The 57,671-nt window shown below is 44.1% G+C and carries 52 protein-coding genes and 1 tRNA gene (1 of these 53 running past the window's edge); 40 read left to right on the forward strand and 13 right to left on the reverse strand.

Features of this window, described 5'->3' with window-relative positions; genetic code table 11:
* The first annotated feature begins 46 nt into the window (after nt 1-46).
* The 14 genes from ruvA (at nt 47) to AAEO56_RS15680 (ending at nt 15,752) form a co-directional block, all read left to right on the forward strand.
* Nucleotides 47-628, forward strand: coding sequence for a Holliday junction branch migration protein RuvA (ruvA, locus tag AAEO56_RS15615; protein ID WP_341697993.1), 582 nt, complete (start codon nt 47-49; stop codon nt 626-628).
* A gap of 3 nt (nt 629-631) precedes the next feature.
* Entirely contained in the window at nt 632-7,999 is a 7,368-nt protein-coding gene (gene sov / locus AAEO56_RS15620; RefSeq protein ID WP_341697994.1) for a T9SS outer membrane translocon Sov/SprA, read from the forward strand.
* A gap of 68 nt (nt 8,000-8,067) precedes the next feature.
* Nucleotides 8,068-8,448, forward strand: coding sequence for a glycine cleavage system protein GcvH (gcvH, locus tag AAEO56_RS15625; RefSeq protein ID WP_341697995.1), 381 nt, complete (start codon nt 8,068-8,070; stop codon nt 8,446-8,448).
* Nucleotides 8,441-8,836, forward strand: coding sequence for a VanZ family protein (locus tag AAEO56_RS15630; protein ID WP_341697996.1), 396 nt, complete (start codon nt 8,441-8,443; stop codon nt 8,834-8,836). Before gcvH ends, AAEO56_RS15630 begins: the two co-directional genes overlap by 8 nt.
* 25 nt (nt 8,837-8,861) lie before the next feature.
* Nucleotides 8,862-9,605 carry a deoxyribose-phosphate aldolase gene (deoC, locus tag AAEO56_RS15635; RefSeq protein WP_341697997.1) on the forward strand — a complete coding sequence of 248 codons (744 nt, stop codon included), beginning with the start codon at nt 8,862-8,864 and terminating at the stop codon, nt 9,603-9,605.
* Nucleotides 9,606-10,015: 410 nt separating this feature from the next.
* On the forward strand, nt 10,016-10,546 hold the full coding sequence (locus AAEO56_RS15640) for a hypothetical protein (protein WP_341697998.1): 531 nt from the start codon (nt 10,016-10,018) through the stop codon (nt 10,544-10,546).
* Nucleotides 10,547-10,722: 176 nt separating this feature from the next.
* A complete protein-coding gene (cyoE, locus tag AAEO56_RS15645) occupies nt 10,723-11,625 on the forward strand; it encodes a heme o synthase (RefSeq protein WP_341698069.1) in 903 nt (300 codons plus the stop codon).
* Between the two features lie 2 nt (nt 11,626-11,627).
* The gene (locus AAEO56_RS15650; protein WP_341697999.1) at nt 11,628-12,203 is read left to right on the forward strand and encodes a cytochrome c oxidase subunit 3; all 576 of its coding nucleotides are present in this window, start codon (nt 11,628-11,630) and stop codon (nt 12,201-12,203) included.
* A gap of 47 nt (nt 12,204-12,250) precedes the next feature.
* Nucleotides 12,251-13,228: a cytochrome c oxidase subunit 3 gene (locus AAEO56_RS15655; RefSeq protein ID WP_341698000.1), complete on the forward strand. Its 978-nt coding sequence runs from the start codon at nt 12,251-12,253 to the stop codon at nt 13,226-13,228.
* A 19-nt stretch (nt 13,229-13,247) separates the two neighbouring features.
* Nucleotides 13,248-13,598 (forward strand): cytochrome C oxidase subunit IV family protein, encoded by a 351-nt coding sequence (locus AAEO56_RS15660; RefSeq protein ID WP_341698001.1) that lies wholly within the window; start codon nt 13,248-13,250, stop codon nt 13,596-13,598.
* Nucleotides 13,599-13,671: 73 nt separating this feature from the next.
* Nucleotides 13,672-14,340, forward strand: a complete 669-nt coding sequence (locus tag AAEO56_RS15665) for a hypothetical protein (protein ID WP_341698002.1) — start codon at nt 13,672-13,674, stop codon at nt 14,338-14,340.
* Complete coding sequence (locus tag AAEO56_RS15670) at nt 14,340-14,969, forward strand: SCO family protein (RefSeq protein ID WP_341698003.1); 630 nt, start codon at nt 14,340-14,342, stop codon at nt 14,967-14,969. The genes AAEO56_RS15665 and AAEO56_RS15670 overlap by 1 nt, the downstream gene beginning before the upstream one ends.
* Entirely contained in the window at nt 14,969-15,520 is a 552-nt protein-coding gene (locus tag AAEO56_RS15675; RefSeq protein WP_341698004.1) for a DUF420 domain-containing protein, read from the forward strand. Before AAEO56_RS15670 ends, AAEO56_RS15675 begins: the two co-directional genes overlap by 1 nt.
* Before the next feature lies 1 nt (nt 15,521).
* Nucleotides 15,522-15,752 (forward strand): hypothetical protein, encoded by a 231-nt coding sequence (locus AAEO56_RS15680; RefSeq protein WP_341698005.1) that lies wholly within the window; start codon nt 15,522-15,524, stop codon nt 15,750-15,752.
* A 229-nt stretch (nt 15,753-15,981) separates the two neighbouring features.
* On the opposite strand, the gene AAEO56_RS15685 is transcribed toward AAEO56_RS15680, so the two are convergent.
* A complete protein-coding gene (locus AAEO56_RS15685; RefSeq protein WP_341698006.1) occupies nt 15,982-17,376 on the reverse strand; it encodes a DUF4403 family protein in 1,395 nt (464 codons plus the stop codon).
* Between the two features lie 140 nt (nt 17,377-17,516).
* Between AAEO56_RS15685 and AAEO56_RS15690 the strand changes: the two genes are divergently transcribed.
* The 4 genes from AAEO56_RS15690 (at nt 17,517) to dnaG (ending at nt 23,165) form a co-directional block, all read left to right on the forward strand.
* Nucleotides 17,517-18,965 (forward strand): TolC family protein, encoded by a 1,449-nt coding sequence (locus tag AAEO56_RS15690; protein WP_341698007.1) that lies wholly within the window; start codon nt 17,517-17,519, stop codon nt 18,963-18,965.
* A 5-nt stretch (nt 18,966-18,970) separates the two neighbouring features.
* Nucleotides 18,971-20,269, forward strand: a complete 1,299-nt coding sequence (locus AAEO56_RS15695) for an efflux RND transporter periplasmic adaptor subunit (protein WP_341698008.1) — start codon at nt 18,971-18,973, stop codon at nt 20,267-20,269.
* Between the two features lie 4 nt (nt 20,270-20,273).
* Entirely contained in the window at nt 20,274-20,933 is a 660-nt protein-coding gene (gene tsaB / locus AAEO56_RS15700; protein WP_341698009.1) for a tRNA (adenosine(37)-N6)-threonylcarbamoyltransferase complex dimerization subunit type 1 TsaB, read from the forward strand.
* Between the two features lie 249 nt (nt 20,934-21,182).
* Nucleotides 21,183-23,165, forward strand: coding sequence for a DNA primase (gene dnaG, locus AAEO56_RS15705; protein ID WP_341698010.1), 1,983 nt, complete (start codon nt 21,183-21,185; stop codon nt 23,163-23,165).
* Between the two features lie 226 nt (nt 23,166-23,391).
* Here the strand turns inward: dnaG and AAEO56_RS15710 are convergent, their stop codons facing one another.
* Nucleotides 23,392-24,021 (reverse strand): response regulator transcription factor, encoded by a 630-nt coding sequence (locus AAEO56_RS15710; RefSeq protein WP_341698011.1) that lies wholly within the window; start codon nt 24,019-24,021, stop codon nt 23,392-23,394.
* Nucleotides 24,022-24,162: 141 nt separating this feature from the next.
* Nucleotides 24,163-24,969 (reverse strand): NAD(+) synthase, encoded by an 807-nt coding sequence (nadE, locus tag AAEO56_RS15715; RefSeq protein WP_341698012.1) that lies wholly within the window; start codon nt 24,967-24,969, stop codon nt 24,163-24,165.
* A gap of 85 nt (nt 24,970-25,054) precedes the next feature.
* Between nadE and gldB the strand changes: the two genes are divergently transcribed.
* Nucleotides 25,055-26,020: a gliding motility lipoprotein GldB gene (gene gldB / locus AAEO56_RS15720; protein WP_341698013.1), complete on the forward strand. Its 966-nt coding sequence runs from the start codon at nt 25,055-25,057 to the stop codon at nt 26,018-26,020.
* On the forward strand, nt 26,020-26,358 hold the full coding sequence (gene gldC / locus AAEO56_RS15725) for a gliding motility protein GldC (RefSeq protein ID WP_341698014.1): 339 nt from the start codon (nt 26,020-26,022) through the stop codon (nt 26,356-26,358). Before gldB ends, gldC begins: the two co-directional genes overlap by 1 nt.
* Nucleotides 26,359-26,457: 99 nt before the next feature.
* Here the strand turns inward: gldC and yihA are convergent, their stop codons facing one another.
* The 3 genes from yihA to AAEO56_RS15740 form a co-directional block, all read right to left on the reverse strand.
* Nucleotides 26,458-27,078 carry a ribosome biogenesis GTP-binding protein YihA/YsxC gene (gene yihA, locus AAEO56_RS15730; protein WP_341698015.1) on the reverse strand — a complete coding sequence of 207 codons (621 nt, stop codon included), beginning with the start codon at nt 27,076-27,078 and terminating at the stop codon, nt 26,458-26,460.
* Nucleotides 27,079-27,146: 68 nt separating this feature from the next.
* A complete protein-coding gene (locus AAEO56_RS15735) occupies nt 27,147-27,824 on the reverse strand; it encodes a hypothetical protein (RefSeq protein ID WP_341698016.1) in 678 nt (225 codons plus the stop codon).
* 102 nt (nt 27,825-27,926) lie between these two features.
* Nucleotides 27,927-28,715: an alpha/beta fold hydrolase gene (locus tag AAEO56_RS15740; protein ID WP_341698017.1), complete on the reverse strand. Its 789-nt coding sequence runs from the start codon at nt 28,713-28,715 to the stop codon at nt 27,927-27,929.
* Nucleotides 28,716-29,161: 446 nt separating this feature from the next.
* Here AAEO56_RS15740 and mraZ point away from each other — a divergent pair, with 446 nt between their 5' ends.
* The 19 genes from mraZ (at nt 29,162) to AAEO56_RS15835 (ending at nt 48,272) form a co-directional block, all read left to right on the forward strand.
* Nucleotides 29,162-29,635 carry a division/cell wall cluster transcriptional repressor MraZ gene (gene mraZ / locus AAEO56_RS15745; protein WP_341698018.1) on the forward strand — a complete coding sequence of 158 codons (474 nt, stop codon included), beginning with the start codon at nt 29,162-29,164 and terminating at the stop codon, nt 29,633-29,635.
* Complete coding sequence (gene rsmH / locus AAEO56_RS15750) at nt 29,610-30,518, forward strand: 16S rRNA (cytosine(1402)-N(4))-methyltransferase RsmH (RefSeq protein ID WP_341698019.1); 909 nt, start codon at nt 29,610-29,612, stop codon at nt 30,516-30,518. Before mraZ ends, rsmH begins: the two co-directional genes overlap by 26 nt.
* 71 nt (nt 30,519-30,589) lie before the next feature.
* Nucleotides 30,590-30,943, forward strand: a complete 354-nt coding sequence (locus AAEO56_RS15755; protein WP_341698020.1) for an FtsL-like putative cell division protein — start codon at nt 30,590-30,592, stop codon at nt 30,941-30,943.
* Entirely contained in the window at nt 30,934-32,931 is a 1,998-nt protein-coding gene (locus tag AAEO56_RS15760; RefSeq protein WP_341698021.1) for a penicillin-binding protein, read from the forward strand. The genes AAEO56_RS15755 and AAEO56_RS15760 overlap by 10 nt, the downstream gene beginning before the upstream one ends.
* Entirely contained in the window at nt 32,928-34,391 is a 1,464-nt protein-coding gene (locus AAEO56_RS15765) for a UDP-N-acetylmuramoyl-L-alanyl-D-glutamate--2,6-diaminopimelate ligase (RefSeq protein ID WP_341698022.1), read from the forward strand. The genes AAEO56_RS15760 and AAEO56_RS15765 overlap by 4 nt, the downstream gene beginning before the upstream one ends.
* Before the next feature lie 7 nt (nt 34,392-34,398).
* The gene (gene mraY, locus AAEO56_RS15770) at nt 34,399-35,631 is read left to right on the forward strand and encodes a phospho-N-acetylmuramoyl-pentapeptide-transferase (RefSeq protein WP_341698023.1); all 1,233 of its coding nucleotides are present in this window, start codon (nt 34,399-34,401) and stop codon (nt 35,629-35,631) included.
* Between the two features lies 1 nt (nt 35,632).
* Complete coding sequence (gene murD, locus AAEO56_RS15775; protein WP_341698024.1) at nt 35,633-36,970, forward strand: UDP-N-acetylmuramoyl-L-alanine--D-glutamate ligase; 1,338 nt, start codon at nt 35,633-35,635, stop codon at nt 36,968-36,970.
* A gap of 130 nt (nt 36,971-37,100) precedes the next feature.
* On the forward strand, nt 37,101-38,414 hold the full coding sequence (locus AAEO56_RS15780; RefSeq protein WP_341698025.1) for an FtsW/RodA/SpoVE family cell cycle protein: 1,314 nt from the start codon (nt 37,101-37,103) through the stop codon (nt 38,412-38,414).
* A gap of 181 nt (nt 38,415-38,595) precedes the next feature.
* Nucleotides 38,596-39,690: an undecaprenyldiphospho-muramoylpentapeptide beta-N-acetylglucosaminyltransferase gene (murG, locus tag AAEO56_RS15785; protein WP_341698026.1), complete on the forward strand. Its 1,095-nt coding sequence runs from the start codon at nt 38,596-38,598 to the stop codon at nt 39,688-39,690.
* Between the two features lie 43 nt (nt 39,691-39,733).
* Nucleotides 39,734-41,083 carry a UDP-N-acetylmuramate--L-alanine ligase gene (murC, locus tag AAEO56_RS15790; RefSeq protein WP_341698027.1) on the forward strand — a complete coding sequence of 450 codons (1,350 nt, stop codon included), beginning with the start codon at nt 39,734-39,736 and terminating at the stop codon, nt 41,081-41,083.
* Nucleotides 41,070-41,792, forward strand: coding sequence for a cell division protein FtsQ/DivIB (locus tag AAEO56_RS15795; RefSeq protein ID WP_341698028.1), 723 nt, complete (start codon nt 41,070-41,072; stop codon nt 41,790-41,792). The genes murC and AAEO56_RS15795 overlap by 14 nt, the downstream gene beginning before the upstream one ends.
* 4 nt (nt 41,793-41,796) lie before the next feature.
* Nucleotides 41,797-43,203, forward strand: coding sequence for a cell division protein FtsA (gene ftsA, locus AAEO56_RS15800; protein ID WP_341698029.1), 1,407 nt, complete (start codon nt 41,797-41,799; stop codon nt 43,201-43,203).
* A 12-nt stretch (nt 43,204-43,215) separates the two neighbouring features.
* Nucleotides 43,216-45,186: a cell division protein FtsZ gene (ftsZ, locus tag AAEO56_RS15805; protein WP_341698030.1), complete on the forward strand. Its 1,971-nt coding sequence runs from the start codon at nt 43,216-43,218 to the stop codon at nt 45,184-45,186.
* Between the two features lie 91 nt (nt 45,187-45,277).
* A complete protein-coding gene (locus AAEO56_RS15810; protein WP_341698031.1) occupies nt 45,278-45,727 on the forward strand; it encodes a GatB/YqeY domain-containing protein in 450 nt (149 codons plus the stop codon).
* Nucleotides 45,728-45,847: 120 nt separating this feature from the next.
* Nucleotides 45,848-45,919, forward strand: a tRNA-Arg gene (locus AAEO56_RS15815).
* A gap of 449 nt (nt 45,920-46,368) precedes the next feature.
* Nucleotides 46,369-46,575 carry a helix-turn-helix transcriptional regulator gene (locus AAEO56_RS15820; protein ID WP_341698032.1) on the forward strand — a complete coding sequence of 69 codons (207 nt, stop codon included), beginning with the start codon at nt 46,369-46,371 and terminating at the stop codon, nt 46,573-46,575.
* Nucleotides 46,572-46,892, forward strand: a complete 321-nt coding sequence (locus tag AAEO56_RS15825) for a HipA N-terminal domain-containing protein (RefSeq protein WP_341698033.1) — start codon at nt 46,572-46,574, stop codon at nt 46,890-46,892. Before AAEO56_RS15820 ends, AAEO56_RS15825 begins: the two co-directional genes overlap by 4 nt.
* Before the next feature lie 2 nt (nt 46,893-46,894).
* Nucleotides 46,895-47,848: a HipA domain-containing protein gene (locus AAEO56_RS15830; RefSeq protein ID WP_341698034.1), complete on the forward strand. Its 954-nt coding sequence runs from the start codon at nt 46,895-46,897 to the stop codon at nt 47,846-47,848.
* On the forward strand, nt 47,835-48,272 hold the full coding sequence (locus tag AAEO56_RS15835; RefSeq protein WP_341698035.1) for a DUF1801 domain-containing protein: 438 nt from the start codon (nt 47,835-47,837) through the stop codon (nt 48,270-48,272). The genes AAEO56_RS15830 and AAEO56_RS15835 overlap by 14 nt, the downstream gene beginning before the upstream one ends.
* Before the next feature lie 22 nt (nt 48,273-48,294).
* Here AAEO56_RS15835 and AAEO56_RS15840 read toward each other — a convergent pair whose 3' ends face one another.
* From AAEO56_RS15840 to AAEO56_RS15870, 7 genes are all read right to left on the reverse strand, one after another.
* Nucleotides 48,295-48,732 carry a hypothetical protein gene (locus tag AAEO56_RS15840; RefSeq protein WP_341698036.1) on the reverse strand — a complete coding sequence of 146 codons (438 nt, stop codon included), beginning with the start codon at nt 48,730-48,732 and terminating at the stop codon, nt 48,295-48,297.
* Nucleotides 48,733-48,743: 11 nt separating this feature from the next.
* Nucleotides 48,744-49,505, reverse strand: a complete 762-nt coding sequence (locus tag AAEO56_RS15845) for a phosphatase PAP2 family protein (protein ID WP_341698037.1) — start codon at nt 49,503-49,505, stop codon at nt 48,744-48,746.
* 117 nt (nt 49,506-49,622) lie between these two features.
* Nucleotides 49,623-50,504 carry a diacylglycerol/lipid kinase family protein gene (locus AAEO56_RS15850; RefSeq protein ID WP_341698038.1) on the reverse strand — a complete coding sequence of 294 codons (882 nt, stop codon included), beginning with the start codon at nt 50,502-50,504 and terminating at the stop codon, nt 49,623-49,625.
* Nucleotides 50,505-52,463 (reverse strand): LTA synthase family protein, encoded by a 1,959-nt coding sequence (locus AAEO56_RS15855; protein ID WP_341698039.1) that lies wholly within the window; start codon nt 52,461-52,463, stop codon nt 50,505-50,507.
* 108 nt (nt 52,464-52,571) lie between these two features.
* The gene (locus AAEO56_RS15860) at nt 52,572-54,989 is read right to left on the reverse strand and encodes a TonB-dependent receptor domain-containing protein (RefSeq protein ID WP_341698040.1); all 2,418 of its coding nucleotides are present in this window, start codon (nt 54,987-54,989) and stop codon (nt 52,572-52,574) included.
* A 59-nt stretch (nt 54,990-55,048) separates the two neighbouring features.
* Nucleotides 55,049-56,311: a sensor histidine kinase gene (locus AAEO56_RS15865; protein WP_341698041.1), complete on the reverse strand. Its 1,263-nt coding sequence runs from the start codon at nt 56,309-56,311 to the stop codon at nt 55,049-55,051.
* Nucleotides 56,304-56,981: a response regulator transcription factor gene (locus tag AAEO56_RS15870; protein ID WP_341698042.1), complete on the reverse strand. Its 678-nt coding sequence runs from the start codon at nt 56,979-56,981 to the stop codon at nt 56,304-56,306. Before AAEO56_RS15870 ends, AAEO56_RS15865 begins: the two co-directional genes overlap by 8 nt.
* A 333-nt stretch (nt 56,982-57,314) precedes the next feature.
* Between AAEO56_RS15870 and AAEO56_RS15875 the strand changes: the two genes are divergently transcribed.
* Nucleotides 57,315-57,671: the 5' portion of a flavin monoamine oxidase family protein gene (locus AAEO56_RS15875; RefSeq protein ID WP_341698043.1), read on the forward strand. 942 nt of this gene lie beyond the right edge of the window; the window shows 357 of its 1,299 coding nt (coding positions 1-357); the start codon lies at nt 57,315-57,317; its stop codon lies beyond the right edge, outside the window.

Below are 57,671 nucleotides of genomic sequence, written 5' to 3' on the forward strand. Positions count from 1 at the left end.
CGAAGTAAAAGAATTTTACTATTTTTGGGACTGTTAAAAAATTGATATGATAGCACATCTTCAGGGGAGAATGGTAGAGAAAACACCCACAGGTGTGGTAATAGACTGCAATGGGGTAGGTTATGACGTGAACATATCACTGCATACCTATTCGCTGCTGCCCGATTCGGACAACATAAAACTGTACACGTTTCTTCAGGTAAAGGAAGATGCGCATACCCTTTTCGGGTTTGCCGAAAAGGCCGAGCGGGAGCTTTTCAAACTGTTGCTGTCGGTTTCCGGTGTTGGTGCAAGTACGGCAAGGACCATGCTTTCTTCGTTGGAGCCAAAACAAATTATACATTCTATAGCTACTGCCGATGTAGTAACTATACAGTCTATAAAAGGCATAGGCAGCAAAACGGCGCAGCGGGTAATTCTCGACTTGAAAGATAAAGTGTTAAAACTATACGATTTAGGTGAAGTTTCCGTTTCGGGCTACAATACAAACAGGGAAGAAGCGTTATCTGCCTTGGAGGTATTAGGCTTTAACAAAAAATTGGCGGAAAAAGTGATTGATAAGATTGTTAAGGATGATCCGGGTGCGGGGGTGGAGACAATAATAAAATTAGCATTAAAAAACTTATAGTCCTTGAAAACAGTATACTCTAAAGATTTTTATACTCAAATAAAATATACGCTTTCGGTTTTGTTTTTCCTTTTCGGTATCGTGGCTCAGGCACAGGTTATCGAGGAAGAGGAAAATGAAACTTCGCAAGACACCGTTAAGGGCTATAACAAGGGGAAGGTAGAAATGGCCAACCCTAAAAGCATCATTGAGGCATATACCTACGATGCCGCTACGAACCGTTATATCTATACGAATAAGTTTGACGGTTTTAATATCAACTACCCGATAATCCTAACACCGGAAGAATACCAGGAATTGGCGTTGCGCGAGTCGATGCGGGAATATTACCAGCAAAAATCAAAGGCGATTGACGGAAAAGGCACTACTGAAGAACAGAAAAACCTTTTGCCACGGTATTATGTGAATTCCAGTTTCTTCGAGACACTTTTCGGGGGCAATACCATTGATGTAAAGCCGCAGGGATCGGTAGAGATAGACCTTGCCGGGCGTTATACCAAGCAGGACAATCCTTCGATACCGCCGAGGAACAGGAGTACATTTACCTTTGATTTCCAGCAGCGTATCAGTATGAGCCTTCAGGGCAAAGTGGGTACAAGGCTGGCCGTAAATGCCAACTATGATACCCAATCTACATTTGCATTCCAAAACCTTATCAAGCTGGAATATACCCCTACAGAAGATGACATCCTCCAAAAGATAGAAATAGGTAATGTGAGCTTTCCGCTTTCCAACTCGTTGGTAAGGGGAGCACAGAGCCTTTTTGGTGTTAAGATGGCGCTACAGTTTGGCAAGACCACGCTTACAGGTATATTCTCCGAGCAGAAATCGCAAACCAAGACTGTAACGGCTCAGGGCGGTGGTACTATACAGGAATTTTCACTTTTCGGTCTTGAATATGATAACGACAGGCACTTTTTCCTTTCGCAGTATTTCAGGAACCAGTACAACTATTCATTGCGTAATTACCCGCTTATCGACAGCCGCGTACAGATAACCCGTATTGAGGTTTGGGTAACCAATAAGCAGAACAGGATAAATGCCGCCGAAAACAACTCCCGGAATATCGTAGCGATACAGGATTTAGGTGAGGCCCCCGTAGTAGAGGTAGGGGTTCAGGGTCCGGATGATATTACCAACGAATCGGTAGGTTTTGCGGATAACCCAACCACCAGTCCGTTTTTTAACGTGGGGGCCAACAGCCCTCCGGACAATGGTAACAATAAGCTCGACCCCACGATCATTCCCGGAGGTTTCCTTTCTTCGACGGTGCGGGAAATTGTTACACTGAACAATAACAGCTTTACCGGCGGCCTTACTGCAAGTGAAGGCCGCGATTATTCCAAACTTGAAAATGCCAGGAAACTGACAGCAAGCGAATATACATACCATGCACAGTTGGGGTACATCTCCCTGAGCCAAAGGCTTAACAATGATGAGGTGCTTGCGGTTGCCTACCAATATACCATTGGCGACAAGGTGTACCAGGTGGGTGAATTCGGTACCGATGGTGTTGCCGCTACCGTGGTTGACAACACCACTACACCGGAAACCCCGGTGCCGGCTACCCAAAGCCTTGTGCTGAAGATGCTGAAGAGTAACCTTATCAGCGTGGAACAGCCTACCTGGAACCTGATGATGAAAAACGTATACCAGATACCGGGAGGGTTCCAGCTTACGCAGGAAGATTTCCGTTTCAACATATTGTATACCGACCCATCCCCGTTGAATTATATTACACCTGCACCTACAATTGCGAATACCCCTGATTCGCCGCCTTATCCATTTCCTGATCCACCAAATCAGGAAGGCCCTGTTACGGATACGCCTTTGATGCGCGTTTTTAACCTGGACAGGCTTAGTTATGCTAATGACCCGCAGGAAGGTGGAGACGGTTTCTTCGATTTTGTGCCCGGCCTTACTATTGACACGCAGAATGGCCGTATCTTCTTTACTACGGTAGAGCCTTTTGGTGAATACCTGTATGATAAGCTGGCTGATGCCAGCAATGCGGAAACCTACCAGCAGGATGCCGATGAGAGCAGCTTTAACCCCAACCAGAAGAAGTATGTGTACCGGAGCATGTATAGGAGTACACAGGCCGATGCATTACAGAGCAGCCAGAAAAACAAGTTCCAGCTGAAAGGGCGCTTCAAATCGACCAGTGCTAATGGCATTCCGCTGGGTGCCTTCAACGTGCCGCAGGGCTCGGTTGTGGTAACTGCGGGCGGCAGGGTTTTGGTAGAAGGCCAGGACTATACCGTAAACTACCAGGCAGGTATGGTGCAGATACTCGACCCATCACTTCAGGCATCCAATACCCCGATCCAGGTTTCTGTAGAGAACAACGCGGTTTTCGGGCAGCAGACAAGGCGTTTTGCCGGTTTTAATATAGAGCATAAATTCAACGAAAAGTTTTTGATAGGGGGTACTGTCTTAACGATGTCAGAGAGGCCATTTACTACAAAGACCAATTACGGACAGGAGTCGGTAAGGAATACGATCTTCGGGCTTAATACTGTTTTCTCTACCGAGGTGCCTTTCTTTACCAGGCTGGTAAACAAGCTGCCGAATATGGATACAGATGTGCCTTCCAATTTCTCTTTCAGGGGTGAGGTAGCAATGCTGAAGCCTAATGCTTCTAAAGCCGACCAGTTTAACGGGGAGGCAACAACTTATGTGGACGATTTTGAAGGTTCGCAAACCAATATAGATATGCGCGGTGCACAGGGATGGTCGTTGGCCAGTGCCCCTGTAGGGCTGGGCGGCGAATTTGATGTGAACGTGCTTGACTCCGGTTTTAAAAGATCCAAGCTTGCCTGGTACAGTATCGACCCTAGTTTTTATGCCGAAAGTGCACGCCCTGACGGTATCACTGCGGGCGATATTTCGACCAATAGGACAAGGCGTGTGTACTACGATGAGCTGTATCCGGTTACGGATGTAGTGCCCGGCCAGAGCAGGGTAGTGAACACACTTGACCTTAGCTACTATCCTCAGGAAAGGGGGCCATATAACTACAACCCGCTTGCGGCGCCTACCAATGGCTTTACACAGGCACAGGCAGTGCAAAACTGGGGAGGCATCATGCGCGCAATCAACTCAACGAATTTTGAGCAGACCAATGTGGAGTACATCCAGTTTTGGGTGATGGACCCTTATGACGGTACCGATGCCACACCTGCTACCAATACAGGTACACTTGAAATTAACTTAGGTGAAATTTCTGAAGATATATTAAAAGACAACAGGAAGCAGTACGAGAACGGGCTTCCGGAAGCAGCAGGCAACCAGCCTACCTTTGCATCGGTATGGGGTAAAGTGCCGGTATCGCAATCGCTTATCTATGCTTTTGATACCGATTCTGCCAACCGTGGCGTACAGGATGTGGGCTTTGACGGATTGGCTGATGACCAGGAGGCGGCACAATTCTCCGCATTTGGTGCTTATCCCGATCCATCCGCAGATAACTACCAGTTTTTCTTAAGCGCTACAGGAAACGTATTAGATCGATATAAAAATTATAACGGTACCGAAGGTAACTCGCCGGTAGATGTAGGCAACAACAACAGGGGCAATACCACGTTGCCTGACGTTGAGGACATCAACAGGGACAACACAATGAACACCATTGATGCCTATTTTAAATATGAAATACCAATGGTACCCGGTGTAATCCCGGGCCAGGGGTATGTAGTGGATGAAAGGCCATTTAATGTTCAAAAGGCAGACGGTACCGGCAACGTAACCGGAAGGTGGCTGTTGTATAAAGTACCGGTACAGGGAGCAGGGGCTGTTTCTGTAGGCGGTATCAGCAGTGTGCGTTCGATACGTTTCATGAGGATGATCGTAAGGGGCTTTAGCAGCGATGTTACCCTTCGTTTTGGTGCGCTGGACCTTGTAAGGGGCGAGTGGAGGAGGTATGTAAACTCACTTGATGCCGAGCCGGATAATAATGAGGATGCCACCACCGATAATACAGGCTTTGATGTTGTAGCCCTGAATGTTCAGGAAAATGGAGACAGGCAGCCAATACCTTATAAATCGCCTCCCGGTGTTCAGAGGGAGCAATTGTATAACAACAATGCGGTAATCAACCAGAACGAGCAGGCATTGTCGTTGCGGGTATATTCTACCGATGGCTCTACATCGAACAGTAAAGGCCTTGAGCCGGATGATGCCCGTGCGGTATTTAAAAGCGTGAATGTGGATATGCGGCAGTATAAAAAACTAAGGATGTTCCTTCATGCTGAAGCGCTTTCATCGGATAATGATTCTGATAGTCCGGAACCGAATGGCCTGCAAAGTGGCGAAATGAAAGCATTCCTTCGTTTTGGTAATGACTTTACCGATAACTTCTACCAGGTAGAGATGAAGCTGGACGTAACTCCGCTGAATGCTGTTTCCGAAGACCAGATTTGGCCGGAAAGCAATAATATAGAAATATCGCTCGATGCGCTTACGCGATTAAAGATAGACGTGCTGAATGGCGTGGCCGGACAACCGGATGCAAACGGTATATATTACCGCGACATTGACGACAGGATGACGGTAGCCATAAAAGGTAACCCGAATTTCGGTTATGTAAGGACATTGATGCTCGGTGTAAAAAATGGCTATAAGCTGACCGACCCTATGGCAAGGAATCTTCGCGGGGAAGTTTGGTTTAATGAGATGCGCCTTTCTGACATGGATACCAAAGGTGGTATGGCTGCTATAGCGAGCATGGATACCAATTTTGCAGATTTTGCAACGATATCGGCTACCGGAAGGATGAGTACTATAGGTTTCGGTACAATAGAGCAAAGCCCTAATGAGCGAAGCAGGGAAGATATGAAGCAATATGACCTTGTGACCAACTTCGCCCTTGGAAAATTGCTGCCGAAAAGCTGGCATGTGAACCTGCCGTTCAACTACGGTGTTGGTGAGCAGGTTATTACACCGGAGTATGATCCGTTCCAGCAGGACGTACGCCTCGAGCAGCTGATAAACGAAACTGCCGACCAGGCTACAAGGGACAACCTCAGGGACAGGGCTATTGATTATACAAAAAGGACAAGTATCAACTTTATAGGTGTGAAGAAAGAAAGGGCGCCGGAGCAGAAGCAGCACGTTTATGACCCTGAAAACGTAACGCTGTCCTATTCTTATAACCAGACCGAACACCACGATTACCAGATAGAGGACCTGGTAGACCAGCAGGTAAGGGTTTCGGCAGATTATAATTATGCCTTCCAGAATAAGCCGGTTGAGCCATTCAAGAATACCGGTTTCATGAAAAAAAGCAACTACTGGAAGCTGTTGAGTGATTTTAACTTCAACTACCTGCCTTCAAACCTTTCATTCAGCTCGAATATCATACGGCAGTTCAACAGGCAGCAGTACAGGAACGTTGATGTAGAAGGTATCCCTATCAACCCGTTATATAGGAGGAATTATTTCTTTAACTACCAGTACGGCTTTAATTATAACATTACCAAGGCGCTGAAATTTAACTATGCAGTTTCCACCAGTAACATCGTAAGGAACTATCTTGATGAAAACAATATGCCGATTCAGGAATATACTATATGGCAGGATTTCTGGGATACAGGTGAGGCCAACTCGCACACGCAGCAGTTTGTAGTCAACTACGATTTGCCGTTGAGCAAGCTTCCGGCACTAAGCTTCCTGAAATCTACATACACTTATAACGGAACCTTTAACTGGCAGCGTTCTACCGATGCCCTGTCTTCGGTGTCCAGGGATACGAATGGAGACGGTATAGACGATACAGTATTTCAGTTGGGTAATATGCTGCAAAACTCAAGTTCGCACAAGCTCAACACAACATTGAATATGGACCTGCTATACAAATATGTAGGCCTTGGCCCTAAAAAGCCTGCCGCTAAAAATGCAGCGCCAAAACCTGCCCCGAAACCGGGTGAGAAAGTGACCGCTGCGCCAAAACCGGCAACAGAAGGCAACGTGTTTGTAAACGGCCTTATTGGAGTGCTGACCAGTGTGAAGAACATACAGGTAAACTATACCGAGACCAGTGGTACGGCGCTACCGGGCTTCCTGCCGGGTATAGGGTTCCTGGGCACGACCAAGCCTAGCCTGGGGTTTGTATTTGGTAGCCAGGATGACGATATTCGTTACCAGGCAGCCAGTAACGGCTACCTGACCAACTATAGCGAATTTAACCAAAACTTTACACAGACAACAACTAAGCAGCTGAATCTTACGGCGTCTATGGACCTGTTTCCTGATTTTAAGATTGACCTGAGTGCCGACAGGACCTATTCTGAAAACCACTCGGAACAATTTGATGCCTACGACGAAACTTCGGGAATAAACAGGTATCAGGCACTTTCGCCTTATACGTATGGCAATTTCATGATATCGACGATACTCATCAAAACGGCTTTCAGTGCAAGCGACGTAAACGGGTCTGAAGCCTTTGATGCTATGAGGGACAACAGGCTGGTAATAGCGAACAGGCTTGCCGAACAGCGTTATGGTGGCGCCCCGATTCCGCGCTACACTGCCGATGGAACCGGTGGTTTTGCCGATGCCAATGCGGGCTATCCGGTAGGTTTTGGGCGAAACAGCCAGGCAGTATTGCTCCCATCGTTCATTGCTGCCTATTCCGGGCAGGATGCAGGAAAGGTTTCAACCAATCCCTTCAGGAATATCCCGCTGCCAAATTGGATAATAAAATATACGGGGCTGATGCGTTACAAATTCTTTAAGGACAAGTTTAAGCGCTTCTCACTTCAGCATAGTTATTCATCGCATTATAACATCAACTCCTACAGGTCGAACTTTGAGTACACCGAAAACCCGAATGGGCAGGACAACAACGGTGTAGGTAATTTCTATACTAAAGATATTATTTCGAATGTCAACTTGTCGGAGCAGTTCAATCCGCTTATACGTGTTGATTTGGAGATGAAGAACTCAATAAAGATACTTGCCGAAATAAGGAAAGACCGAACACTCAATATGAGTTTTGATAATAACCTGCTTACAGAGGTGAAGGGCAATGAGTACATAGTTGGGCTGGGATACCGCATCAAGGATGTAACCATCAACTCTAGCCTGGCCGATAACGCGAGCAATGTGATCAGGAGCGATATTAATATTAAGGCTGATTTTTCGTTGAGGAGGAATTCAACAATTGTGCGTTACCTGGATTATGACAACAACCAGTTGGGTGGAGGACAGAATATATGGTCGATTAAGCTTACCGCAGATTATGCCTTCAGTAAAAACCTGACAGCGATCTTCTTCTACGACCATTCATTCTCCAAACCGGTAATATCTACAGCCTATCCGCTTACAAATATCCGTTCAGGGTTTACGCTGCGGTATAATTTCGGAAATTAAGACAAAAAAACATTTTATAGTTTATCTGATAAAACATACATTTGCTAAAACAAACAAACTAACGACACATGAATATTCCGGCAGATTTAAAGTACACGAAAGACCACGAATGGGTTAAAATAGAAGGCGATACAGCTATAGTAGGCATTACCGATTTTGCCCAGAAAGAATTGGGTGACATTGTATATGTTGAGGTAGAAACACTCGACCAGACACTGGATAAAGATGAGGTTTTTGGAACTGTGGAGGCTGTAAAGACAGTTTCCGACCTGTTCCTGCCGCTTTCCGGCGAGATCATTGAATTTAATGACTCCCTTGAATCCAGCCCTGAAAAAGTGAATGCCGACCCTTATGGTGATGGCTGGATGGTGAAAGTAAAAATATCCGATGCTTCTGAAGTAGAAGGATTGTTGAGCAGCGAACAATACAGGGAACTGATAGGTGCGTAATAAATACTTTTGGGCAGCAATTTTCTGGACACTGTTTATTACGGTTGCATGCTTAGTGAGCAATGACAACTTTGGTGAACTGCAGAAGATACAGATGCCCAATAAGGACAAAGTGCTTCACGCTACTTTTTATTTTGTGTTTACAATACTCTGGAGCTACGGCCTCAGGACACTGAAAATATCAGATGTTCGCAAAAGGAGGATGTGGGCGTTTATCATCGCTGTCAGTTATGGCATCATTATGGAAATATGCCAGGGCCTCTTTACAGAAGAAAGGACTCCTGATGTTGTAGATGCCATAGCTAATACTACAGGAAGCGCAATAGCGGTTTTTGTTTTGTGGCGCTATCAAAAAAGACATTTCAAAAAAAAATCCCCGGCTTATTAGTTGGGGATTATCATTTTAAAGCATTATGGATATAAGACACTATTTGGATTCGACCTATTTGAAAACCGCAGCACAGGCCGGTCTTACCGAAGCAGAAAACCGCGAGGTGGTAAAGAAGGTGGTGCAGGAAGCGATAGATGAAAATTTCAGGTTGGTTATGGTGCGCCCGGATATGGCTGCCATGGCTAAAGAAATGATCGTTGCGGCGGGTTCTGCCGTAACGGTAGGCACTGTTATCGACTTCCCGCAGGGCAACAACCCGCTTGAAAGCAAACTGGCCGAAGCAGAAGCCGCGATCAGCGATGGTGCAGATGATCTTGATTTTGTGCTGGATTATGAAAAGTTTAAATCGGAGGGAGGCAATGCCATTAAAAAGCAGGTACTCGAATGTACACGGGTAGGCCTGGCCCACGGTAAGATAGTAAAATGGATCATTGAAGTAGCGGCGCTCAACGAGCACGAGATCGTTCAGCTCAGCGCCCTTATAAAAAATGTGGTGCTCACCCATTTTGAAGAAAGCGACTATAGCCGGGTGTTTGTAAAATCATCTACAGGATTTTACAAAACGGAAGAAGGAAAACCAAATGGCGCAACCCTGCCTGCCATAAAGCTCATGCTTGAGAATGCATTTCCACTTGCTGTTAAAGCCGCAGGCGGTGTTCGCACCTATGACGAAGCCGTAGAGATGATATCACTTGGCGTTAAGCGCATCGGTACGTCATCAGCGAAAGCCATTGCTGAAGGTGAAGAGGGTAGTGGAGGATATTAAGTTTTCAGCCGCAATCACAGTTTTCAATCTCACACGTTCCGTCATTGCGGGCGCAGTTTACGGAGCGGGGCAATCTTTCCTTCGTACTGTTTTATGCTTTTGTAAAGTTCTGTCGGTTTACCGGCAAGAGCGGAGTTCCCCCTTCTGGGGTTAGGGGGCCTGGTTAGTGCATAAAAAAAACCTTCCCGTTTCGGGGAAGGCTCTCGTTTTCATAGCAATTTTTCAAACGAATTTTCTTTTTCGTAACAACGATGATAAACAACCTAATGGAGTCATTACACTTATAAGATGCAGGGAAATGCGAAAGGTTGCGTGGCAAATAAAAATTATTATTAAATTTAACAATGCTTTGAAAAGATGGGATGTATAAAGGGTAAATTAATTTAAGTCATAATTATTAAGAATTATTAATGAAAACTAAAAGCCAAACGATTTTATTATTGTATTTTTTTCTCACAACATTTTCGGCAATGGCGCAAACGCTATCGGCAGATTCCAGTGGTAATGTTCTGTTCGTTGGCACGTTAACAGGTGCAGACAAAGATAATTTTGAGGCTTGTAGGTGCCTTCAGGAAGATGTACCACTCTTTGAGATACTTTCGGCTACTGAAAATGAAAGCGATGCAAAAGACGGTGCGTTCGTAAAAGGAAGTTGGACTTATCACTACCTTGTAGATGATGACGATAAACCTGCCGGATGGATAGCGTTTGATTTTGAATACATATTTAAAGACGGCATTGTTAGTTACCGATACTATAATTACGTCCATTCTAAAGAAGAGGAGGATAGTATATTTGCATCTGTTGGTACTCTGCCGGCGGTTTGGAACGAAAAGGTGAGAAAGGTGTTTACAAATGAGCAGTATACACAAATACAAAGTGCTATGACAGCCAATGTGAGGGTCGCATTAAATTCAATCAAAAGGCTTTGCCTTAAATAGTAAATACTAAAGGCTGGAAAATTTATTTTAAATTGGGGTGATGTTAAATGTAGGTTTAATTATTTAGATGTTTTATACGAAATAATGGAAACTTTCTTTTACCACCATTCTCTTTGAAGAAAACTTTTTTTTCGAGTATCTTTGCACCAGTTTTTGAAAACCCAATGAAAATCATTTTGAACGCTTCACAAACCCCGATTTCAATAAAATCGATTTTTTCTGATTTTACCGCTATTACAAAGGCAAGGCTCGCTATCAGCGTGGTGTTCTCCTCTGTTGCGGGTTACTTGCTTGGCGTATCAGATGAGCATGCATTCAGCTGGGTTACACTTATACTGCTTACCATTGGTGGCTACTGCATGGTTGGCGCATCGAATGTTTTTAACCAGATCATAGAGAAAGACCTCGATGCCCTCATGGACAGGACAAAAAACCGCCCTATTCCGTCAGGAAAAATGTCGGTTAAGAACGCCTTTATCCTCGGTTCGGCACTTACCATCCTTGGCATCGGTATACTATATAGCATTAACCCTAAAACAGCAATGTTCGGTGCTATCTCGATCTTTCTTTACACAAGCATTTACACACCTCTGAAAACTATAACCCCTCTTGCAGTATTTGTAGGAGCCTTCCCGGGTGCAATACCCTTCATGCTGGGATGGGTAGCGGCCACCAACGATTTCGGTATCGAGGCAGGCACGCTGTTTCTTATACAGTTTTTCTGGCAGTTCCCGCATTTTTGGGCTATTGGCTGGTTTTTATTTGAGGATTATGAAAAGGCAGGCTTCTTCATGCTTCCCACAGGGAAGAGGGACAAAAAAACGGCGTTGCAAACCATTCTTTACACCGTGTGGCTCATTGTGGCTTCCCTGCTCCCGGTTACCGGGTTTACAGGAGAGCTGAAATTGAGTATCGTGTCGGCAGTGATCGTATTCCTTCTGGGCTTGTGGATGCTCGTATATGCAGTAAAACTATACAATAAAATGGATGGCCCTGCGGCGAAAAAGCTCATGCTGGTTAGCGTGTCGTATATTTCGCTGATGCAGGTAATATTAGTAGCAGATAAATTTATCAGGTAATTATGATGACAATCGAAGAATATACCCAAAGGACGGAGAAATCTAAAAAGATGCTCCTTTGGTTTGGTATGGTGAGCATGTTTATGATGTTTGCTGGGCTTACAAGCGCCTATGTGGTGAGTACCTCAAGGCCGGACTGGCTTAACGATTTTGTGCTGCCGGACGCCTTTATGATAAGCACTGCTTTGATCATTGCGAGCAGTGTAACCTTCCACCTTGCCAAGATGGCAATAAAAAAAGGCGACAGGAGCGCTACATCATTCTGGCTTTTGCTTACGCTTGCACTGGGTTTGGGCTTTGTTGCAGCGCAGTTTTATGGCTTTGACCAAGTGATAAAAAGCGGATATTTCTTTACCGGGCCCGAGAGTACGGTGACTACGTCGTTTCTGTATATCGTTATTACAGTGCATCTTGCGCACCTTTTTGCGGGCCTTGTAGTGCTTTTGGTGGTAATTTATAATCATTTTAAACAAAAATACAATAAGTCTCAAACCCTTGGATTAGAGTTAGGTGCAATGTTTTGGCACTTTCTCGATATTTTATGGGTTTATTTGTTTTTGTTTTTCTATTTCTATTAATGGAAAAAAAATGTAAATTTGAAAACTTTTTAACCTAACAATTTTATATGGCAGCGACAGTTACTACAACAGCTACTACAGGTAAAACATGGGACGGCGGGAATGAGCCGATGGGTGCAAGTTATGGCAAACTGATGATGTGGTTTTTCATTGTATCAGATGCTCTTACTTTCTCAGGCTTTCTTGCGGCTTATGGTTTTTCGAGGTTCAAATTCATTGAAACGTGGCCAATAGCCGATGAGGTGTTCAATCACTTTCCGTTTATGCACGGTGTTGATGCCCCGATGTACTATGTAGCCTTCATGACTTTTATCCTTATCTTTTCATCAGTAACCATGGTACTTGCTGTAGATGCAGGCCATCACTTGAAAAAAACAAAAGTTGCCGTTTATATGGTGCTTACCATCATCGGCGGTTTTATATTCCTTGGCTCTCAGGCATGGGAGTGGAAAAACTTCATCAAAGGCGAATATGGCGCTGTTGAAACAAGAGGCGGTTCTATACTTCAGTTTGTAGATGCTAACGGTAAAAGGGTAGCCCTTGCTGATTTCGCTGCAGATATACATACGGACAGGGTACAGAAAATAAAAAGCCAGGGTATATGGTTCAAGGAAGAGCCGGCATTGCCAAGCTATACTGTACAGGAAGTAGTAGAGGGCTTTAAAGCACATCCAAACCTTCTTGTAAGGACAGAGATGCTTACCAAGGACAAAAAGAAAACGGTATTGTCGAGGGAAGAATCTGTAAAGAGGCTTGCCGATGCAACAATTGTTGTTGAAGGTGCCAATCTTATAAGGAACGAGTATGGCCATAAGTTGTTTGCCAATTTCTTCTTCTTCATTACAGGTTTCCACGGATTCCACGTATTTACAGGAGTTATGCTTAATATCCTTATTTTCTTCAACGTGCTTTTGGGTACTTATGAGAAAAGGAGAAGCTACGAGATGGTTGAAAAAATCGGATTATACTGGCACTTTGTGGATTTAGTTTGGGTATTCGTATTCACCTTCTTCTACCTGGTTTAATTATTAAAATTTAAGCAAAATGGCACATTCGCACGAATCTAATACAAAAAGGATCTGGTTTGTTTTCGGACTTCTGTCTGTTATAACTATCATTGAGGTTATACTTGGTATCATGAAGCCGCCGGCCCTCCACATGACCAACCTTCTTCATATGAATATCCTTAACTGGCTGTTCATTATCCTTACAGTCGTTAAAGCCTACTACATCGTTTGGGCGTTCATGCACATCGAAGGTGAAAAAAACAGCCTTAAATGGTCGGTAGTATTGCCGGTTGTATTCTTAGTATTGTATTTATTGTTTATCATTCTTATAGAAGGCGATTATATCCATGAGGTGTTTAAGCACTCTCATTATAAGTGGATATTCTAAAAATATATTATTCATAAAAAGGCGGTTTTTAACCCGCCTTTTTTTTATTTTTGCATAGGAAATTTCCTTTACCATGAAAAGAAAGATTGTTCTCATTGTACTGCTCGTACTGCCTCTTACCATGTATGTTTATTTTTCTATGGCAAAGCATAATTCACTGTTTCTTCCTGTTATAACAAAAAACGTAGCCGAAGCTCCTGCGGGAAAAACTTTGGACGAAAAATCCGTTCATCTTAAAGGGAAAATAACTATTGTCGGCTTTTTGGGAAAAGACATCCGTAAGAAGAAAGAAACCATCTTTAATATCAACCAAAAAATAAATAACAAATACAAGGATTTTACCGATTTCCAACTCCTTATGGTTGTTCCCGACGGCGCGCAGGAAGAGGTAAAAGAAATTACATCCGAACTGAAGCTGATGGGTGATATCTCAAGCTGGAAATTTATATTTGCCCAGCCACAGGATATCACTACATTCTATAATTCCTTAAAAGTGCGTGAGCCGCTTGGGCCTGACCTTTCAACGTATAATATTTTTATATTGGATAAAGACCGCAGCCTCAGGGGAAGGAAAGGGAAGAATAAAAAGAGTGGTGAAAACGAATTCAAAGACAGCTATAATTCTTTCTCAGCGGCCGAATTGCACAACGAAATGACTGATGATGTAAAGATCCTGCTTAGGGAATACCGCCTTGCGCTACGAAAAAATGACACCCTGAAAGGTGTTAAAAGAGAAATATAATGAAAAAGAAATCCTACTCGTACATAGGCGTGTCATTCATCATCCTGATCTTTGGTATTTGGGCAGTGCCTAAAATAGTCGCAAAATTCCAAAAATCCGACCTTGATACTATTGGCCCGGTACCTGAATTTGCGCTGACCGACCAAAATGGCAAAAAAATATCTAATAAAGATTATCTAGGGAAGGTATATGTAGTCGAGTTCTTTTTTTCAACATGTCCTACGATCTGCCCAAAGATGAATCAGAACATGCTCACATTGCAGGATGCGTATTATGGCAACCCAAAATTCGGGGTAGCCTCGATCACGATAAACCCGGAGCACGATACCCCACAGGTATTGAAAGAACATGCCGATAAGCTGGGCGTAAAGCATTACAACTGGCATTTCCTTACCGGTGAAAGGGATTATATTTTTAACCTTGCCAAAGAGTTCAAGCTTTATGCAGGCAAGAACCCTAATGTGCCAGGGGGCTTTGAACATTCGGGTATGTTTGCGCTTATTGATAAGGAAGGAAACATCAGGAGTCGTAAAGATTCTTATGGTAACCCTATATTGTATTACGATGGGCTTGAAGAGCCGGGCGTGAAAGCCATAAAAGAAGACATTAAGAAACTACTCGAAGAATAATGGAAAATACAGTCAACAAGAACGCGGAGAAAAAATATAACGTCTGGATCATCCTGTTATCGGTTGTGATCCCCATAGCGGTTGCAGTGCTTTTCAAGGTGAAGTTAAAGGACCTTGGTTATGATGTGCAGCCACTTTCTTTCCTGCCTCCCATTTATGCCGCGATAAACGGTGCTACTGCCATTGTTTTGGTTACAGCAGTATGGGCGGTGAAAAATGGGAAACAAAAACTCCACGAGAACCTGATGAAGTTTGCTATCGGCCTTTCAGTTGCGTTTCTTGTAATGTATGTGGCCTACCACATGACGGCCGATTCGACACCCTACGGAGGTGAAGGCGTTATGCGCTATGTGTATTTCTTTATACTGCTTACGCACATTGCCTTATCGGTTATCATTATCCCTTTTGTTCTTATAACCTATGTAAGGGCTATAACCGGTAATTTTGAAAGGCATAAAAAGTTGGCCCGCATTACCTACCCACTATGGCTGTACGTTGCCATAACCGGCGTGATCGTGTATCTGATGATCTCGCCATATTACACCCATTAATATGAGCTTTAAAGCTAAATATTTACCTGTAGCCGTATTGCTATTTTTCTCTGCACTGGCTAATGCGCAATGTGCGATGTGTCGTGCCGCATTGGAGAGCAATGATGGCGGTATTAAACCAGAATCGGTAAATGATGGTATCGTGTACCTTATGGTACTTCCTTATCTGCTTGTTGCGCTGGTAGGCTATGCTGTGTACAGGCTGCGCAGGAAGAAAAAAGCGGAGGTTTAGACATAGTCACAATCGAAGTTTAGAGGTAAAACATTCTGCTTAGGAATATGAGTGTACCTGTCATTGCGAGCGGAAGAATGGAGCGCGGCAATCTTTCTTCCGGCGTTCATTGACCAGTAAACCTGGAAAGATTGCTTCGTGCCTCGCAATGAAAGCTCACGAAAAAATCCGCCGAATCCACATTCTTTTTCACCGGCTCTGAAAACTGCGACTGTGACTGAAAACTAAACTATTTCATCCCGTCTATTTTCAAATCCATCTTACCCGATCCTTTTATAAATGCTATGATTGCATTATTGGTAAGCTCCACTTTATCGAATTCAAAGTCATTAAGGGTGCCGTTTACGAACACACCCGGTATAGGGGAGTAGTTGGTAACGTAGGGCAGCAGGTTTTTCTTGCCGTCCTCAAGGTTTTGCTTAATAGAATAACGGCAGCTTTCCTGTATCTTTTTCAGGATATAGCCTTCGGCAAGCCAGTTGGCGGTTTTCATCAGCACGCTTTTGGTATTCAGCACATAATCCATCTGGTCAAAGTAAATTTCTTTGGTAACCGAATTATAGTTAGGATATCCTGTCAGGTAAATGGTGCCGTTGATGCTTCCGGTCATATCGAGCGCAATGATCATCTTGCCGTCTTTGCTCCACAGGTCTACCTTCTGTACGGTTACTTTCCTTTTGCCGTCGCCAAACTCCTGTCCCTGGAAGTTTTTTGTGATCACCTTCGAAGCGCTATCGTAAGTCGAAACAGCAGCCACAACCACGTCTATCTTGTCCGGCATGGTCGAAACCGCTTTCAGTACTACATTTTCTTTTTTGAACGTCTTTTTAGGCTGCTCACCCACGCGGGTTTCCATGGTACATTTCAGGCCCATATTCATTGTAATCTGCTTTTTAGATAATACGGCATCCGTTACATACAGTTCCACCGGGTTAAGGGTAAACCACGTTTCATACTGCTCGCTGGTAAGGTAAGGGGTGTTTAGTTTTTCAAGTGCAGCCAACACCTGAGGCTTAAAGTCGGCAACTTTGGTAATCGATTTGTCCAGCTCAGATTCTATTTTAGTCTTAAATAGCTTTATCGCCGGATTTATAAGGTAGGTAATCGCTACTTTTTTTCCGGCAATAGTAACGGTAGGGCTCTCTTTCCATTCGAGTGATTCGATGGTGGTATTGGTTGTCATTTTCCAGTTAGACAAGCCTATTTTGCTGCTGAAGGTTATCACGGCATCCATGTTTACTTCGCGTGTGTCATACAGATCCAGTCCAAGCGCCGACGTCCCGTATTTTACATTGGCAGTAACCTTGATCGGTATTACCGACTGTAGCCTGCCTTTTTGTTCAGAAAATTTTATGGGAGCGGTTTTCCATACTTTCATGGAAATCTTGTCATCATCGATATTGTTGTCCTCATATATAAGGCCGGCCAGCAATTTGTTAGCCTGCGTTTCCACATCGGCAATAGTCATGCTTACTGGGAGGTTGATGAATGATGTGGCCGATTGGTAAGCCACATCGGTCGTGTTTCCCGGTTCCGGTTTCAACGCTTCAATTTGTTTGGTTGTCGAACATCCTGAAAATAATAGTACCAATGAAAATAATGTAGCAAATAGTAGTGGCCTCATGGTGATGATGTTGTAAATTTGCCGCAAAATTAATATTATTTTTCGTAACAATTTTAACACGAAAGCGTCTAATAAAAATATATTGTGAATGACTGCGTTATATATTTTGATAAATTTGTAAACTATTCCCGACACAGCCTATGAAAAGCAAGCTTTACGTTGCATTTATATTTGTTTTTGCCCTGTTTGCTGATAATGCTTACAGTCAGGTAAAGAAATGGACATTGCAGGAATGTGTTGAATATGCGCTGAAAAATAACATTTCGATAAAGTTGACCGAGCTTGATGCGAGGCTGGCTAATGTAACAAAGAAAGATGCTGCCGGCGCTTTTTTGCCTACTGCCAATCTACAGGGTTCCCACTCCTGGAACATAGGTCTTAACCAGAACATTACAACCGGCCTTTTGCAAAACCAAACTACCCAGTTTACGTCCTTAGGGCTTAATATGGGTGTGGATATCTATAATGGACTTCAGAACCAAAACCGTTTAAGGAGAGCCAACCTCGCCATTATTTCGGCGCAATACCAAACGGTAAAAATGCAGGAAGACGTAGCGCTTAATGTAGCCAATGCTTACCTGCAGGTGCTTTTCAATAAAGAGAACCTTAAAGTACAGGAGCAGCAGCTGGCTTTTGATAACAGGCAGATGGAGCGCATCCAGGACCTGGTAGAAGGTGGTGCAGTGCCGCGGGGTGACCTCCTCGATGTAAAAGCCACGGTAGCTGCTGACAACCAAAAAAAGATTGCCGCCGAAAACACACTTTTAATTTCGAAACTGAGCCTCGCGCAACTGATGCAGCTCGATGATTTCCTGAATTTCGACACAGAGGACGCTGACTATGAGGTGAAGGATGAGCCGATATTGCTGGAACTCCCGTCAACCATATACAATAAAGCCAAGGAACTGAGGACGGAACTAAAGATCGCGAAGACCAATGTTGAAGTAGCCGAAAAAGATGTAAAAATAGCCAGGGGAGCCTACCAGCCAACAATAAGCGGGTTTTACAGCCTGACCACGCGTGCTGCGTATTCCGACAGGGTTGTTGGCTTTGCGCAGAGTGTAAGCCAGCCAACATCGGTAGTCGGCTTTGTAGATGGTACGAACCAGGTGGTGTTACAGGATAATTATGTGCCTGTGTTGGGTAGGTATGCACCGATACTGGACCAGTTTAACGATAATAAAGGGCACTCTTTCGGGGTAGGGCTTAATGTGCCTATTTTTAATGGCTTTACTGTTAAGAATAATGTTGAGCGCACTAAGATAGAGTTGGAGCGTTCGCAAATAACACTGGAGCAGCGCGAACTCGACCTTGAAAGGAATGTATATACTGCCTATACCGATGCCCAGGGCGCATTGAAAGCGTATGATGCTGCGGTATCTGCTGCAGAGGCGCGTACAGAAGCGCTTACCTATGCGCAGGAAAGGTATGAAGTGGGGCTTATCAATGTATTCGACCTCAATCAGGCCCAGACGCTTTCGGTTAATGCCCAGTCGGAGGTATTGCGCACAAAATACGATTATATATTCAGGATCAAGATCCTGGAGTTTTACTTTGGGATACCAATCTCTCGAATTTCACAAAAATAAAGATTATGTCAAAAAAAACGATTTACTATTTATTAGGCGGTTTTGTACTCTTGGTTGTTTTGCTGGTTGTGCTTAAATCAACCGGTAAAATTGGCGCTAAAGACGAGGGCAAGGAAGTGGAGACCGCAGTTGTGAGCCAGATAACATTAACGGAAACCGTTTCGGCTACAGGAAAAGTGCAGCCGGAAGTTGAAGTAAAAATATCTTCGGAGGTTTCGGGAGAGATCATAGATCTTCCTGTTAAAGAAGGGCAGGCCATAAAAAAAGGCGACCTCTTGGTGCGCATCAACCCGGACCTTTACGAGTCGGGCGTGAGCAGGAGTTCAGCTTCACTGTCAACTGCAAGGGCAGGACTCAACCAGACTGAAGCACAGCTGAAAGAGGCAAAAGCCAATTACGACCGTAACAAACGCCTGTTTGATAAAGGTGTCATATCCAAAGCCGAATGGGACAAAGTGGTGTCGGCCTACGAGGTAGCACAGGCGTCCAAACAGTCGGCTTATTTTAATGTTCAAAGCGCCGGCGCTACAGTGACCGAAGCAAGGGACAACCTGAACCGGACTACGATATATGCACCGGTTGACGGCACTATTTCTAAACTGGATGCTGAACCGGGCGAACGTGTTGTAGGTACCCAGCAAATGACCGGTACCGAGATCATGAGGGTGGCCAACCTCAATAACATGGAAGTGGAAGTGGATGTGAATGAGAACGATATTGTAAAGATAGAAATTGGCGATGAGGCCAATATAGAGGTGGATGCCTACCTGAAAAAGAAATTCAAAGGTGTGGTAACCAGCATATCAAATTCGGCAAGCAGCGAACTTACTGCCGACCAGGTAACCAACTTTAAAGTAAAAGTGAGGATACTGAAAGAGTCGTATGAGGATATGACCAAAGGCAAACCGTCAAATTATTCGCCGTTCAGGCCGGGTATGACCGCAACAGTAGACATCATTACCGAAAGGAAAGAAAATATCCTGTCAGTGCCTATCAGCTCGGTTGTGGTAAAATCGGATACTACTTCGGTTAAAAAAGATGTGGTAAAAGAGCTTGAAGAAAAAGAGAAAGAACAGAAAACAGGCGTTGTAGAGAAAAAATATGAGTGTGTGTATATCAAAGTAGGCGATAAAGCTGTACTAAGGCCGATAACTACCGGTATACAGGATGACACTAACATCGAGATACTAAGCGGCCTTAAGAAAGGGGACGAAGTAATTACAGGGCCGTATGCTACGGTAACCAAAGACCTTAGCCCGAACGACAAGGTAAAGACGAAGCCTAAAGACAAAGACGCTAAATAAAGGAATGGGTTTTATTTTAAATATTGAAACGGCAACCAAAAACTGCTCAGTGTGTATTGCCAAAGACGGTACTGCCATATCACTCCTGGAATATGCCGGCGAAGGATATGCCCATGCCGAAAAACTCCATGTATTTATAGAAGAAGCCCTGCAGAAAGCCGGAATTACATTTAAAGAGCTTAATGCCGTTGCAGTAAGCATGGGTCCGGGATCTTATACAGGCCTACGGATTGGCGTTTCGGCAGCGAAAGGCCTTTGCTATGCGCTATCCATCCCATTAATTGCTGTAGATACGCTTGAACTGCTTGCCAGAAAAATAAATGTGCAGGATGGCGTTATTATCCCCATGATTGATGCACGCCGTATGGAGGCCTACACAGCTGTTTTTGACAGCGGCTACCACAAGCTAAGGGAGACGAAGGCGGAAATCATCACAGAAGGTTTTTTTGACGAGACAGAAGATGTTATCCACCTCGTTGGTGATGGCGCAGCTAAATGCCGTGAATTTTTAAGTGCGCCGCGTTTTATATACCACGACGATGTGGTTTATCCCTCTTCGGCAGAAATGGCGGCAATATCTTTTTCCGAATTCAAAGACAATGACACGGTTGATGTTGCTTACTTTGAACCTTACTACCTAAAAGATTTTCTTATTACCAAGTAGAGGCTTCTTTCAGTGGATCCTTATGCCTGGCATCTGTAAAGGAGTGCAATTACATTTTTGTTTTCTTTGTGATAGCCTTCTTTTTCTACCTTTGTTTTAGTATGCCCAAAGCGATCTGGGGTTTTTCGTAACAGAGTCTTTCCACTATAATGAGGACTGTTTTAACAGGGATTTAATCGGTAACTAAAAGGCAAAGGATTGCAATAGCATGAAAACTTTGTAACTTTACAACCTTGCAACTGAAAAACCTTGATATCCAAAAGCACCATAGATACCGTTTTTGAAACCGCCCGCGTAGAGGAGGTCATCGGCGATTTCGTTAACCTGAAACGCGCAGGCAGCAACCTGAAAGGCCTGAGCCCATTCAGTAACGAAAAGTCACCGTCGTTCATGGTATCCCCGGTAAAGCAGATATGGAAGGATTTCAGTTCAGGCAAAGGAGGAAATTCCGTAGCTTTCCTGATGGAGCATGAGCATTTTACCTATCCCGAAGCCATTCGCTACCTTGCCAGAAAATATAATATCGAAATAGAGGAGACGGAGCAGACCGAGGAAGACAAGGAGCAGGCCAACGAAAAGGAAAGCATGTACCTGGTATCGGAATTTGCCCAAAAGTATTTCCACAATACCCTTATGAATACTGATGAAGGGCAGGCCATTGGCTACTCTTATTTTAAAGAACGCGGCTTTACAGGCGATACCATAAAGAAATTCGGGCTTGGCTATTCTCCCGAAGAGTGGGATGCCTTTAGTAAGGAAGCATTAGGCAAAGCCTATAAGCTGGATTATTTGGATAAAACCGGCCTTACCATTGTGCGTGAAGATGGCCGCACAGTCGACCGTTTCCGCGGACGCGTAATGTTCCCGATACAAAGCATGTCGGGCCGCGTGCTCGGCTTTGGCGGGCGTATATTAAGCAATGATAAAAAGGCTGCGAAATATCTCAACTCCCCTGAAAGTGAGATTTACCACAAGAGTAAAGTGCTTTACGGAATTTTTCATGCCAAGCAGGCCATTGCCAAACAGGACAACTGCTACCTGGTAGAAGGCTATACCGACGTGATACAAATGCACCAGGCAGGGATTGAGAATGTGGTGGCGTCTTCAGGAACTGCACTGACACCCGACCAGATACGGCTCATCAACCGCCTTACCAAAAACATCACAGTACTTTTCGATGGCGATGCGGCAGGGTTACGGGCCTCTGTCCGCGGTATTGACCTGATACTCGAGGAAGGCATGAATGTAAAGGTCTGTACCTTCCCCGATGGCGATGACCCCGATAGCTTTGCGAAAAAAACGCCCCATGACGAACTGATTGCTTACCTTGAGAATAATTCTAAAGATTTTATACAATTCAAGGCCGGCCTCCTTATGGACGAAGCCAAGAACGACCCTGTTAAAAAAGCGGGTCTTATCAGGGATATGGTAACCAGTATCTCTAAAATTCCCGACCGCATCCAAAGAGAGATCTATGTGCAGGAAGTAGCCCGCATTATGGATATATCCGAACAGGTGCTGGTAAGTACGCTGTCGCAGATCGTCCAGAAAGACATCGCCGATGCCGGTAAGAAGTTTAAGGAGGAGCAAAAGGAGCATGTCATGAAACCCGTTACCGACAGTGGTTTTACACAACAGGAAAAAGTTGACATACTGGATGGCCTCGAACGCAGGATTATCGAGATATTGTTGTTATATGGGGGCACCGAACAGGATTTTGAAGATGTGTACATCAAATATGACGAATTCGGTAAAGAGTATGAAGATACAGAGCGCAAAACCTACAGGGTATACGAACGCATCTACCTGAATCTCCAGGAAGATGAGATACAATTTACCAATCCGGTATTCAAAGATTTGTACAAAGCAATTATCGATCATTATCTTGCCAACCAGTCGCTTGTCGTGGAAAATTTCCTCAACACACTACCCTCAGAATTGCAATATGTGGCCACTGATATTTTTATGCAGGACGAAAAATACAGCCTCCACGAATGGGAAGAGAAAAAACAGATACCGGTCAAGGATAAGGCAATGTCAGTTTCGGCGTATGCCAATGAGCACATCATCGACCTGAGATGGCTGCTGTTAGGGAAGCTGATACAGGACCTTAAGATGCAGGTAAGCCCAGATGCTGATAATATGGAAATACTGATGGCGGTCAATGACTACAATACCCTCGTCAACTACCTTTCCCGAAAAATAAGCAGGCTGCGCAGCCAGTTTTTTTAAATCCAAAAGTATCTCGCGCCCGTCATTGCGAGGAGGAACGACGAAGCAATCTTTGGATTACACTACGTAAAATCTCTTTATGTAACTTTGCGGTATTTTCAAGGGATAAAACAAAAACGCCCCTTATAAAGGAGCGCCTGTTGTCTTTTGCTAATGTGTTTTTGGTGCAAACATTTAACCGTGTAGCGTAATAGTTTTTTCCGTTCTTAAGTGTTTAGTTTGAACTTTAAACGATGTCCAGGGTTTTTGCTTTGTTTACCAGGTCAACAAGATTGGTGACGTGCAGTTTTGTAAGCAGCCTGAGTTTGTAAGTACTAATGGTTTTTTCGTTAAGGTCGAGCAGTTTTGCAATTTCCTTGTTCTTTTTACCCTCGCTCAGGTAACGAAGCACCTCGATTTCACGGGATGATAGCTTCCTGTACAGCCTTTCAGACTTCTTACCTTTATTTAGAAGGGCCAGGTTTTTCTTAACGGTATCGCTAAATACCACTTCGCCTTCGTTTACCTTTTTAATGGCATTTTCGAGTTCTTCCATCCTGGCACTTTTATGCACATAGGCAGAAACACCTGCTTTAAGGGCGTTTGGCGCATAGATCTGTTCAGCAAGGTTGGTAAAGATAATGATTCTGGTCTCCGGAAATTCTTTCACCAGCGCTTTCACAGAACTTATGCTGGTAAGTCCTTCAAGTTCAAGGTCTATCACAGCGGCATCTACCGTTTTTTTTCCCAATATATCGAGCAGGCTGTCAAGGTTATTCACCACGCCTACAAAACTAATTTGCGGATTGTCGCTAAAATACGACTTCATCCCATAGTGTACCACCGGGTGGTTGTCCGCGAGGCATAGTTTGATCATAATTGCGTTTTTTTGGGTTTACATTAAAGTAAAGTTAGAAATTAATATCTTAAAGTATTGTGAATGAAAGAATTTTATTTCAAATTTAAGGATAATTTGGCTTTAGGGCAGGATATCATAAAGTGTTGTTAATGAAAGAATTTACTTTAAATTGACAGGTATTTCGCAAACCGGGATCGGAAGCATTTTGTGCTGGTTTACCATATTCAGCCTTTTGTAAATTTCAAATACTTCTTTGTGGCGGCCTTCAAAATCAGTGTGTATTTTTCCATTCTCCATTTGTTCCATAGCCCATTCCAGTTCTTCGTAACTTGCACCCAGCTGGTCCTCGTCGCTGCGGTCGTCACCAAAGAGCCCGTCTGTGGGTTTGGCCACCAATATGCTTTCCGGTACGTTCAGATGCCGGGCCAGTAGCCTCACTTCACTTTTGGTCAGGTCGGCAATAGGGCTTATGTCCACCCCGCCATCACCATACTTGGTAAAAAAGCCTACGCCAAAGTCTTCCACTTTATTACCGGTACCTGCAACAAGCGCACTATGTATCCCGGCAAAGTAGTATAGCGTGGTCATGCGCAGCCTGGCACGGGTATTGGCCAGTGTAAGGTGCTGCAGGTAGTCGTTATCCGTTTCGGGCACCTGCTTTCTGAAGGTTTCAAATACAGGCGTAAGGTCAGCCTCGGCAGATGATATATTGTCAAACCGTTCTTTCAGCGCTTTTATATGTTCGCGTGCACGGCTTACATGGCTTGGGGCCTGGTGTATTGGCATTTCCACGCAAAGCACCGGCATCCCGGTCTGGGCGCAGAGCGTTGAGGTGAGCGCAGAATCTATCCCGCCCGATATCCCTACAACAAAACCTTTTACTTTTGCGTTAGCTGCATAATCACGCAGCCAGCTTACGATATGATTATTAATGGCTTCCGCCTGAAAATTAGGGTTGCTAGGCATAATGCTTCAATATTTAGGGGTGAGTGCGTATATTTGCTATAAAATTAAAAAATCTAAATAAGTAATTTCCTAATAAAAACACAAAATGAAGAAATATCTCCTTGTAATGGCCTCATTGCTATTACTGGCTTCCTGTAAAAAGGAAAGTGAAGTAGAGGAAAAAGTGGCGGCTGTACCTGTGGGAAAGGTAAAGGTGGAAAGGTTTGATAAGCAGTTTTATGAGGCCGGCCCGGAAGGATTAAGCGCTGTTAAGGCTCAGTATCCTTATTTTTTTCCTCCCGGAAATGATGATGCGGTATGGATAGGTAAAATGAAAGACCCTTTGCTCCGGGAGCTTCATAGCGAAGTGGAGAAGAAATTTCCAAATACTACAACGCTTGAGCAGGACCTGCAGTCGATGTTTCAGCACACTAAATTCTATTTCAAAAATTTCAGGGAGCCTAAAGTCGTAACCCTTATATCCGAAATGGATTATAACAGCCGGGTTATTTTTACCGATTCGCTACTGCTGATATCGCTGGACCTTTATCTTGGGAAAGATCACAGGTATTATGTGGACTTCCCTAAATACCAAAGCCAGGGATTCGAACAGTCGCAGATTATGCCGGATGTCGTTTCTGCATTCTCAATGGGTAAGATCGCACCGCCAACGGACAAGACATTGCTTAGCGAAATGATATATTACGGCAAGGAACTGTACCTGAAAGACCTTCTTATTCCGGATGTTTCCGATGAAAATAAGATAGGCTATTCCAAAGAACAGCTTGGATGGGCACAGGCCAACGAAGCCGAAATATGGCGCTACTTTGTAGACCGTAAATTGTTATATGATACCGACCTGAAGCTTCCTGCACGTTTTATAAGCCCGGCGCCATTTTCTAAATTTTACCTTGAACTGGATAATGAGTCGCCCGGAAGGATAGGGCAATGGCTGGGTTGGCAGATTGTAAGGTCGTATGCCGAAAACAATAAAGATGTACCTTTGCAGCAAATTTTGGCGATGGATGCCAAAACTATTTTTGATAATTCTAAATACAAACCGAAAAAATAATGCCGACAACTATAAAATCAGAGATAAACATCCTTGTTGAACTTGATGAGAACCGCGTTCCCGAAAAACTGACATGGACAGCCCGCGATGGCGGTGTAGTGAACCAGGACACCAAAGCCATGATGCTATCGGTGTGGGACAGCAAGCCGCAGGAAAGCATGCGCATCGACCTTTGGACAAAAGATATGCCAGTAGATGAGATGAAAACCTTCTTCCATCAAACATTAGTTTCGATGTCGGAAACTTTCGAACGCGCTACGAACGATAAGAAAATGGCAGATACCATGAAAGACTTCTGCGACTATTTTGCCGAAAAGCTGGAGTTGAAAAAGTCGTAATGATTTCAGTTGAGACGCATTGAATGCGTCTAACGGTTCCAGTTCAAATTACAAGAGACGCATTCAATGCGTCTCTACTTATTACATGGGATTATTAATTTACAAAAATCCATGGTTCTTAAATATCCCGTCGTTCACCCCGTCAATATATTCTAAAAGCTGGTCGCGGCCTGTCCCTTCGGTAGAAGAGGTTACAAAGTGTGGTGGCATCTCGGCCCAGTTGTTGGCCAAAAGCTGTTTGCGGTAAGCGGCAATGTGCTGGTCTACTTTTCCACGGCTGATTTTGTCGGCTTTTGTAAATACAATACAGAAAGGCACTTCGGTCTCACCAAGGTAGGTAATGAATTCAAGGTCGATCTTCTGTGCTTCCAGGCGGATATCGATCAGTACGAAGGCGCAAACCAGCTGCTCCCGGCGTTCAAAATAATCCGTTATGAATTTCTGGAAGGTCTCCTTGGTCGATTTCGAAACACGTGCATAGCCATAGCCAGGCAAATCGACAAGATACCAGTTCCCGTTGATCTTAAAGTGGTTGATAAGTTGCGTCTTTCCCGGCCTGCCCGAAGTTTTCGCAAGGCTCTTGCGGTCGGTAAGCATATTGATGAGTGACGACTTGCCCACGTTACTCCTGCCGATAAACGCATACTCCGGCAGCGGCTCATTAGGGCATTTGCTGACTTCGGAATTGCTGATGATGAATTCGGCAGTATTGATTTTCATGGTAATTATTTTATGGCAAAGGTAGGGTTATATTGTTCGAATGCCAAATTGACAAGAAAGGAGTCCGTTTACTTTGAAGTTACATTCATTATAACATACATATTCACCAGCATAAAAGTTGCGATGAACAATATAAAAAAGAGGAACTTCCGTATGTCTTTTACAGTTCTGCCTTCCTTTAATATAATACGGGCAAAACCCGGCGATACAAGCAACAATATAGCCACTGCTGCTAAAAATCCCAAAGCAGGCAACGCTGCCAATGGAATAAGCTTTTCAAATCGGTTATTAAGGAATGCTGTTGCAAAACTGCCAATAAAAAGGACATTCCACATAACTATAAAGGCAATCCCAAAAGATTTTTTTATGGGGAAAGCCCCGGAGGCCTGCAATTGCCGCACTTCTTTCTCTCTTTGGGTCAGGTTGAAATTTCGCGAAGACTCTTTATTTAGAAATCCCGACGCTTCTATCGTTTTGATAATGTCATTGGCAGGCACTTTTAAAGACTGGAATACGATCTTTTCGTTATAGCCCGCTACATTGTGGTATATCCTGATGCCTTCTTTCCCGAATCCGGGCATGAGATACCTGCCAATAGAAATAACATCTCCCGGAAGGAATACATATTTACCTATAAGGCTGGCATCAAGTTCCAATACACCATTGTTAAGCTTCAGTGAAGCAAACGGGTAGGAAGCTCTTTTGAAGCCTATTTTGGCACCTCCGGTTAGGTTTAGTTCAGTCATTTTGGTTGAATATCAAAAGTGTAAAGACGATTCAGTGTAAAAATCTAAGAAGTTAAAAGGGCTTTATCATGTATTATGATAAAGCCCTTTTTAAATGTATAATTACAATTGTTCTGTAAGCAGGTTATGCGCTACATCCAGTTTCTTAAGCCATTCATGCATCAGGCGATTAAACTCAACGGGGTGTTCCATCATAGCCGCATGCCCGCATTTGTCTATCCACGAAAGGGTGGAGTTAGGGAGCAGGCGATGAAATTCCTCAGCAACATCCGGAGGCGTTACATGGTCATTCCTGCCCCAGATGATACAGGTAGGCACGTGCATTTTCGGCAGGTCCTTAGCCATGTTGTGGCGTATAGCGCTCTTGGCAATGGTGAGCGTTTTTATCAGCTTTATGCGGTCGTTGGCCATGGCATAGACCTCCTCTATGATCTCATCGGTTGCAACCGCGGGGTCATAAAACACATCCTGCGCCTTCTTTTTGATATAGTCACGGTCGCCGCGGCGTGGGTAGCTATCGCCCATAGCGCTTTCGTAAAGGCCGGAACTTCCGGTTATAATAAGCCCGAGCATTTTCTCCGGGTACATTTTGGTATGGTACAGCGCAATGTGCCCTCCAAGAGAATTACCCAGGAGTATAACCCTGTCAAATCCTTTATAGGTAATAAAGTCTTTTACCCATTTTGCAAAAGCCTTTACGTTCGTTTTCAGTATGCTTTGGGTGTAAATAGGCAATTCGGGGATCACTACTTTGTAGCCTTGTTTTGGGAAGTATTCTGCTACGCCGCCAAAGTTGCTCAATCCTCCCATAAGTCCGTGCAGGATGATTATAGGTGTGCCTTCGCCGGCTTCAAAATAGGTGTATTTGCCGTCTTTTTTCTTTTCTTGCATGTTGAGTTATGTACAATTTCCTAATGAACACAAATATATGATTTTATAGGTTATAAAGAAATTTAACAACTAATATTTAAGAAAGCATTATGCGCGCATTGTACACAATTCAGGTATATGAATTTTAAAAATCCGTGGAAAATCTGTCAATTTTCCGTAATGCTAAAACGGCGTTAAAATACATCAGGCTCCCACATCCTTCCACCACATCCGGATATTTACGAATTTGTATTTTATCCGTTAATAAGTCTTAAAAAATTGCAGACTTTTAATGATACTCTTTTTATTGCTGAATATTCTATAGCCATTTCGAAATGAACAGTATAGGTGTATTTTCTCGCAAAGTGGTACAACCCTTCAAAACTTATTAACAAAGTAGGGGAAAGTGGGAAATCGTGGTAAATATTTCTATATATTTGCTCTAAATCAACACAAAGCGTAACTCATTGAAAGCCATAGTAGGAACATACGAATGCAAGGCCGATGCAAAGGGCAGGATAATGCTTCCTGCGCCTTTGAGGAAGCAATTGTCAGGAGGCCTCGAAGATGGTTTTGTCCTGAAGCGCTCGGTTTTCCAGCCCTGCCTTGAGTTGTACCCGATGGCGGAATGGAATAAAATGATGGAGAAGATCAATAAGCTGAACCGCTTTGTGAAAAAGAACAACGACTTCATCCGCAGGTTTACGGCGGGTGTAAAAGAGGTGGAGATCGATGCGGCAGGAAGGCTGCTGATAGCGAAAGATCTTTTGGTTTTTTCAGGCATTGACAGTAATGTGGTGCTTTCTTCGGCGGTGAACATTGTGGAGATTTGGGACAAAGATAAGTATGAACAATCAATTGACGACTCGGTTCTTGACTTTGCAGACCTTGCCGAAGAAGTGATGGGAAATTTAAATGATGGCGAAGATGGAATATCATAACCCTGTATTGCTGAAAGAAACTGTTGATGGGCTGAATATCAGTCCGGACGGTGTATATGTGGATGTGACTTTTGGCGGGGGCGGCCATTCGCGTGAGATAATGGAAAGGCTTGGGCCAAACGGAAGGCTTTTCGGTTTCGACCAGGATGAGGATGCGCAGGCCAATGTGATCAATGATCCGAGGTTTACGCTGATACCGGAGAATTTCAGGTTTATAAAAAGGTTTCTTCGGTTTCATAATGTGAAAGAGGTAGACGGTATATTGGCCGACCTTGGCGTGTCATCGCACCAGTTCGATGTGGCGGAAAGGGGCTTTTCGACCCGTTTTGAAGCGGAACTGGATATGAGGATGAGCAAAAAGAACGAACTGAATGCCTTTATGGTGGTGAATGATTATGAAGAGGCGGAATTAAAGAGAGTGTTTTGGGATTACGGCGAACTAAAGAATGGCGGCGCTATGGCTGCAGTTATAGTAAATGCCAGGAAAGAACAGCCGATAAAGAATAGCGAACAGTTAAAGCAGGTGCTGGGACGTTTTCTCCCGGCGCACAAAAGCAACAAGATACTGGCGCAGATATACCAGGCGATACGCATAGAGGTGAACCAGGAAATGGATGTGTTGAAGGAGTTTTTGGAACAGTCGCTTGAATTGCTGAAACCCGGCGGAAGGCTTAGTGTTATTGCCTACCATTCGCTGGAAGACAGGTTGGTAAAAAGGTATATGCGCAACGGAATGTTCGAGGGCGAGCCGGAACGCGATTTCTTCGGGAATTTTTCGGTGCCGTTTAAGATTATAGAGAAACTGATAGTCCCTTCGGATGTGGAAATACGCATCAACAACAGGGCCCGTAGTGCAAAGCTTCGTGTAGCAGAGAAAAAATAAACATACTGATTAGCCATCCCGTCTCCCTCTCCTTCGGAGGGGGCCGGGGGGAGGATAAAAAAAACTATAACATGAAAGGCGGGGTAATAAATCTCTTAAAAGCAAAATATCTTGTAGACCAGGGGTCTATGAGAAACTGGCGCTTTATAGTGTTCCTTATCCTTATTGCGATACTGATGATTGCCAATACGCATGATTATGAGAAAAAGCTCTACAGGATTAGCGAACTGGAGGATGAGGTGAAAGAGCTGAGGTCGGAATTTGTAGACAGGCGCTCGGAACTGATGGAGCTGAAAATGGAATCGACCGTCTCGCGCAAGATGGAGGAACGTATGATATTTCCTTCGTCGGTGCCACCGAAAAAAATAAAAGTATTTAAGCAGGAAGAAAAAAGCTTTTGGGAAAAGCTAAAGATATGGGAGTAGAAGATAAAAAAACATCTTACAGGATTTACCTGGTAGCCGTTGCGATTTTCGTGATGGCGCTTCTCGTTTCCATTAAGCTTACGAATATACAGTGGGTAGAAGGCGACTATTACCGCCAGCTGGCCAAAGAGCGCACAGTAAAAGATTTTACAATACCGGCAAACCGGGGCAATGTGTATTCGGCAGATGGCAGCCTTCTGGCTACGTCGATACCTAACTATACGGTAAGGTTTGATGCACTGGCGCCTACCAGGGACAATTTTAATAAATATGCACAGGAACTTGCCGATTCGCTGTCGGTAATGCTTGGCAGGCCGTCGAATTTTTACCATGACGAACTGCGTAAAGCCCGCAAGCATAATAACAGGTATTTTCTTGTGGCAAAAGGCCTAAGTTATACAGAATACCTGCGAATCAAGAGTTTTCCTTTATTTAACCTTGGCGCTTTCAAAGGCGGCATCATTACAGAACAAAGGACGATACGGGAGCATCCTATCGGCAGGATTGCAGAAAGGACAATTGGTTACGAAAGGATGGGTCATTCCGGTGAAAATCTGGAAGTAGGTATTGAAGGGGCGTTTGCCAAATACCTTAATGGCAAAGATGGCCGCCAGATGATGCAGAAGATAGCCAAAAACCACTGGAAGCCTATAAGCGATGTGAACCAGGTAGAGCCTGTAGACGGGTATGACATCGTTTCGACTATAGATGTTTACATACAGGATATTGCACACCATGCGCTGCTGAAGCAACTGGAATATTATGAAGCCGATCACGGTTGCGTGGTGGTGATGGAAACAAAGACAGGTTATGTAAAAGCAATTTCCAATCTTGGCAGGAATACCGATGGATCATATACCGAAACGGTAAACTATGCAGTATGGGAAGCGCAGGAGCCGGGATCTACATTTAAGTTGCCGGTACTCGCGGCACTATTGGAAGATAAGAAAGTAGATACCAGCAAGGTGTATGATACACGTAATGGCTCTATACCTTTTGCCGGAGGAAATGTAAAAGATTCAAATGGCAAAGGTTATGGAAAAATATCGCTTGCCCGTGGATTTGAGCTTTCATCCAATACGGTAATGGCTCTAGCGGTATGGGAAAGCTACAAGGACAACCCTAAAGAATTTATACAGCGCCTGAAGAGTTTTGGACTGAATAAGAAACTGGGTGTTGCGCTTAAGGGAGAAGCAGGTCCTAAAATACCCGAGCCGGGCGACGGGATATGGTCCAAGGCAACGATGCCAAGGATGGGCTTCGGCTATGGCCTGAGCATGACACCGCTGCAAACACTTACCTTTTATAATGCTATTGCCAACAATGGCGAAATGGTAAGGCCGCTGTTCGTAAAAGAAATTAAGGAGTGGGACAAGATCATAAAGAAATTCGACAAAGAGGTGATCAACCCTAAGGTATGCTCGCAGGAAACCATAAACCAGGTGAGGGCTATCATGCAGAACGTGGTTAAGAAAGGTACGGGTTCTAAACTCTATTCGCCTGATTTTTCTATGGCAGGCAAAACAGGTACCGCTCAGGTGAACTATGGTGCCGGCAAGGATAATATGTATTACTCATCATCGTTCGCAGGCTATTTCCCTGCCGAAAACCCGCAGTATTCGTGCATTATTGTTATTCACAAGCCAAGTACAAGCAAGGGATATTATGGGGCCGACGTATCCGGGCCTGTATTCAAGAGGATCGCGCAGAAGATTTATACTGATGTACCAAGCACTAATGAAGTGAAGAGGCTTGACAAGAAAATAAAAAAGCAGGACGAACTGTATGCATCGTATGATACCAGGATGAATAAGCTTACCAGCGGAGTACCGAACACTATAGGGATGAGCGGAATGGATGCCGTGGCAATGCTGGGCAACCTGGGACTGAAGGTACAGGTAATAGGCATGGGTAAGGTGAAGAAGCAGTCACTCGCACCGGGACAGGCCATAACAAAGAATCAAACTATAATATTGGAATTATCGTGATGGTTTTAAGGGACATATTATACAAGACATCAATCGAAGCTGTAAAAGGCCCGACAGATATAGCCATTAGTAAAATGGAGTTCGACTCGCGCCTGATAAAAGGTGGCGATGCCTTTATCGCGATACGGGGAACGCAAAGTGATGGCCATGATTATATAGAAAAAGCGATCAGCCTGGGAGCAGTAGCAGTTGTGTGCGAAACACTGCCCGAAACGCTCGCTGAGAACGTGACTTACATACAGGTGAAAAGTGCTGCTGCAGCATTGGCAACGATGGCCGCTAACTATTACGGAAATCCATCTCGCAGCCTGAAGCTGGTAGGGATTACCGGGACAAACGGGAAGACAACTATTGCAACACTGCTGTACCAGTTGTTTAAAAATGCAGGCTATAAAACAGGATTGCTTTCTACTGTAAAAGTATTGGTAGCCGAAAAAGAATATCCGGCAACGCACACAACCCCGGACTCAATTACCATAAACAGGTATTTGAGGGAAATGGTTGATGCAGGGGTGGATTATTGCTTTATGGAAGTGAGCTCGCACGGCATCCACCAGCACAGGACAACAGGGCTGGAGTTTGCAGGGGGGATATTTACCAACCTGAGCCACGACCACCTGGATTACCACAACAGCTTCGCTGAGTACCGCGATGTGAAGAAAAAGTTCTTTGACGAATTGCCAAAAGGGTCATTTGCGCTGGTGAATGTTGATGACAAGAACGGCCTGGTAATGTTGCAGAACACAATGGCTAAAAAGTTTACGTATGCGCTAAAAACCTATGCCGACTATAAAGCCCATGTGCTGGAAAACCAACTCTCGGGACTTTTATTAAAAATAAACGAGCAGGAAGTCTGGGTAAAACTGATAGGGACATTCAATGCCTATAACCTGCTGGCTATTTATGCGGCAGCGGTAAACCTCGGCCTTGAAAGTGTAGAAGTATTAAGGCTCATGAGCGAGTTGGAAAGTGTGTCGGGAAGATTCCAGTTTATCATATCCGAAACCAATATTACCGCTATTGTAGATTATGCACATACGCCGGATGCTTTGGAAAATGTATTGAAAACGATAGAGGATATCCGTACCCGAAACGAGCAGCTGATAACTGTTGTAGGTTGTGGTGGCGACAGGGATACTACCAAACGCCCGATAATGGCGAACATTGCATCGTCAATGAGCGACAGGGCGATATTTACATCAGATAACCCGAGGAGTGAAGACCCGGTGGATATTATCGAGGACATGGAAAAAGGCGTAGAGCCGCAGAATTATAAAAAAACGGTGGCAATGGTAGACAGGAAGCAGGCTATAAAGCTTGCCTGCCAGCTGGCAATGCCAAATGACATTATACTCATAGCCGGAAAGGGCCATGAAACGTACCAGGAGATCAGGGGCGTGAAGTATGATTTTGATGATATGCAGACAGTGAAGGAAATTTTAGGGCAATTAAACAAATAGGCGGTATATGCTATATTATTTATTTGAATATTTAGACAAGCAGTTGGATGTGCCGGGAACAGGAGTGTTCCAGTACATCACCTTCCGCTCGGGACTGGCAGTGATATTATCGCTGTTCATCTCTACCGTGTTCGGTAAAAAGATCATCAATTTCCTGCGCAGGCAGCAGATAGGCGAAACCGTAAGGGAGCTCGGGCTTGAAGGGCAGACACAAAAAGCAGGCACACCTACAATGGGCGGGCTTATCATCATTATCTCTACGCTGATACCGGTAATATTGCTGGCAAAGCTGGACAATATTTATGTGATGCTGCTTATCGTAACCACACTGTGGATGGGGACCATAGGATTTATAGATGATTATATTAAGATATTCAAAAAAGATAAAGAAGGCCTTAAAGGAAAATTCAAGGTAGTAGGGCAGGTTGGCCTTGGGCTTATCGTGGGCTATGTGCTATACTTCCATCCCGCTGTAACAGTACGTACCGATACGGCCGGGAATACATATAGTATCAGCACCACCCAACAGGCGAATATTGCACCTACGCCAAAAGAAGAAAAATCGACAGTTACAACAATCCCGTTCTTTAAAAATAATGAATTCGACTATGCTGAGGTATTGTCTTTCATGGGGGAAGGTTACAGGAGCTACGCCTGGATAGTATTCATCCTGATTGTAATTTTCATCATCACTGCAGTTTCCAACGGCGCCAACCTTACGGATGGTATTGATGGGCTGGCGGCGGGAACATCTGCTATCGCGGTGCTCACGCTGGGAATATTCGCCTTCATTTCGGGTAATATCATATTCTCGAATTACCTGAATATAATGTATATCCCAAATTCGGGCGAGATGACGGTGTATATAGCCGCATTTGTAGGTGCGCTCATAGGCTTCCTTTGGTACAACACCTATCCGGCCTCGGTTTTTATGGGCGATACGGGTAGCCTTACCATAGGGGGAATAATTGCCGTACTTGCCATTGCTGTAAGAAAAGAATTACTTGTTCCGGTGCTGTGCGGTATCTTCCTTGCGGAGAACCTCTCGGTAGTACTACAGGTCAGCTATTTTAAATATACGAAGAAAAAATTAGGCGAAGGCCGCAGGATTTTCCTGATGGCGCCGCTACACCACCATTACCAGAAAAAGGGCTACCACGAAAGCAAGATCGTGACCCGCTTTTGGATCATCGCCATCCTTTTGGCCATTTTTTCACTGGTTTCATTAAAACTGCGATAGTATGTCAAAAAGGTTAGTGATACTTGGAGGGGGCGAAAGCGGGGTAGGTACCGCAATACTCGGGAAGAAGAAGGGATACGATGTGTTCGTGTCCGATTTCGGCAAGATAAAGAACAATTATAAAGAAGTGCTTGCGCTCAATAAGCTGCCCTGGGAAGAAGAGCAGCACACAGAAAGCCTGATACTGAATGCCGACCTGGTGATGAAGAGCCCCGGTATACCGGACAAGTCGCCGATAGTGAAGCAGCTTGTAAAAAAGGGCATTCCTATTATATCCGAAATAGAGTTTGCGTCACAGTTCATTGAAGTTGATACAATAGGGATAACCGGAAGCAACGGCAAAACCACTACAACAATGCTCACCCACCATCTGATAAAACAAGGCGGGCTTAACTTCGGGCTGGCAGGGAACATAGGCAAAAGCTTTGCATGGCAGATAGCCGAAAATAAGCATGAAGGCTATGTATTGGAGCTGAGCAGCTTTCAGTTGGATGGGGTTGTAAAATACCGCCCGCACATAGCGGTGATAACCAACATAAGCCCCGACCATCTCGACAGGTACGAGTATAAGTATGAGAATTACATCGCGGCTAAGTTCAGGATAACGATGAACCAGAGCGAAAAGGATTACCTGGTATATGATGCGGATGATGAGATCATCTCGAAATGGCTGGAAAGCAACAAGATTAAAGCAAAAAAAGTGCCCTTCTCGCTTACTAAAGAAGTAAAAGGGGGGATCTATTTAAAAGACAATAGTATTATTAGCAATATAACAAACGAAGAATTTACCATGCCAACAAACGAACTATCATTAGAAGGGAAGCACAACGTAAAAAATGCGATGGCTGCGACTGCGGTTGCCCAACTGATGCGCATCAGGAAAGACACCATAAGGGAGAGCCTTTCCAACTTCCAGGGCGTGGAGCACCGCCTCGAGAAGGTGCTGAAGATACAGAATGTGCAGTACATCAATGACAGTAAGGCAACAAATACCAATGCCACCTTTTTTGCTTTAGACAGTATGTCGGCGCCAACCGTCTGGATCGTTGGCGGGGTTGACAAAGGCAACGATTATGACGAACTGATGCCATTGGTAAGAGAAAAAGTAAAAGCCATTGTGGCGCTTGGCGTAGATAATGAAAAGATAAAAAAAGCTTTCGAAAGCGTGGTGGATGTGCTTGTAGAAACGACAAGCATGGCTGAGGCGGTAAAGATTGCCCAAAAAATGGCAGAGAAAGGCGATACAGTATTACTGTCTCCTGCCTGTGCAAGTTTTGATTTATTTGAAAATTATGAGGACCGCGGTAAACAGTTTAAAAACGCGGTACAAAATTTATAACGGTAACATGAAGGTTAACGCCGTAGAGACGTTGCATGCAACGTCTCGAATTGAAAAGAATAAAGCAAAGATTGCCTCGTCGTTCCTCCTCGCAATGACAGGAGGGATGGCAAGAAAATAAAATAGATAAATGAAAGAATTAATCAATAACCTGAAAGGAGATAAGGGCATCTGGTCATTCGTGATGTTGCTTGCACTCATCTCGTTCATGCCGGTTTTCAGCGCCAGTACCAATCTGGTATATGTTGTAGGCAAGGGCTCGACCATTGGTTATCTGGTTAAGCATCTGGTGCATATATTCATTGGCTTCGGGCTCATTTATTTTGTGCACAAAGTACCCTATCATTATTATCGTGGCCTTTCGCAGATAGCGCTTCCTATTGTAGCGCTGCTGCTTATCTATACGTTTTTCCAGGGCACTGTGATAGATGGCGCCAATGCCAGCCGCTGGATAAAAGTACCTTTCATAGGCGTTACGTTCCAGACATCGGCGCTGGCCTTTATTGTCCTGATGATCTATGTGGCACGCTATCTGGCCAAGATGCACGATAAGCCGGTCACTTTTAAAGGGTCGTTCTTTGAATTATGGGTTCCGGTATTTGTAATACTGGCGTTAATATTACCTGCTAACTTTTCGACGGCGGCGCTCATTTTTTCGATGGTATGTATGTTGGTATTTGTGGGCAGGTATCCTTTGAAATACTTAGGATTCATCATTGCTATGGGTGTAACGATGCTAACGCTGTTCGTACTGTTCGCCAAAGCATTTCCGAAAGCAATGCCAAACAGGGTAGACACCTGGATAAGCCGTATTGACCGATTTACAACAGATGCGCCGGACGAAGATGATTACCAGATAGAGAAAGCAAAAATTGCCATAGCAACGGGTGGTATCTATGGGCAGGGGCCGGGTAAAAGTATCCAAAAGAACTTCCTGCCGCAATCTTCTTCCGACTTTATCTTCGCGATCATCGTGGAAGAATACGGACTATTAGGAGGACTTGCGGTATTGTTCCTGTACCTGATATTGTTTTTCAGGTTCCTGGTTACGGCACATAAGGCTCAGACGATGTTCGGCAAGCTGCTCATAGTAGGGCTCGGGTTTCCGATAATTTTCCAGGCGCTCATCAACATGGGTGTTGCGGTAGAGCTGCTTCCGGTAACGGGCCAGACATTGCCACTGATAAGCAGTGGGGGAAGCTCGATATGGATGACGTGTATCTCGATAGGCATCATCATCAGCGTTACCAAAAAAGAAGAAGAGATAGCACAGGAAATAGCAGAGAAGGAAGAGCGCGAACAGACATTGCAGCGCATGATAGATGAGCATATATTGAGGGAGAAGCAACGCGAAGAAGCCGAAGCAGAAGGCCTCGCAGAACCCGCAGCCTACTCTGTAGAAGATGCCTCCTCAAACCCAATGAATGCGGTTTTAGGGAAGTAGATTTTTAGATTTTAGATCATTGGCTTTTAGACAGAAAGAATAAGCGTATTGATTGGCCATCCCGTCTCCCCCTCCCAAGGAGGGGGGCCGGGGGGAGGACAAAGGAGGATAATAGATTTAGATAAATAACAGACTAAGGAAGCAAAAATTTGTCACTTTCCAACTTTGAGACTTTTTAACTATGGGGAATAAAAGATTCATATTAAGCGGCGGCGGTACAGGAGGACATATCTATCCTGCGATCGCTATTGCAGATGAATTGAAGGCGCGCTTCCCTGAGAGTGAGATACTGTTCGTGGGTGCGAGTGACAAGATGGAAATGCAAAAGGTACCGCAGGCGGGCTACAACATAAAAGGGTTGTGGATCGCGGGTATACAAAGAAAGCTGACGCTGGATAACGCCATGCTTCCTTTGAAAATGATGAGCAGCCTGTGGAAGTCGCGCGGCATCGTTAAGAGCTTTAAGCCGGATGTGGTAATAGGTACAGGCGGGTTCGCGAGCGGGCCGTTACTGAAAGCCGCTGAGGCAGCAGGAGTACCAACCGTAATACAGGAACAGAATTCGTACGCGGGCATCACTAATAAATGGCTTTCGAAAAAGGCAGATAAAATATGCGTGGCGTATGATGGCATGGAGCGTTTTTTTCCGGCATCGAAGATCGTCTTTACAGGCAACCCGGTGCGCCAGGACCTGATACATACGGAAGATAACAGGGGAGAAGCGATAAAAAAATACGGACTCGACCCGGCTAAAAAGACATTGCTGGTATTGGGCGGAAGCCTTGGCTCGGGGCGCATCAACCAGCTTATTGCAAAAGAGCTTACGTGGCTTGTGGCGCAAAACGTTCAGGTGATATGGCAGTGCGGTAAGTTCTATTTTGAAGAGTACAGGCATTACGGTGACGTGGATAATGTACAGGTGCTCTCGTTCATCGATAGGATGGATATGGCCTATGCCGCAGCGGATATTGTAGTATCACGCTCCGGGGCATCATCGGTATCGGAATTATGCATTGTGGGCAAGCCTGTGATTTTTATCCCGTCGCCCAATGTAGCCGAAGACCACCAGACAAAAAACGCACAGTCGATTGTTGATAAGGAAGGCGCGGTGATGCTTAAAGAAATACAGTTGGATACACAGTTCCAGCCGGTATTCGAAGGCTTGCTGAAGAATGAGGAGAAACGGCAAAGGCTTGGAGAAAATATAAAGAAACTGGCAAAAGTAAATGCCACTAATGATATTGTTGAGGAAGTTATAAAATTGATTAAGAACTGAGAGAAAGTCTAAAAATCTAAGATCTAATAGTCTAATAATCCAAATGGAGCTAAATAAAATACATAACGTCTATTTTGTGGGAATTGGAGGCATCGGGATGAGTGCCCTGGCCCGCTATTTCAAATTTATAGGCAAAAATGTAGCCGGCTATGACCGTACTCCCACCCATCTTACCGATGAGCTGAAGGCAGAGGATATCCATATCCATTTTGAAGACAGGCTGGAACTGATAGCGCTTCCATTCCTTAACAAAGAGAATACGCTGGTAGTGGTAACGCCTGCGGTGCCGAAAGAGCACATGCAGTGGAACTACTTCCTTGATAATGGTTTTGAAGTGAAAAAACGTGCCGAAGTATTGGGCATTATTACGAAAGATACCTACTGTTTCGCAGTGGCTGGTACCCACGGCAAGACCACAACCTCGAGCATACTGGGCCATGTGCTGTATGAAAGCGGTGTAGATGTAACGGCTTTTTTAGGCGGTATTGTTGAGAATTACAACAGCAACCTGATAGGCAGCGGCAAGACCGTAACGGTGGTTGAAGCGGATGAATTTGACCGCTCGTTCCTGCACCTGCACCCGGATATGGCCTGCATTACTTCTATGGATGCCGACCATCTGGATATTTATGGCGATACGGCTTCGATAGAAGCGACGTTCAGGGAATTTGCCGATAAGGTGGAAGATAAGAAGCACATGTTCATTACCAACGGCCTTCCATTAGAAGGAGTAACGGTAGGTGTGAATGGCGGGGATTTCTCCGCAGAAAATATAAGGATCGTAGATGGATGGTATGTGTTTGATGTAAAGACACCAACCGAAAGCATAAAAGACCTGAAGTTCGGATTACCGGGGCATCACAACCTTACGAACGCGCTGCTGGCACTGGCTATGGCAAGTACCTACGGGGTGGCTTCGGGAGACATTGCAAAGGCATTGGAAACCTTCAAAGGCGTAAAGCGAAGGTTCTCTTACCAGATAAAAAAACCGGGACTGGTGTATATAGACGACTATGCGCATCACCCGACAGAAATAAACGCGGTGCACCAGGCCGTGAGCGAGCTGTATCCGGATAAGAAAGTGCTGGCGGTATTCCAGCCGCACCTCTTTAGCCGCACCCGCGATTTTGCCGATGGGTTTGCCAAAAGCCTGTCAGCGTTTGAGAATATTGTATTGCTGGACATTTATCCGGCAAGGGAGCTGCCCATGGAGGGGATAACCTCACAATGGCTATTGGAAAAAATGGATAACCCTAATAAAAAGCTGGTGAGCAAAACTGATTTGATACCGCTTTTAAAAATGTCCGATGCCAATGTTATCATAACAATTGGAGCAGGCGATATTGGGGAAATGGTACCTGAAATTAAAAAAGTTTTAGATGAAAAAAATTAAGTGGAATGACGTAAGATTAGTGCTGATGCTCGGCGCGGTTATTTTCCTTTTTTCCTTCTCATCAAAGCGGAATGAAAGCAGGATGCTGAAGAAGGTTGATATTAAATTTGCTGATACGGAGGCATTTATAACGCGTGACAAAGTTAATAAGTTGTTGATACAAAATTACGGCAGTGTTACGGGTATTAGGAAAGATAGGTTAGATTTGAATAGTGTGGAAAAAAGTCTCGATACCGATCCTATGATCGATAAAGCAGAGGTTTTTGCCACCGTAGATGGCAGGCTCGAGGCTGTTGTAAGTCAGCGCAAGCCCATCGCCAGGATATATAAAGGGGGGAATTCTTATTACATAGATTACAAAGGGCGCGTTATGCCGCTATCTGACAACTACACTGCGAGGGTGCCCCTTGTTACGGGCGAGATCGACAGTGCGGAACAGGATAAGCTGCACATGCTGCTCCGGTATATCAGTGACGATGACTTTCTGAAAAAGAATATCATCGGTATCGAGGTATACCCAACCGGCGGGCTGAGGATGCTGAGCAGGAACTACGATTTTGATATCGTGTTCGGGCGGCCGATAAATATTGAGAAAAAGTTTAATAACTATAAAGCATTCCTTCAGGATGCCGTTAGGGATACATTGATTGAAAATTACAAAACAATAAACCTGAAATTTACACAACAGGTTGTGTGCACCAAAAAATAGATTTATGGAAAAAGACAACATTGCAGTAGGCTTAGACATTGGTACGACCAAGATCGTGGCAATGATAGGCAGGAAAAACGAGTATGGGAAACTGGAGATACTTGGTGTGGGGAAATCCAAAAGCCTCGGTGTTGCCAGAGGAGTTGTTAATAACATAACGCAAACCATCCAGTCGATACAGCAGGCCGTACAGGAAGCTGAAGCCGACTCCGGATACAAGATAAACGATGTGGTGGTGGGTATTGCCGGCCAACACATCCGCAGCATACAACACAGCGACTACATTTCCAGGAACAATCCGGAGGAAGTGATTGGCGATGCTGATATCGACCTGCTTATCAACCAGGTGCACAAGCTGGCAATGCTTCCGGGTGAGGAGATCATCCACGTGCTGCCACAGGAATTCAAGATCGACGGACAAAACGAGATAAAAGAGCCTATCGGTATGTATGGCGGCAGGCTGGAAAGCAGCTTCCATGTGGTGGTAGGGCAGGCATCGTCTATACGTAACGTAGGGCGTTGTATCAAAAGCTCCGGGCTTGACCTTTCAGGGCTGACATTAGAGCCTCTCGCTTCTGCGGACGCGGTACTGAGCCAGGAAGAAAAAGAAGCAGGTGTAGCATTGATCGATATTGGTGGCGGTACAACTGATCTTGCCATATTCAAAGACGGCATCATCCGCCATACGGCTGTGATACCTTTTGGCGGCAATGTAATTACAGAAGACATCAAGGAAGGATGCTCTATCATAGAAAAGCAGGCAGAATTGCTGAAAGTGAAATTCGGTTCGGCATGGCCGGGCGAAAACAAGGACAACGAGATCGTTTCGATCCCTGGCCTTCGCGGACGCGAGCCTAAAGAGATTTCGCTGAAAAACCTTTCGAAAATAATCCATGCCCGCGTGGTAGAGATCATCGAGCAGGTATTCGCAGAGATAAAAGCCTACGGTCATGAAGACCCGCGCAAAAAGCTGATAGCCGGTATCGTGCTTACGGGCGGTGGCGCACAGCTGCAGCACATCAAGCAATTGGTAGAATACATAACAGGTATGGATACCCGCATAGGCTACCCGAACGAGCACCTGGCAGGTAACAGCGACGAGGAGATATCGAGCCCGTTATATGCCACGGCAGTAGGGTTGGTAATGAACAGCCTTCGTAATAATACCTACAGCGCAACGCCATTGGTAGAATTGCAGAAACCGGCAGAGCAGCCGGCGCCACCAAGGCCGCAACCGGTGATTAATACCGTAATTGCTCCGGAGCCTGTACAGGAGCCGGAAGAGCTGGAAACAGTAGCGGTAAGCGCTCCTGCAAACAATGCGCAGGAAACCACCGAGAAAAAGGTAAAGAGGTCGTTTTTCGACAAGTATATAGACAAGATTAAAGATTTTTTAGATAACGCAGAATAAAACCCGATGGATATGATGAACACAGAATTTGGAAGCATTTCGTTTGATTTACCAAAAAATCAATCGAACGTGATCAAGGTAATTGGTGTTGGCGGAGGCGGAAGCAACGCGATAAACCACATGTTTAAACAGGGGATAAAAGGTGTTGATTTTATTGTGTGCAATACAGATTCGCAGGCATTACAAAACAGCCCTGTCCCTAATAAGATACAGTTGGGCGTGGGCCTTACCGAAGGTCTTGGTGCGGGTGCCAATCCTGAAGTAGGGCAGCAGTCGGCATTGGAAAGTATCGATGATATCGAAAAAATGCTGGATACCAATACCAAAATGATATTCATAACTGCGGGGATGGGCGGCGGTACCGGAACAGGTGCGGCTCCTGTAATTGCGCAATTGGCCAAGGAAAGGGATATCCTTACGGTGGGCATTGTTACCATACCGTTCCAGTTTGAAGGTAAGGTAAGGTCCGACCAGGCACTTGCGGGTGTGGAAAGGCTGCGCAAACAGGTGGACTCGCTTATCGTGATAAACAACAACAAACTGCGTGAAGTATATGGTAACCTTGGCTTTAAAGCCGGGTTCTCCAAAGCGGACGAAGTTTTGGCAACAGCCTCAAGGGGTATCGCCGAAGTTATAACGCACCACTATACCCAGAATATCGACTTAAAAGATGCTAAGACCGTACTCTCTAACAGTGGTACTGCCATAATGGGGTCGGCTATCGCATCAGGCGATAATCGTGCGAAAGATGCTATCATCGATGCCCTGGATTCTCCGCTGTTGAACGACAACAAGATTACAGGCGCTAAGAATGTGCTGTTGCTTATCGTTTCGGGTACTAGCGAGATCACTATCGACGAGATAGGCGAGATCAACGACCACATACAATCGGAAGCAGGGCACAATGCCAACATCATTATGGGTGTGGGTGAAGACGAGTCTTTGGGCGATGCTGTTGCCGTTACTATTATTGCTACCGGCTTTAATGTAGAGCAGCAGAACGAGATCGTAAATACCGAGCCTAAAAGAATAATACACGCACTTGAAGAAGACCAAAAACTGGTGCGCGACCTTACGCTAAGGCCTATTGTTCCTTCATTTGACTTTTCCGCACCTGTTGCTGAAACGCCAAAAATGGAAACGATAGCAACGCCTGTTGTTGAGGAAAAAATAGTATTTGCGCTTGAGGAGGAAGTAATAGAGGAAAAAAAGCCCATAGCTGAAGTTGTTGAAGCGCCTGTTGCAGAAACGCCTGTGTTTCCATCTTCAGACTATATCAATAACCTTGACGTATTTTTCGAAATAGTATCGCCTGTAAAAGCGCCGGTACAGCAGTTCGAGATAAAAGACGTAAGGGAGATTGAGGTAAATGAGCCTGAGTTTGTTATCGTGGAGAAAGAAGAGGAGCAATTCACTTTTTCATTTGACCTTTCTATAGATAATGTAAAAAAGGAAGAGAAACTTTTGTTCAGCCTTACCGATGAGACACGCAATATAAAAGTGCAGGATCCCGTACAGGTTGTGCCGATGACAGAGCTTAATGAAACAGGCATAGTACGTTATTCTCTTGAAGATTATCTTGAGAAAGAAGCAGAATTGCTGGACTCAAAGCCTGTAGCGAAAGTGGCAGAGCCGGTAGCCCCGGAAATGGACCTTACTATTAAAAGGACAGAACAGCCGGAGCCTTCAAGGTTTGCTGCTTCACACGAAGATATTTCGCCTGTGGAAATGACCATTGAAGAAACGCTTCGCCTAAGGGCAGAAGAAAGAAGGAAAAAGATGAAGGAATTCAACTATAAGTTCCATAACAGTTCTTCGAGGATCGATGAGTTTGAAAAAGAACCGGCATACAAAAGGATGGGTATCGACCTGAGCGATTCCCGGACAGACAATAGCAAATCCCGTTTGTCATTAGGAACAGACAGTAACGACGACTTACAGTTGCGTTCGAACAACTCGTTCCTGCATGACAATGTGGATTAAACTAACCCAAATGTGAACCTTAACCCGAAAATAGCTGCTATTTTCGGGTTATTTTTTTTATCTTCGCAGGCACATTTAAAAACCCTGTACTATGAGTTTACAGACACAGATCATGGACGAAATGAAAACCGCCATGAAAGCCAAAGATACAATAGCCCTTGAATCGCTTCGCGCTATAAAATCGGCCATACTACTGGCACAAACCGAAAGCGGCGCCAAGGAAGAGATTTCACAGGAAGACGAGATAAAGCTGCTGCAAAGGCTGGTAAAACAGCGTAAAGACAGCGCGAACATATACATCGAGCAGGGCCGCCAGGACCTCGCCGACCCGGAGCTGGCACAGGTTGCCGTAATCGAGAAATTCCTGCCTGCACAGATGAGTGAAGAAGAAGTGGAAGCAATAGTGAAAAAGATTATTGCGGATAACGGATTTTCAGGTATGGCCGATATGGGCAAAGTAATGGGGATAGCCTCTAAAGAACTTGCCGGCACTGCGGATGGGAAAACGATATCTAATGTGGTAAAGAAGTCTTTAGCATAGGTTTGGATTTTTAGACTTTTAGATATTGGATTGCAAGACTGTTTCGATAAATTCAGGCTGTCTTAAAGTCTAATAATCTAATATCCAAAAATCCAAAATAAGCGATCTTCGATCGCCAAAGGCCTCATAGTTCAATGGATAGAATTTCAGATTCCGGTTCTGAAGATTTGGGTTCGAATCCCGATGAGGTCACGAATAAATGAAAACAGCGACAGGAAAATAAAGCCTGCTTTAAATTTTCCTGTCGCTGTTTTCATTTTCAAAGCGGAGCTTTGCGGGATGGGCACAGGCAATCCCGATTCGTGACTACCGTAAATACGTAAGCTTGCTTTAAATTTTCCTGTCGCTGTTTTTATTTTCAAAGCGGAGCTTTGCGGGATGGCCGCAGGCACTCCCGATTCGTGACTATCGTAAATACGTAAGCTTGCTTTAGCATTTTCCTGTCGCTGTTTTTATTTTCAAAGCTGAGTTTTGCGGGATGGTTGCAGGCAATCCTCATTAAGTAAAAACCCGATAGCTGATTATTGAAGCCTTTTATTTTTATACCTTATAAGGCATAATCTTTATTTTTAAAATGGTTTTATACCCTATAAGGTATATTTAAATATAATTTACTACTTTAGTACCCTAAAGGGTATATTATGAATGCTTTAATATCAGATTTCATTAAAGAAAGACGAAAACAACTCAGGCTTACCCAGCCGGAATTGGCACAACGTGCCGGGGTAGGGCTTCGTTTTGTGCGGGAACTGGAGCAGGGAAAAGAATCGGTTCGGTTAGATAAGGTTAATCAGGTTCTCGCTTTATTTGGCGTTGAGGTTGGTGTTGTTAAAAAAGCAGGGGAATGAGACAGGCACAAATTTTTTATAAAGATGCATTAGCAGGTATACTCACTGAAAATGAGGACGGCTATACATTTCAATATGATGAAGGTTATTTGAAAAACTCGAACTCCAAACCTGTAAGCCTTACGCTGCCCCTACAGGTGAAACCTTATGAAAGCAAAATTTTGTTTCCTTTTTTTGACGGATTAATTCCGGAAGGATGGCTATTAGATATTGCCGTAACTAATTGGAAAATCAGTGTAAGGGACAGGTTTGGTTTGCTACTTACATTATGCAAAGACTGCATCGGTTGTGTTTCTGTTTTACCTAAAGAAAATTAATAATGGGGAAGTGCTTATATTGCTATCAGGCAGTAGATGGAGCTGAAACTGATTTCCATCCGGCATGCATTAAAAAAATGTTTGGTATACAGACAGTGCCTGAGATTGATTTTGACCTGCAACAGTTAGAAGAGTTAGCGAAGCAAATTGTTATAAAGAGCGTTGCCGTAACAGGTGTCCAGCCTAAATTATCGTTGAATTTAGATAAGGGTAGTAATGGGCTTTCACGGTTAACTATAGTAGGCTTACAGGGTGATTATATATTAAAACCACCATCATCTGAATATAATGAACTACCGGAAAATGAAGACTTGACAATGCACTTGGCAGAACTTGCAAAAATCAAAACGGCTAAACACTCCCTGATCCGTTTAAATTCTGGCGAGCTTGCCTACCTTACTAAGAGATTTGATAGAGAGAATGGCGGAAAAATTGCAGTTGAAGATTTCTGCCAGTTAAGCGAAAACCTTACTGAGCATAAATATCGGGGTTCAATCGAAAAAGTGGGTAAGCTTGCTAATCAATTCACAGCTAATAAAGGTTTTGAAAAACAGCGTTTATTTGAGGTGGTATTGTTCTGTTACCTTACGGGAAATACCGACATGCACCTTAAGAATTTTACACTAATGGAAAATGCTTTAGCTGAATATGAGTTCTCGCCGGCATATGATTTACTAAATACTGCATTAGTTATTCCTGATGATAAAGAAGAATCTGCTCTTACTATAAATGGTAAAAAAAGCAAGCTAAAGCTAAATGACTTTAATGTATTGGCAGGGTCACTAAACATAAATGAAAAGCCCCTTGAGCATATTTATAAAAGATTTACTAAGCTACAGCCTGTGTTTGTCGCATTTATAAAACAAAGCTTTTTATCGAAGGAAATGCAGGAAAGCTATATTGCAGTGCTCAATGAAAATTATAAAAAGCTGTTTTACTACAATGGCAAAAAATAAGACGGCCGAAACAGAAATCAGCGTAACAGATTTTATCAATTCGTATGTAGATAACGACCAAAAAAAAGCGGATAGTTTCCGGCTGATTGAGTTAATGAGCGAATGGGCTGGCTTTGAGCCCAAAATGTGGGGGCCTACAATAATCGGGTTTGGAAGTTATCACTACAAATATGCAAGCGGTCACGAAGGCGATGCACCGTTAATTGGCTTTTCACCCCGGAAAGCCGAGTTTTCGCTATATGTATATTCGCCTGTAGAGGAACAGAAAGAGATACTTGATGGCCTTGGGAAGTTCAAAATGGGGAAAGCATGTATCTATGTAAAAAAGCTCTCCGATATAAACATCGAAATCCTGGAAAAGTTATGCAAGTCAAGCATAGCGTATCTTAATGAGCATCACGAATGCGCATGCCGCGAGAAATAGGTGCCTAATCGAATCATATAAATCATAGCTTCCGGAAAACCAGGCTGTCGCTGCTATTATTATTGCTGGTGAGACGCGACAGGCTTAGGTAAGCAGGTTCCTTTTTTATAACGATCCATTCACCATTAAGGGTTGTTAGTGTACCAGGCTGTTTAAAAGAAATAATAAAGTCAGGATCGGCAGTGGGCCCATCGTCGCTGCTGTCTTCACATTGAACCAGCCAGCTGCCGTTATAACGGTGTTTGCCGTCAGTAGCTATAATACGGCCCTCTTCAGTGAAACTAAAAGTAAACGCAGCATAATTTGTAGTCGCCTGCCGCCCATCTTTTGTAAAAGCGGTAATATGCCATTGGCCTTTGGTAAACCCGCTTTCAGCACCGTTGAATCTGCGCATAACCGCGTCGTTGTCATTGCATGACAATAGTGCCAATACCATAAGCCCTACAATTATTTTTTTCATGGTTAATGTTTTTAAAAAGTTCTTACAAAGGTCAGGCCTACTTGTTTTCCGTCATAAGAAGGAAGTATAAGCGAAGTTGATTTACCCTCTTTCGATCCAAAAAGGGTACGTTTTACTATTGGGTTTATCCAGTACGCGATCTTGGTGCTCAGTATCCCTATCCCTGCACCGGCAGCAACATCAGTAAGCCAGTGCCTGTTATTGTATATCCGAAAAATCCCTGTACCTGTTGCAACCGCATAGCCCGCCAGGCCATACCATATCGATTTATCCTTATACTCCTGCCATAAGAACTCCGCCCCGGCAAATGCTGTTGCCGTATGTCCTGATGGGAACGAATTGTTCGAACTGCCGTCGGGCCTTTCAATACCGGTTATGGATTTTAACCCTAAAACGGTACCTGACATTATAGCGTAGGATGTTAGCAATATCACCGAACGATCCTTAAAATTATGCTTCGCCTTTACGCCAAAAGCATCGAGGCCGTAGACAGAAACTGCGGGTGCCCACTGCGAGAAGTCATCAATTGAAATTTTTTCGTCAATGTCTTCCTTCACTTCAGCACGTATCTGAAAGTTCCAGCTTTTCAGCTGGTCGCTTTCAATCCCGATGACCCCGTAGCCGATAAGTGCTGCAGGAATAAGCAGCTGTTTGTAATGGAACCGGTACCTGCTTATGGTATCAATTGTAATACTGTCCTGTTGTGTAACCGACTGCGCCATTGCAGGAATAAAAGCCATGCCGAAAAGGCACAATAACACTAACTTTTTCATAAGTATATAGTAAGATTAGCGTAATGTTAGTGCATGGCATAAGGGTGTTTTAAGGTTCTGGCAGTGAAATTATATTTCAAATCTGAATTTATTCTGAATTCGGCAAGCAAGGTATTTTTATTGGGTAATTACCTTTAAGGCATTTTCCAAAACAGAAACAGTAATAGTGTTGGTTTTGAAGCAGTGGTATTCCCCATCGATCTGGACATCGTTAAAAATCTTTTCAGGCATTTCGATATGCACATCGCGTACTAAAACATGCTTTGCTCTACTGAACTTTTCCGCTTTATTGCGAAGCACATAGTACCCCAGAATCAATTTGCCGAAAAATGAAAGTTCAGGCACTATAACAAGATCCAGCCAGCCGTCGTTAAGGCTTGCTTTAGGTGTCAGGCTCATGTTGTAGCCCATTTCATTTGAATTTGAGATGAAGAGCAGGAAAGGCTTTACAACAATGGTTTCATTATTATAAGAAACAGAAGTGACCGCCGGCATGAAGTTAACGCTCGCCTTTAAAGATGCTTTTATGTAGGATAGCAGTGTGCGTTTCCCCGAATCCTCATAATTGCGGATTACAATAGCATCTATACCCAGTCCGGTATTGCTGAAAAAATAATGCCCATTTATAGTTCCTGCATCAATCATCGAAGTTTTTCCGTTGCGGATGATTTTCATTGCCGCCTCAAAATCTCGGGGTATCTGCAGGTTGGATGCAAGGCCGTTACCGGATCCGACAGGGATAATGCCGAGCTTTGTATCGGTATTGACAATGCAGGAGGCTACCTCATTTATTGTACCATCGCCACCGCAGGCTACCACATAATCGGTATTTAGCATAACAGCCTTTTTTGCGAGCGCTACAGCATGACCTTTGTGTTGGGTAGTATCAACCTCTATCCGGAATTTGTCTTCAGGAAAAAAGCTTTTGATGTACGCTTCTGTCAGGCTATGAGTCCCTTTTCCCGAAATAGGGTTGACTATAAAATGAATATAGGTCATTTATTTCAGGAGTTTATTGGTAAAAAGATAATCGGCGGTTTGGTACCATGATATCGTTTCATCTAAAAAGTTTTTTTCTATAGGCAGCGGTTTCAGGCTGTTGTCTTTTTTATTCCAGGTATAAAATGCCTGCTTTTTCTGGTCAGAAAGTATCATTACTTTTTCCTGTTTCATCAAAACCAGTTTCCTGTAGGTTCCCATCAGCGACCTTTCTTCAAACGCCCTCCCAAGTACATTTTTACCAAAGAAATCAGATTCATAATTCCAGTGCATCAAAGAGAACAGGGTGGGGAACAGGTCGATTTGCGAACATTGCCTGCTTATTTTTTGGTTGTCGCTTTCCGGCAGGTTAACAATAAAGGCCGGGATATGGTAGTTGGCAACATCAATCTCGTCTTTCCCGGCACTGCTGGCACAATGGTCGGCAATGATAACAAAAACGGTATTTTTATACCAGGGTTTTGTTTTCGCTTTTTTGAACAGTTCCCTCAATGCAAAGTCGGTATATTTTACAGCCCCCTCGCGGCTTGTACCCGACGGGACATCTATTTTTTCCGGTGGATAGCTGAATGGCCTGTGGTTGGAGGTGGTCATCACAAAATTGAAAAACGGCAGCTTGTCCTGATATTGTTGGTCGGCTACTTTAAGCATTTTGTTGAATATGTCCTCATCGCATATTCCCCAGGCATTTTCAAAAGTAACCTCGCTGTCATCGATATTATTGCGTGTGGTTTTTATCTTGTCGCTCAATACGCTCCCACGGCCGCGGTCGTATATGTTAAAGCCGTTCCCGCCAAAATAAGCGTTCATATTATCAAAATAGCCATCGCCGCCATAAAAGAAGTTACTGTCATAGCCTTTCGATTTGAATACGCTGTTCACAGTGTATAAATTGGCATTTTCCGGCCTTTTCACGATGCTTTGCCCCGGAGTTGGCGGTATGCATAGCGTCACGGCTTCCATGCCCCTCACGGTACGGGTACCCGTTGCATACAGGTTTTCAAAAAACACGCTTTTTTGGGCCAGGCTGTCCAGGAAAGGTGTTATGTTTTGCTGGTTGCCAAACTCTCTCATAAAGCTGCCGCTAAGGCTTTCCACAAGGATAAAGACCACGTTCTTTTTTTCTGAAGACGGAAGGCTGTCCGTAACGTTCCGGTGTATCGAAAAGCCCCCACCTGTAAATTTGGATTCAGCACCAACTAACTTATCCTTTACAATGGTGAAGGCCTTATTTTTATCTATCGAAGTGTAAAATTCGTCGTACTTCATCTGGTTATTCCTGAATGCTGCAAAAAACGAGTATACACCATTTTTTGATATTTCAGAATTGTAGCGGTTGGGCGACCATTCCGCACTATTGTTCGTTATAAAGGTCGTATACAAAACTGCTATAAGCACCGCTGTAAAAAACAATACCGCCCTTTGTACCAGAGTAGCCGTCTGTGTAAACGTTTTTGTAAAAGCCCTCCTCTTGTAAAAAAGAAAGAGTATACCGGCTGTTATGATCAATACGCCGCCTATCAAAAATGGTAACGGATAGGATTGATTGATGTTGGCCACCACTTCGTGCGTATAGATCAGGTAATCGACGGCAATAAAGTTGAACCTGGTTTTAAACTCATCCCAAAAAGTAAGCTCTGCAAAAAACGTGAATACCAGGATGAAGATCGTAAGGCTTGTAAAGAACCAGACCAGGGCTTTATCAACCCAGGAGCCTATCCAGCGGTTGGGCAGCAGCACATAATATAATAGCGCCGGAACGCAGATGTAAGTTACAGCGCCAATGTCAAACAGAAGCCCTGTAAGTAATGTCCGCAGCAGGTTAATGATATTCCAGGATACTTCGTCATATTGCCATATAAAAAAGCATACACGCAGCAACTGCGACACAACAAGAAACCAAACAATAAAGCTGAACAACAGGGCGAACCGGCCTGGTAAATGAATTTTCCTGAACATGCTGACTAATTTATTAGTCGCAAGTTTCAGTTGTAATTTTGAATTAATTCTGAATTTATTTATTTATCGTTTGAAATGCCTGATTAACCGTCAACCAGCATGATTTTCTTAAAATTTATAGCTGTACCCAAAACGCACTACTTGTGTTTCATAGTAATCTTTGCTGGTGTAACGGAATCCGTCGCCCTGCACTTCCTTTTTAATAACAAGTGTATTGAACAGGTCGGTCGCATTCAGGAACAGTTCGCCTTTGCCTTTTTGAATGGTTTTTTTAAGGCCGATGTCAACAGAAAAACGCGAGCCTGTTTTGCCCTGCGGCACAATATCAGGCGCTAAGTAAGCCACCTGCATTTGCCCGGTAAAGGTTTTGGCAAAAGTAAAAGTGTTGTTGAATTTGATATTTCCTGAAGTCATTTCCTGCTTTTCATTTGAAACAATCACCGAAACAGGATACAGGATATTTACCGTAAAGGGATCTATAATATTCCTGTAGGCATTCAGGTTCAGGTTGAATGAATACCACGAAACCACTTCGCGCGAAAAGATCATTTCGGCTCCGCTACTCGAGCTCTTGCCGGCATTCTGGAAAACACTGTAAATTAAATTGCTGCCCCGCGCAGTTGTTGCTATCCGCGTAATAGTGCCGTCTGTAAATTTTTGGTACAGCGATGCGAACAGATAACCTTTGCCTATGGTTGTTTTATAGCCCAACTCAAAAGAATTGGAAAACTGTGGCCGCAACGCCGGATTTCCTACTTTTATGATCTCTGCATCATCGTATTTTGGGAAGATCCTGATATCAACTTCATTCGGCCTGTCCACCCTGCGGTTATAAAAAAAGGATAGCTTGTTGTTGGCATCGATCTTATAGGCAAAGCGAATGTTGGGGAAGGGCTGCAGGTAATTGTAGCCGCTGCTTTTATAAACAGGGTGGTTAGGGTTCACCTCATATTCCAGGTAAAAGTATTCCATTCGAAGTCCCGCTTCGGCTTCTATCCGGTTGCTTTCGAAAACATAATTGCCATACAGCGCAGGAATTGCTTCTTCGTAAACAGCCTTGCCTCCGGCACTGGTATCCAGCGGCGAATTGAGGCTTGGATAAAACTGCATATTGGTAGGGATAACCCTGTTCCTGAATTTAAACCCTGTTTCAAGGCGCCCGTGCCTCAGTGGCTTTATGTAATCTGCATTCACATCAATAACGCTTTCGTCCGACAGCAGTTTGAACGAATCTTTCCCGGTATAATCGGGCATGATGTTATCGAAAAAATATTTCTCATTTTCCCTGTGGAAGGTGTAGTTGATACCCGCGTTCAGCAAATGCCCCGGATCTTTAAATTTGTGCTGGTAGCCTGCCGAAGCCATTACCGTAGTCTTCAGCTCATCTTCCAGGAATTGCCAGAGCCGGGACCGTTGCGAAAAATCGGCATTGAAAAAAGGCTCGTCACCATGGTCAAGGATCTTTTCGCTCCCGAAAAGAGCCGACAATGTAAAGCTGTTGTGTTCGTCAAAATTCCAGTCCACACCTGTTTTAAAAGTTGTAAAATGCGTATTGCGGTTCCGTTTTGTTTGCTGGTTGATAATTGTGCCATCGTCATAAGTACGTGTTACGAACTCATTCTTGTTAAGTGTTTCGGTATATAGGTAGTCTCCCTGAAAATACACGTTGACTTTCTCCTTACGGTAATTAAGCGAGAACGAAGGGTTTACCTTCGGTGTCATCTGGTACTGCGGCCGTATGGTGGGCAGGTTCGCTTTCCTTTCCCACAGGGCGCCAAACCCAGAACTTAAACCGACTTTGCCATTCAGGCCCTCGTCCTTATTCTTTTTATAAATGATATTAATGATCCCGGCGTTGCCGTTCGCATCATATTTTGCCGACGGATTGTTAATGATCTCGATCCGCTCAATTGCCGATGCAGGTATGTTATCCAGCCCTGTTTGTCCGCCAAAGCCCGTCATCGCGGTCTGCTTGCCGTCTACAAGTATCATTACACGGTCATTGCCCCGCAGCAGCACTTTACCATCCTGCGTTGTTACACCCGGCATGTTTTGCATAGCCTGCAACACACTCCCGCCGCTTTGGGCAATGTTATCGCTTACAGCAAATGATTTTTTGTCCATCCTGTCGTTTACGGCATCATTGGTTTTTGTGAGTATCACTTCGTTCAGCAGTTGTGCATCCTCAGCCAGTTCTATAGTGCCCACATTAAGGAATTGCGAAAGTGAACCCACATATAATTCCTGCAAATGGGCCTTGTAACCTACGGATATGATTTCAAGGCTGTAATTTCCCGGCGGGATATTGGTGAGTGTAAACAATCCTTCTTCATTGCTCACCGTGCCGGCAACCAGTGCATCGTCTTGTTTAAGTACGGCATCGGCATAAGACAGGCTCGTTCCGGAAACAGTGTCCTTTATGGTGCCCGACAGGGTTACAGATTTTGTCTGTGCATAAAATGATGCTACCGAAAAGAGGAATGTCAGGCAGAGGAATATTTTCCTGAAGGGGTATTTCGCAGTCACAGGCTTGCATTTAATTATAAAGCAAAACTGCAAACCGATTTAGAAGGAAACCTGAATTTTTAAAATTTCACTATAAAATTATGCAGGCCATCGTGAAAACTATAGGCAATATCCCATCGGTTAAGCTCGATGATTTTTTTTACGATGGCAAGGCCAAGGCCATTGCCCTTAGCCGAAGGGTCGGCTTTTGAGAATCGGTTGAAAAGCTTTTCCGCATTGAGGGGTATTTGCTGGCCGCTGTTTGCAAAAGCAATAGCATTTTCCGATGTAGTAATTATTATTTTGCCTCCCGTAGTATTATGCCTTATGGCGTTAAGGAAAAGGTTGTTAATGAGTACTTCGGCCAGTACGGGATTTGTATTTAAAATTGCTTTTTCAGACAGGTCTACAGTTACAGTTACTGATTTTGAAGCCGCCTGCTCGGTAAAAAAATCGAGGTGCTTTTCTATGTAGTCGTTAAGAACGACTTCCTGTTTTTCCAGATAACTGTCATTGTCAATTTTAGAGAGCAGCAGCAGGTTTTTGTTGAGGCGGTTCATTCGTGACACATCATTGTTGAGGGAGCCTATCAGTCCCGATTCTTCCTCTGACAAACCTGCTGATTGTGAAAGCGTATCGAGTTTTGTCTGGAAAAGTGCAAGCGGTGTCTGTAGCTCGTGTGCAGCATTCTCTACAAATTCCCGCTGGCTTTTATATATAGCAGTATTTTTTTCGATAAGGCGGTCCAGGCTCTTGTTCAGGCGGTCAAATTCATCAATGTCGGTACCAATGAAGTTCGGCGGATTGTTTTTATCGATCTCAAAATCCTGTATCTGTTGCAGCGTGTCATAAAAGGGCGACCATATCCTTTTTGCCAGGCGGTTGGAAAGCAGGATAATGCCTATAAGCAGGATTATAATAATGACCAGGAACATAATGGCGATACTGATCACCATGCCTTCCATCTCCACAAGGTTGCTTCGCTCTATATAAGTAAACCGCTTGTTCCCGATGTTCACGGGTGCATAAAGCAACCGGAAGGGCTCTTTTTCCCTGGAGATAGAATCGAACAATGACCTCCCGAAAATCGAATCTTTGGTGACGCCCATGTCAGGGACAATCTGAACATCGCGATTGTATTTATTCCATGCAGCGATGTCATTTTCTGTAAAATTGCGGCTGTCTTTTACAAAGTCCCCTTTGTGGAAAAGCAGTACTTCATCCGTTTCATAAATATACAGCAGTTGGCTTATGAAATAAAATACTGGCGCTGCTACAACAAGTATCAGCACAGAGAACGCAAGGAAGCTCCCGGTGGTTTTATTTAATAATCGTTTAGTCATCCTGCCATTTGTATCCGAGTCCGTAAACCGTTTTAATATAATCGCCGCCGCCCGCCGCACTCAGCTTTTTCTTCAGGTTCTTTATATGTGCGTACACAAAATCGTGATTGTCCAGCATATCTGCCATATCGCCCGAAAGGTGCTCGGCAATAGCGCTTTTAGACAGCACTTTATTCTCATTCCCGATAAGATACAGCAGCAGGTCGATCTCTTTTTTTGTAATGTCTAATTTAGTCGTATTTACGGTAACGGTCTTAGAAAAGATATCGATAGTTATCTCATTAAAAACCACATTATTATTCCCCTTAAAGTTTTTACGCCTTATGAGCGCGTGGAGCCTTACCAGCAGTTCCGATAAATGAAAAGGTTTAGTAAGGTAGTCATCTGCGCCCAGGTTAAAGCCTTCTATGCGCGTATCAAGATTTTCTTTTGCCGAGATGATAATAACGCCTTCCGTTTTATTTTGGCGCTTTAGCTCGCGGAGGATATCAAAGCCATCACCATCGGGAAGCATCAGGTCTAATAATATACAGTCATAATCATACATGCTAATTTTATCGAGGGCATCCTTATAGCTCCCCGCCAGCTCACACTGCACACCATTAGGCTTAAAATAATCTTTAATGCTAATAGCAATTTCCTTTTCGTCTTCTACTACTAAAATTTTCATACTGCAATTTAGCAATTCAATTCTGAATGAAATTTGAATTTTCTTTTAGAAACTGTCTAAAATTTAATTTAACCACATAGAAACATAGATTTTCATAGTCTTTAGTTTATGCATAAGGCCCACAGTAGATCGAAGCTATGCTTTCGATACTATGTTTGACTATAATTGGGGCAAATGTTTCTAACTTTGAAGCAATTTTAGGCTATGTGCCTATGTGGTAAAATACCTGTTTAAAAATTCAGACAGTTATTCTTAATGCAAAATATATAGGATATCGGCAACATATAACCATCAAGCTGCATAATTGCTATCTTGCTATATCAATTACAATGAATGAAAAAAACAGATGTTATTATAGTAGGTGCAGGCGCTTCGGGCCTGATGGCTGCATACACCCTGGCGAATGCCGGGAAAATGGTAGTGGTACTGGAAGCCAGGGGCCGTATCGGCGGGCGCATACATAGTGTAAATGAAAACTTTTCGGCACCAACAGAACTGGGCGCAGAATTCGTTCATGGTGATCTGCCTGTTACCCTTAACCTGCTGAAAGAAGCGGGTATTGGCAGTCAGCATGTAGGTTTTGAAATGTGGCAATACCAAAACGATGCCTTTGCGCAGACCGAAGAATTTATAGATGGCTGGGACGAATTCCTGCAAAAGCTGAACCAACTGGAAAACGATATGCCGCTG

The sequence above is a fragment of the Flavobacterium arundinis genome, from assembly GCF_038289855.1.
GTDB lineage: Bacteria > Bacteroidota > Bacteroidia > Flavobacteriales > Flavobacteriaceae > Flavobacterium > Flavobacterium arundinis.

Coding starts and splice junctions, on each gene's coding strand:
- ruvA (WP_341697993.1), top strand. CDS start 47: ATGATAGCACATCTTCAGGGGAGAATGGTAGAGAAAACACCCACAGGT.
- gcvH (WP_341697995.1), top strand. CDS start 8,068: ATGAATATTCCGGCAGATTTAAAGTACACGAAAGACCACGAATGGGTT.
- deoC (WP_341697997.1), top strand. CDS start 8,862: ATGGATATAAGACACTATTTGGATTCGACCTATTTGAAAACCGCAGCA.
- AAEO56_RS15640 (WP_341697998.1), top strand. CDS start 10,016: ATGAAAACTAAAAGCCAAACGATTTTATTATTGTATTTTTTTCTCACA.
- AAEO56_RS15650 (WP_341697999.1), top strand. CDS start 11,628: ATGATGACAATCGAAGAATATACCCAAAGGACGGAGAAATCTAAAAAG.
- AAEO56_RS15655 (WP_341698000.1), top strand. CDS start 12,251: ATGGCAGCGACAGTTACTACAACAGCTACTACAGGTAAAACATGGGAC.
- AAEO56_RS15660 (WP_341698001.1), top strand. CDS start 13,248: ATGGCACATTCGCACGAATCTAATACAAAAAGGATCTGGTTTGTTTTC.
- AAEO56_RS15665 (WP_341698002.1), top strand. CDS start 13,672: ATGAAAAGAAAGATTGTTCTCATTGTACTGCTCGTACTGCCTCTTACC.
- AAEO56_RS15670 (WP_341698003.1), top strand. CDS start 14,340: ATGAAAAAGAAATCCTACTCGTACATAGGCGTGTCATTCATCATCCTG.
- AAEO56_RS15675 (WP_341698004.1), top strand. CDS start 14,969: ATGGAAAATACAGTCAACAAGAACGCGGAGAAAAAATATAACGTCTGG.
- AAEO56_RS15680 (WP_341698005.1), top strand. CDS start 15,522: ATGAGCTTTAAAGCTAAATATTTACCTGTAGCCGTATTGCTATTTTTC.
- AAEO56_RS15685 (WP_341698006.1), bottom strand. CDS start 17,376: ATGAGGCCACTACTATTTGCTACATTATTTTCATTGGTACTATTATTT.
- AAEO56_RS15690 (WP_341698007.1), top strand. CDS start 17,517: ATGAAAAGCAAGCTTTACGTTGCATTTATATTTGTTTTTGCCCTGTTT.
- AAEO56_RS15695 (WP_341698008.1), top strand. CDS start 18,971: ATGTCAAAAAAAACGATTTACTATTTATTAGGCGGTTTTGTACTCTTG.
- tsaB (WP_341698009.1), top strand. CDS start 20,274: ATGGGTTTTATTTTAAATATTGAAACGGCAACCAAAAACTGCTCAGTG.
- AAEO56_RS15710 (WP_341698011.1), bottom strand. CDS start 24,021: ATGATCAAACTATGCCTCGCGGACAACCACCCGGTGGTACACTATGGG.
- nadE (WP_341698012.1), bottom strand. CDS start 24,969: ATGCCTAGCAACCCTAATTTTCAGGCGGAAGCCATTAATAATCATATC.
- gldB (WP_341698013.1), top strand. CDS start 25,055: ATGAAGAAATATCTCCTTGTAATGGCCTCATTGCTATTACTGGCTTCC.
- gldC (WP_341698014.1), top strand. CDS start 26,020: ATGCCGACAACTATAAAATCAGAGATAAACATCCTTGTTGAACTTGAT.
- yihA (WP_341698015.1), bottom strand. CDS start 27,078: ATGAAAATCAATACTGCCGAATTCATCATCAGCAATTCCGAAGTCAGC.
- AAEO56_RS15735 (WP_341698016.1), bottom strand. CDS start 27,824: ATGACTGAACTAAACCTAACCGGAGGTGCCAAAATAGGCTTCAAAAGA.
- AAEO56_RS15740 (WP_341698017.1), bottom strand. CDS start 28,715: ATGCAAGAAAAGAAAAAAGACGGCAAATACACCTATTTTGAAGCCGGC.
- rsmH (WP_341698019.1), top strand. CDS start 29,610: ATGATGGCGAAGATGGAATATCATAACCCTGTATTGCTGAAAGAAACT.
- AAEO56_RS15755 (WP_341698020.1), top strand. CDS start 30,590: ATGAAAGGCGGGGTAATAAATCTCTTAAAAGCAAAATATCTTGTAGAC.
- AAEO56_RS15760 (WP_341698021.1), top strand. CDS start 30,934: ATGGGAGTAGAAGATAAAAAAACATCTTACAGGATTTACCTGGTAGCC.
- mraY (WP_341698023.1), top strand. CDS start 34,399: ATGCTATATTATTTATTTGAATATTTAGACAAGCAGTTGGATGTGCCG.
- murD (WP_341698024.1), top strand. CDS start 35,633: ATGTCAAAAAGGTTAGTGATACTTGGAGGGGGCGAAAGCGGGGTAGGT.
- AAEO56_RS15780 (WP_341698025.1), top strand. CDS start 37,101: ATGAAAGAATTAATCAATAACCTGAAAGGAGATAAGGGCATCTGGTCA.
- murG (WP_341698026.1), top strand. CDS start 38,596: ATGGGGAATAAAAGATTCATATTAAGCGGCGGCGGTACAGGAGGACAT.
- murC (WP_341698027.1), top strand. CDS start 39,734: ATGGAGCTAAATAAAATACATAACGTCTATTTTGTGGGAATTGGAGGC.
- AAEO56_RS15795 (WP_341698028.1), top strand. CDS start 41,070: ATGAAAAAAATTAAGTGGAATGACGTAAGATTAGTGCTGATGCTCGGC.
- ftsA (WP_341698029.1), top strand. CDS start 41,797: ATGGAAAAAGACAACATTGCAGTAGGCTTAGACATTGGTACGACCAAG.
- ftsZ (WP_341698030.1), top strand. CDS start 43,216: ATGATGAACACAGAATTTGGAAGCATTTCGTTTGATTTACCAAAAAAT.
- AAEO56_RS15810 (WP_341698031.1), top strand. CDS start 45,278: ATGAGTTTACAGACACAGATCATGGACGAAATGAAAACCGCCATGAAA.
- AAEO56_RS15820 (WP_341698032.1), top strand. CDS start 46,369: ATGAATGCTTTAATATCAGATTTCATTAAAGAAAGACGAAAACAACTC.
- AAEO56_RS15825 (WP_341698033.1), top strand. CDS start 46,572: ATGAGACAGGCACAAATTTTTTATAAAGATGCATTAGCAGGTATACTC.
- AAEO56_RS15830 (WP_341698034.1), top strand. CDS start 46,895: ATGGGGAAGTGCTTATATTGCTATCAGGCAGTAGATGGAGCTGAAACT.
- AAEO56_RS15835 (WP_341698035.1), top strand. CDS start 47,835: ATGGCAAAAAATAAGACGGCCGAAACAGAAATCAGCGTAACAGATTTT.
- AAEO56_RS15840 (WP_341698036.1), bottom strand. CDS start 48,732: ATGAAAAAAATAATTGTAGGGCTTATGGTATTGGCACTATTGTCATGC.
- AAEO56_RS15845 (WP_341698037.1), bottom strand. CDS start 49,505: ATGAAAAAGTTAGTGTTATTGTGCCTTTTCGGCATGGCTTTTATTCCT.
- AAEO56_RS15850 (WP_341698038.1), bottom strand. CDS start 50,504: ATGACCTATATTCATTTTATAGTCAACCCTATTTCGGGAAAAGGGACT.
- AAEO56_RS15855 (WP_341698039.1), bottom strand. CDS start 52,463: ATGTTCAGGAAAATTCATTTACCAGGCCGGTTCGCCCTGTTGTTCAGC.
- AAEO56_RS15865 (WP_341698041.1), bottom strand. CDS start 56,311: ATGACTAAACGATTATTAAATAAAACCACCGGGAGCTTCCTTGCGTTC.
- AAEO56_RS15870 (WP_341698042.1), bottom strand. CDS start 56,981: ATGAAAATTTTAGTAGTAGAAGACGAAAAGGAAATTGCTATTAGCATT.